The sequence below is a fragment of the Larkinella arboricola genome (assembly GCF_003259745.1).
Taxonomy (GTDB): Bacteria; Bacteroidota; Bacteroidia; order Cytophagales; family Spirosomataceae; genus Larkinella; species Larkinella arboricola.
In genome coordinates this window covers 1-57,671 of record NZ_QLMC01000007.1, presented here as the reverse complement: position 1 = coordinate 57,671, position 57,671 = coordinate 1, and the positions used below count along the sequence as shown (strand labels likewise).

Sequence of the window (57,671 nt, the reverse complement as noted above, 5' to 3'; positions counted from 1 at the left end):
GCAACAAACCGCCAGCAACGGTCGACCAAACGCGTTCTTCTTCACCGACGTTAATCTGGCTGGACCCGCTTACTTCCGGTTCAAGCTGCCCGATTCCGGAAGTTGCCGAAAACGCTGTTTTATTACGTGTCATACGTTTAGTTTTTAACAGTTGTTTGTAGGCTAACTCAATTCTCCGGCAGATGTTTAGAAGTTGGATTCTGGCTGGCTGTAAATCAGGCGAAAGCACACGTCAACCGACCAATGGGCGCGGCAACGGCTTTGATTATTTCGATTTAATGATTAACTATGATTTCTAATTGGTAAGTACCCGTTAATGGGGATCTGTTTCATCTGTAAAACTAATCTTTCTGATCATGGGAAAAGGAGATGTCAAAACCAAACGCGGCAAAATATGGCGCGGTTCCTACGGAAAAAAACGTCCGAAACCAACGAACTCACCCGGAAAACCAGCTCAACCGGTGAAAGAATAAACAACCACCTTTCGCCCAAAAAGCCCCGCCCGAAGCGGGGCTTTTTAATTGCCAGTTTTACCCCCGAAGAAATACGCTTCCAGCCGTAAATCTACCCAGCCACCAAAATGCGTAGTCCTGCTCTACCGCCTAACACCAGCAGTAGCTACCTTTGAATCAGTCTATTACCTTAACTTTATCTACATCATGGATCTAAAACCAGAAACCTCTGCCGCTCATTTCGTGGCCGCGCTGGAGGGCGTTGAACTATCCCGGGAGCAACACGAACGCATCGCATCCGGTATTCAGGAAGTGGTTATGAAAGAGCTTGCCAGCATTGACCTTAACGGGGATCTGGCCTTCGCCAAACGGTTTAAAATCGACAGGCTTAAAATTCGGCCCGGCGACTTGATCAACGGCATTCGTCTCAAACTGGTCCGGGAGGGGCTTTTTCAGCAATGACACCGTCTGAACAGCGGCAACCGGGCAAGGAAGACTCGCTTCTTTGCCCGAGTTACCTCGCCAAACCGGGGGCGCAGTTGTTTGGCCTTGTCAACGCCGAGGGCCGGATTTCGTACCTGCGGCACCCCATCACCATCGATGCCACTTTTGTGCAAGCTGCCCGCGCGGGTCGCCCGGCAGAAGAACGCTTTCGGTTTGCCGGGAAATGCATCCAGAACGGTTGCCATCAATGGAGCGATGCCAAACAAGCCTGCGCACTGGTGGACCGACTGATTGACCAAATGGAAAAAACGGCCGAAGCGTCCCTGCCCGCCTGCCCGATTCGGAGCCGGTGCCGGTGGTTCCGTCAGCGGGGTCAGACGGCCTGTGCGCAGTGCGATGAGGTAATCCGCCACAAAGAAATCACGTTTATCGACGCGCTGTCTGCCCCGTAGCGGGACTTTCGCCCGGTGGTCCGCCTTTTACGGAAATTTTCCGTACTTTGGATTCACTATGGCAAAGCAAAAACCCGTTGGGTCGCGCCCGGCTTCCCGCCCGGCGACCCCTTCCCCGCCCGCCCGGCAGCCGGTGGTTGCTATTCCGGCCCGCTCCTCCACACCCGACCATCAAACCGCTGGTTCTGACCGCTTGCGGGTGCGCATTCCGGTCTGGCTGCCCGCCGTGCTGCTGGCCGTGCTGATCGCGTTTTCGTTTGGCTTCGGCAACGGCTTTGTTGACTGGGACGATTCAGAATACGTTTTCGGCAATCCCTACGTGCTCGAACCAACCGCCGACCACGTACGAACGCTGCTCCAGTCGGTGGTTGCGCTCAACTACCACCCGCTGACGATGGTATCGCTGGCGGCCAACTCCGCCCTTTCTGGACCGGGAGCCACTTCCTTTATCGTTACCAATACCGTTATTCACCTGCTCAACACGCTGCTGGTATTTTCTCTGGCTTACCAGTTAAGTCGAAAAAACGGGTGGGTTGGCCTTTTCGTAGCGGCTTTGTGGGGCCTGCATCCGATGCACGTCGAGTCGGTTATCTGGGTTTCGGAACGTAAAGATGTGCTATATACCTTCTTTTTTCTGTCGGCCTGCCTGACCTATCTCCGCTATCGGAAATCAGGCGCATTCAGCTGGTTTGCTTTAACCTTTATATTGTTTGTACTATCATGTTTATCCAAAGCTATGGCTGTGGTGCTGCCGCTGGTCCTGTTGCTGATCGATTACTGGCAAGCCGGTGATCAGGGAATCCGGAAAATGACGAAACCATCGGTTTGGCTCGAAAAAATACCGTTTTTACTGGTAGCGGTTTGGGTCGGTCTGATCGCTACGGATGTACAGGCCGGGGGTGATTTCCACGGTTGGCTGATTCGGATTGCGGAGAAGAAAGATGCTGTCGGTCAGGAACCGTTTGCGGCCCGGTGGCTGGTGTACGGCAGCTACGGTTTTCTGATGTATCTGGTCAGGCTGGTGGCTCCGTTCCGTCTGTCGGCGTTTTACCCCTATCCCGAAAACGTCCGGAATATCGAACCACACCATTGGCTGGGGCCGGTGGTGTTTGTACTGGTGGTCGGTTACGCCCTTTGGCAACTGGTTTCCGCCAAAACCGAACGGCAGCGGCTGGTAGCGTTTGGCATCGGTTTCTTTCTGATTACGATTCTGCTGGTGTTGCAGTTCATGACCGTCGGGGCCGCCATCATGGCCGACCGCTACAGCTATCTCTCCTATTTTGGCCTGATCTTTATGGTCGTATACGGCTTTTACCTGCTGACTCATCAGTCGCCTTCGCACCTGCGTCTGGCAACAATTGGCCTGGGACTCTTTGCGGTTTTGTGCTTTTACCGAACCACTCAGCAGGTGCAGGTCTGGAAAAACACCGAAACGCTCTGGACCCACGCCCTGCAATTTTATCCCGACAACGACCAGATGCGCGAAGGATTGGGGGATTATTACGGCAAGCAGAACCGCATCGACGAAGCCCTGCAACAGTTTCAGGCAGCCGTGGCTAACGGAAGCAGCCGGTATCATTGCTACGAAGGTCTGGGCAATGCCTACGGTTTGAAAAATGAATTTGCAAAGGCCCTCGAAATGTATGGTCAGGCCATCCGGCTGGATTCAAGCAAGAGTGATGTGTATTACAACCGCGGACTGACCTATAACAAGGTTGGCCGGTTTGAGGACGCTCTGCGGGATTTTAACCAGGCCCTCGCGCTGGCTCCCGGGAAAGATACGCTGGTGCTGACGGCTCGCGGTTTTTCGTACCTGCAACTCAAACAATACGCGGCATCCCTGGCCGATTACGAACGGTATCTGCGCTACAAACCCACTGATCCGACGGCTTTGCACAACCGGGGTGTCAACCGGTTTTACCTCGGCGACCGGGCCGGGGCGCTGGCCGACATTCGCCGGGCGGTACTCTTAAAGCCTGATTACGAAGAAGCCAGAAACAACCTCCGACAACTCGAGCAGGTCGGCCAATAAAGTACCTTTAAGCCCTGCGGACTGGCAGCCGGGCTTGCTTTGATACCGCCCAATGAATTGTATTTTTGGTATCTTTAGCGCAGTTTCCGGCCAATATCTTTACGCATTATGGGTAAATTTCACGATTCCATTAAGCCCGCCCACCAGGCTTTTATTGAGAAACAGCACATCTTTTTTGTCAGTACCGCACCCCTGAGTGCCGACGGACACATCAATCTGTCGCCCAAAGGACTGGATTGCTTCCGGTTTCTGGATGAAAACAAAGTGGGGTATATGGATCTGATCAGCAGCGGCAACGAAACCTCCGCGCATACGCTCGAAAATGGTCGTATCACCATCATGTTCTGTTCCTTTGAAGGTGCTCCCCTGATTCTTCGCCTGTACGGTAAGGGACACGCCGTGTTACCGGATACGGAAGAGTGGGCGCGCTATGCACCCAGGTTTACAATCTACCCCAGCACCCGTCAGCTTATCGTCGCCGACATCGATCTGGTCCAGACCTCCTGCGGTTTTGGCGTCCCCCTATTCGATTACGTCGGCGAACGCGATATTCATTTTGACTGGGCCGGGAAAAAAGGAGAAGCCGGGCTTCAGGATTACATGGAGGAAAAGAACCTCGTCAGCCTCGATGGTTTACTGACGGACCTTGGGCTGGCCAAAGATCACCAAACGTCCTGATGGCTAGTTAATCAGGATCACAGTTCCTCGTTTTTCCTGGTGGGTACCGTTCGGCTTCTGCATTTCCAGTCGGTACAAATACGCACCTGCTGGCAAAGGCTGACCGCGTTGCTGGCCGTCCCACCCTTCCCGGGCGTCTTCCGACCGAAACACGACCTCGCCCCAACGGTTGTAAACCGTCAGACGCAGACGACCACTGAGCAAGCCCTGCGGCAGCAACCGGTCGTTAATACCGTCGGCGTTGGGGCTGAACGCATCGGGCATGAAAACCGTCGAGTCGGGTTCCGGAGCCGGATCGGGCGGCCTGGGTGGGTTATAACAAACTTCGGCGGAAGGCGGTGCCTGGAGGCAGGTGTCGGCCAGTACAAGCCGGAAACAAACCGAAACCGTCGTATCAGCTTCGACCTGAAAGACGGCTTTCAACGTCTCGTCGAAACGCTCCATCCGCTGGTACGTTCCTCCCGGAGACCGTTGCTCCAGCCAAACCGGGTTGGTGCCCGGATTCGTAAACGTCAACTCAAGGCCCTTGGCGCTAACCGCCCGTATCTGATTGATAACGGGGGTGTCGGCCTTTCTGGAAGGCCGGAAACGCACTTGCGCCGTTCCCCCACAGTTTCCATACAAATGCACCCCGCGCACGGTAATGAGCCGCTGGCTGTCATCGGAGTAGGTATGCACGCCCACCGGGTTCACCCCATCAAGCTGTTCCTGCGTTCCATCGCCCCAATCAACGGCATACCAGTCATACTGATACTCAGCCGCCCTGGGAATCCTTACGGTCGCCCGGTTCAGGCAGCCCGTTATCGCCAGCTCGGGTGGCAGGGTATCGTAAACCAGCACCATGGCACAGGCCCGAAGTGGCTGCCCCCCCTGCTCGGAGTACTGCAACACACGGTATAGACCGGGCTTGGTATAGGTATAAACGGAATCGCTGGTCAGGTCTGCTTCCTGAACGGCCCCGCCCTGGTAGTTGTACACATATCGGACGTTTTTCACATCCGTCAACCCACTGGTCGCTTTAATTTTCAGGGGAAAACAGCCGATTCCGGGTGTAATCAGAAGGGAGCCCATCGACTCGCCAGGGGCCAGGATGCATACGTCGGATTGGGCGCGGCAATGAAGGGGGTTGAGGAAACAGAAAATGACGCAGAGAATACCAAAACAATACCGTACAACCCCTGCGTCACTCATTGATTTCCTTTTCTCTATGTAATACTAGGTCAATTTCACCGACTGACCGGACTTGGCCGCCCGGTAAATCGCTTCGACAATGCGGATGTCGCGCATGCCTTCTTCCCCCGGAGCAATGAGCGGTTTGTTGTTCATGATGGCTGCGGCATCGTCGTCCATCTGCATGGCCTGCTGCCGGGGCACCTCATAGGGGTGTTCAATCTTCACTCCACCGGAAGCCTCGCCCTTCTGGCCGTTATAGGCCGAATACGGTTCCATTTTCAGGAATCCCTTCTCGCCGGTAACGTGCAGAAAGTTCATGTTGATTCCAAAGCTGGTTTGCACGGCCGCCCGCGCCCCACTCGGAAAAACCAGTTGCGCCATTGTGGTTTCGTCCAGACCGTTCTTGTAGATTTCCGGTCGGGTCGTAAACTGCTGGGCCGTCACCGAAATCGGTTCTTCGCCCGTTGCCAGCCGTGCGCCCTGCAAAACGTAGACACCCATGTCGTACATGACACCCCCGCCCATTTCCTTTTTCTGCTTCCAGTGGGTGGTCCGGTTGTCATTATAGCCCGCCGAGCAACTCACCATTTTGATCTTGCCGATTTTACCGTCGCGCAGAAACTTCATCCACTCCTGCGTATTGGGTTCGTGTTGCAGCCGGTACCCAACGGCCAGCAGCCGCTTGTTCTTCCTGCAAGCATCAATCATATCCTGACATTCCTTCTCCGTAATGGCCATCGGCTTTTCGACCCAGACGTGCTTGCCCGCCTTGGCCGCCCGGATGACGTATTCGCGGTGCATCGACGGGGGCAGAACCACGTAGACCACATCAATATCCGGGTTGTCCGCAATTTTGTCGAAGGTGTCGTAGCTGTACACATTCTTTTCGGGAATGTTGTACTTCTTGATCCACTGCTCGGCTTTCGAGGGCGTTCCGGTTACAATGCCAGCCAGGTAGCAATTTTTGGTAAGTTGCAAAGCCGGAGCCAGCAGGTCCGTGCTGTAATACCCCAGGCCGACCAGCGCCACGCCCAGCCGATCTTTTTTGGGAGACTGCGCAATCGTCAATGGCGAAAACGCCAGCGACGAAGCCACCAAACCCGCCTGCTGCAAAAAAATTCGTCGGGAAGACATAATGAGTGAAAAGTTAAGAGTTAAGAGTTAAAAATTAAAAGTTAAGAATTATAAGTTAAAGCTTTACATCAATGGGTGCGCCAGCCAACTCATAACTCTTAACTCTTAATTCTTAATTGCCTACTCGTCGTAGCTCAGGTTGTACTGCTTGAGTACATCCGCCGGAACGCCTTCCCACTGGTTGGGAGTGTTACCGACGTAGCCAAGGTCTTTGATGCCGATGGGGCTGGTGAAAAAGCCGGTGGCTACAAAACCGCGCATCATGTTGAAAAAGGAAACGCCCTGCGACATGTTTGGCTTCGCTTTGGCCGGATACGCAATTTCATCGACGATTTCAATTTGCTGCGCCTTGGTGCAATCCGCAAATTTCTTTTCGAATCGCTTCACGCACACGTTGTCGAGCCAGCGAATGCCGCCCCGCATCGGCGTCTGCCACTGCGGCTGGTCTTTCATCATAAACTCGATAAACGCCGGAACACCCGCCTGCGAAGCACTCCCGGATTTGGCATCGGCCGGAATGATGATATCGCCCAGCACGGTAACGGTCCGTAGTTCGTGGGGCGTGAAAAACTTGTCGGCCTTCAGTTTGGCATCGCGCTCCGCTTCAAATTTCTGCCGACCACCGGGAATTTTCACCGGCTTAATGTCGGGCGGGACAATCGACTCCGCAGCGGCAATCTGCGGGTTCAGCCCGGCAAACCCCAAACTGCTTAAGGTAATGGCCTTGAGAGAATCTCTACGTTTCATAGTCTGAGATTTCTCCGATCACCTCTGATGTTCTCTGATCAACTCTGTGTAAGAACTATTAATCAGAGATAATCAGAGAACATCAGAGGTAATCGGAGGATTAGATGTTTTTCTGTTTGACTTGATCGATGATGTAGTCGGAGGTCCGCCAGGAGTTAGCCAGAATGGTCCAGGTAACGTTTTTGTCGCCCTGCGACGGGAAGGCCGCAGCATCGACAACGAACAGGTTTTTAACGTCGTGCGCCTGCGAGTATTTGTTCAATACCGAGGTTTTCGGGTCGTTCCCCATCCGGGCCGTTCCAATTTCGTGGATGATCTTACCGGGAGCTTCCAGGCCGTAGTTGTTTTCCGGACCGGGTTTTTTGCCCAGCGGAATACCGCCCATCGCGTGGATGATCTCCTCGAACGTATCCTGCATGTGTTTGGCCTGCTTGATCTCGGCATCCGACCACTTGTAGTTAAACCGCAGCGTCGGAATCCCGTACCGGTCAACGGTGTTTGGGTCGATTTCACAGTAGTTGCTTTCCAGCGGGACGGGTTCACCGCGACCGGCCATGCCGATGTTGGCACCGTAGAACCGGCGGAAATCGTCTTTCAGATCGGCGCCGTAGCCACCTGCTTCTTTCGGTTTGCCATCCCGACCCGGCACCATGTTGTTACGGCCTTCCATACCGAAACCGAAACCGTACATCGGCATCCCCATACCACCGCCGTACTCGATGTGATACCCGCGGGGGAAATCAAGTTTCTTGTTATCGAGCCACCACGGGGTATAGATGTGCGCACCGCCCACACCGTCTTCGTTGTAGCGTTTGCGATCCATCAGCGACGGGATAAACGCACTGCGCGAAGCGCCCGTTGAGTCATTGAGGTATTTACCCACTACACCGCTGGAGTTGGCCAGACCGTTCTGGAAACGCGGTGATTTGGAGTTCAGCAGCAGCCGGGCGGTTTCGCAGGTACTGGCGGCCAGCACAACCACTTTGCCCATCACCGCCTGTTCGGTCATCGTCAGGGTATCCACGTACGAAACGCCCGTTACCAGACCGGTTTTGGCGTCCGTCAGGACTTCCCGCGCCATGGCGTTGTTGATCAGGTTTACCCGCCCGGTTTTCACGGCCGGAATACACAATACCGACGACGACGAGAAGTCGGCATACGCCTGACACGCCCGGCCGCACTGTGCGCAGTAGAAACAGCCGCCCCGGTCGTGAATGGGCTTCGTCAGAATGGACAAGCGCGAAGGAATAACCGGAATACCGATTCCTTTGGCCGCTTTCTTAATCATCAACTCGTGCAGACGGGGTTTGGGGGGCGGCAAAAAGCGGCCATCGGGTGCATCCCGTAGTCCTTCTTTGGAGCCAAACACCCCGATCAGATCGTCTACTTTGTCGTAATACGGAGCATAATCTTCGTAGCCCAGCGGCCAGTCTTCACCAATCCCCGTCAAGCTTTTGCGTTTAAAATCATCCGGTCCGAACCGCAGTGAAATCCGGCCCCAGTGGTTGGTTCGTCCGCCGAGCATCCGGGAACGAAACCAGTGAAATTCTGTTCCTTTAGCCGCCGAATACGGTTCTCCTTCAATCTCCCATCCGCCCCAGGCCGCATCGAAATCACCAAACGCCCGGGTGGTTCCGGCTCCGCGCCGGGGCGATTCATACACCCACTTTAACTGGTTAATGTACTTTGGGTCAGCAGGGTCGAAATAGCCTCCGGCTTCCAAAAGAGCAACGTTAGCACCGGCTTTGGACAGCTGATAAGCCGCCATGCCGCCCCCGGCTCCTGAGCCAACAATGACAACGTCGTAAACCTTCGCTGCCTTTTTTATTTGTGGAACATCCATTGATTTTTGGTTTAGTGAGTAGTTCACCAAGATTGAATAGTAAAATAAGCAGTTAAAAGTAATACTGAATACGCTAATTATCCATTCTTTCGAGCAGAAAAGCTAACTTTTCTCTTCTCACTACTACGCCGAACCGGATCCGGAAGACTACCGCAGCCGGTTATCTTTTTGCTGAATCAATTGTTTTTGAACCGCCAATGCCGCCACCGATTAACCGGGTTCGTCAGCGGCATCCGTGAAAAATGAACGTGGATTTCTGCCCGAACCCGGAAAGTCTGACGTGAGGGGTCTGGTCTGGCCTTCAGATCCGAGAAGCCCGATCAGTAGGCTCAAAAAGTTTTTTGCCCCAAACGGATCCGGTACCCAATTTAAAGGAGATAACCGGAAATCCGTACCTTTGCGGCATGGTACTAGTAGGAACGGATGTTCAGAAGGCAAAGGAGTTTCTGGAACAGGGCGAGGTGATTGGCCTGCCCACCGAAACGGTGTACGGGCTAGCCGGGAATGCGCTCAATCCCGATGCCGTGCTAAAGATTTTCAAGGTAAAAAACCGCCCCTCCTTCGATCCGCTTATTGTTCATACCGACTCGCTCGACAAAGCGGAGACGTTTGTTACCGCGATTCCGGAAAAAGCCCGGCGGGTGGCCGAACGGTTCTGGCCGGGGCCTGTCACGATTCTGTTACCCAAAAAAGCCGTTATTCCCGACCTGGTTTCGTCGGGACTGGATACGGTGGCCATCCGGATTCCGAATCATCCGCTGGCACTGAAACTGTTATCGGTTCTGGACTTTCCGCTGGCGGCTCCGAGTGCCAATCCGTTCGGTTACATCAGCCCCACCACCGCCCGGCACGTGGTTCAGCAGCTGGGCGACCAGATTCCGTACGTGCTGGACGGTGGCTCCGCGCAGGTGGGAATCGAATCAACCATCATTGGCTTTAGTGACGATGGGCCCATCGTGTACCGACTGGGTGGCATGACGCTGGAAAAACTCGAAGCGGTTCTTGGAAAAGTAGCCGTACGCAGCCATTCCACCTCCAATCCGAAAGCGCCGGGGATGCTGAGCAGCCACTACGCCCCCCGCAAACCGTTATTGCTCAAAACTCCGCAGGAAATCCTGAAAACGCATAAACCGGAGCGTATTGGTGTGCTGGCTTTTGACGAACTCACGCGGCTCATTCCGCTGGAAAATCAGCAAATCCTTTCGGTAACGGGGGATCTAAACGAAGCGGCCAAAAACCTGTTTGCCGCCATGCGCGCCCTGGATGCCCTGGATGTTGACGTGATTGTAGCGGACCTGCTGCCCGAAATGGGATTGGGCCGGGCCGTCAACGACCGGCTGCGTCGGGCTGCGTTTAAATAAAAAAAGGAGGAAAAGAATACGCTCCTTTCCTCCTCTCCTGATTCAATTGTTTGTTTTGATGTGACGGCCTTTCTTGCCGGCTTTCGGAGCTTTCGGGACGTTGGGCGGAGCCGGAGCATCCGGTACGGCTTCAAGTTGGGGCGGAGTTGGTACCGCCGGAGCCGCAACCGGGGCAATGGGATCCTCAACGGTTGCCGGACCCGGCTCTGCGGGTGGCATCGGGGGCGCGGGCACGGCTGGCATATCCGCCGGGTTATCGTACCGTTTGCCGTTGTACCAATATTGCCCTTTGCCGCCTGCCGGTTTAGGAGCGCGGGCGGGCCGGGGAGACACTGCGGGCGCGGGTGCCATAACCGGGGTTGGTAGCCTTCTTTCTCTCAGCGAATCCAGTTTGCGTGCACTCTGTTCAACGGCCTTGATTAAATGAGGCATTTCCGCATTCATTTGGTTAACCGCTTCCTCCCAGAACGCTTTTATCGAATCGTCCGGCAACTGCATCCCCTTATCCTGTAGGGTCCGGAGTTTTTCCTGAAGCTGAGCCATTTTCCCCGCATTCAGTTCGTTGATCCGTTTCTGCGACTGAGCAACCTCCGCGTGGAGTTTAGCAAGCCATTGGCTTTCCGCCTGTCTAAACCGGCTTTCCAGCTGGGCTCTTTTCGGCTCAAGCTCGGCCTGCATTTTTTGCATTTCTTTTTCGGTCAGTTCAATGGCTGGTTCATGACCGTCCAGTTCCTGATACAGTTTCTCCATCTCCCTACCCAGCCGTTCCATTTCCTGAGCATGTCTCTCCACGGCCTGTTCTATGCGGGTTTGTTCAACCGGATTAATCGTATCGTTTTCAATCGCAAGAATCGGTTCGGGTTGCTGTGCTTCCTTCCTTTCCTGCGCCACAAACGGCTGGATGGCCGGGTCCGAGTGCCAGGTATTGATCGTAATCGAATCACTGGCCCGGCGGCTGGGGTGAGTGGATCGATGGCTGTGCTGACCCGCCACCAAACCCGCCAGCAAGACCAGAAACCCCGCCACCGCCAGGCCGTTTGGTCGCATTGCCGACTGCGGTTCCCGTACGCCGATGACCCGTTTCACCCGCTGTATGAATGACTGCCGGCGGGCCCCGAAGGCCATCGCCAGCGACGGGGCATCAGCTACCGACTGCCGACGTTCCTCAAGATGTACCAGCGCCTGTGCCAGACTGGTACGCTCTCCACACAACTGGATGGCGACATCATCGCAGCAGTGTTCGCGCTCTTCCCGAATCCGGGCCGATAACCACCAGATGGCCGGGTGGAAAAACAGCACAATCTCAACAAGCGACTGCACCAGATTGACCAGATAATCATACCGCCGGATGTGGGCCAGTTCGTGCGCCAGCACCGCTTCCACCTGCCGGGGCGACAAACCCGCCAGCAATCCAATGGGAATCAGTACAACGGGTTTCAGCCAGCCGATGGTCATCGGTACGGTTATTTCTGCGGATTCCATCAGCCGGACGGCACCCGAAATGCCCAACTGACGGGCCACCTGTTGCAGGTAATTCTGCCAGGCTTCGGGGACCGGACTGAGGTTTCGGCGGGTGAGCCGCTGAACAAACAACCAGCCGCCCACCAGACGGATGAGCAGCACCAGAGTCCCGCAGAGCCAGACCGTCACCAGCAGCGGTACATACTGATTCAATCGGGAAGTCAGTTCGCCCAGCCAGTCGCGGCCAGCGGGCAAGTTCATCACCAGCGTTGACTGCCCCACCAGGGCTGGCTGCTCTCCACCGATTGTCATGGTGGCCCGAACGGGTTCATAGCAGACCCAGAATGTCATTAAAAAAGTCAGAAACTGGAGCGCCAACGCACCGATGCTGATGCCGTAGCGGACGGACGCGCGTTGCGCCTGAGTCAGTCGTAAAGCCAGGGCCGTCACCGCAACGAGCAGCGTAGCCTGCCAGAGTGTATGCACCAGCGCCCAGCCCAGCGCGTTGGTGAAAGGTTCGGAAAACAAGGGAAAGGCGTTCATCGGGATTCGTTGTTTGAGGACGGATTCAGATTATTGATCAGCTTTTTTAATTCCTCCAGTTCCTGCGGAGTGGCCTTGCTGCTGCCCAGCGCCTGCATGACCAGGTTCATGGCCGACCCCCGAAAAGCCGTGTCGACGAAGCGATTGAGCAAATGCTGCTGGGTTTCCTTTTCGTCAACCAGCGCCTGATAAATGTGATAACGGCCCTCTTCGGTGCGGCTGAGCAGTCCCTTGTCGTGCATGATCTGCATGAGCTTCAGGGTGGTGGTGTAGCCCACGTCTTTTGTCTGGCTCAGGCGGTCGTTCACCTGCCGGACCGTGCTGGGGCCGCTGGCCCATAATACCTGCAAAATTTCCAGTTCAGCGTCTGTTGGTTTCATGGATTTTTGTTTACTGTTCGAACGAATGGACGATGGGGTCCGCCTATCTACGAAATAGTTCGTAACAAAGGTATACGAAACGATTCGTAGAAGTCAAGTATGATATACGAAAAATTTCGTAATAAATGTTAAAAACTAATTTGCAGCGTTTTGCACCAAAAACGGAGCCTGGCTAAAATTATTAACTATATTTAACGTTAAACACCTATAATCTACGTTGAAACAATGGGCAATCTCTTTCGAATCCTCTTTGGTGTCCTCATGGCGGGCAGTGTAACGGCCCAAACGGTTTGCCTGACCAAATCGGAACACGAGGCCACCGCTAAAAAACTGGCGAAAGAATATATCGCCGTTGAAAAGGTTATTGATCCAACTTTTGGCACAGTACCGGTGGCCACCGGGCTTCGATCGCCGGATGAATGGACGCCCGGTGAAAAGAAGCGGTTTGAACTGTATACCCAGTTTGAGAAAGATGTTAACCAGATGTTTAAAAAGGCCGGTCTGTTACAGGACACGACCTGCTACCTACTCGTCCATCTCTACGCCAGTGCAGACGGTTCGGTAGACAAAGTTTATCACGAATTTTCTACCAATTTTTCCGGCAAAGCTCCGGATAGTCTGGTCCTGATGCGGTTTAAAGAACGGATCGATCCCATACTCTGCCAGTGGTTTTCGACGTATCGGTTTCCGGTCACGGGCGACAAACCGTATCAGTATTCTTCCGGTATGGCGGTGGGCAAACAGCCCTCACGCCGGAAACTACGCCGGGGTCCGGGCATTCTGACGACCCTCGAACAGGCGGAGAAAACTACCCGGCCTGATACCGTTAAACACCTGGTTTTTAATACGCTGGAATTAACGGAAGTCCCGGAAGTGATTTACCGGTTTCCAAATCTGGAAGTACTGGATCTGAGCATCAACGGCATTCACATTATCCCCGAAAAAGTCTTTATGATTCCGAAGCTGCGTCAACTGGATGTGTCGTATAATCCGCTGAGCAGTGATGGGCTGCACGTGGCCCGCAACAAACACCTGAAAATTCTGAACATTCAGTCAACCGGCATTACCGCCGTTCCGAAAGCCGTCGCCCAAAACCGCCGACTGGAAAGCCTCTGGCTTGGTTACAACAACTTTTCGGGCGGACTGAACACCGCGCCCCTGCGCCGGATGCGTCATCTGAAAGACCTTAATTTATACCGGGCGCGGCTCAACGAGCTTCCCGGCAGCATTAGCCGCCTGAAACGTCTGGAAGTGCTCGATTTGTACTACAACAACCTGCGGGTGCTGCCCGAACGGCTTTGCCGGATGCGCCGGTTGCAGCAACTGGCCCTTTCCAACAACAAACTCAACGACTTACCCCGGCAACTGGGGCGTTTGCGGAAACTTCAGGTGCTATACACCCATCACAACTTCCTGGCTAGTCTGCCCGCCAGCCTAGAGAAACTCTATTATTTGCGAATTCTGGATATTGGTCACAACGCTTTTGGGACGGTTCCTCCGCAGGTCTTTACACTGCCATACCTGGAAGAGCTTGATATGAGCCACAACCGGCTGACCGAATTACCGGTTCAGATTAATCAACTGCACACGTTAAAAAAGCTGTTCATCCGTGGCAATCCCATCAGCGAGCAGAAAACCGTGTCGGCTAGCCTGCTTAAACAGCTTGAGGGAAATAAGACCGAAGTTTTCTATTGAAAGAGCCTTAGCCGGAAAGCGGGTTAGTGGGCGGTCTGCTCGCTAACCCGCTTTCCGGGCTTTATCAATTTTCCTTTATTTCAGTCATTCACGCCTTCGCTTCCCTCCTGCGCCAGTTGCTCTTTAATCTGGCGAATCCGGTCGTTGAAATTGAGGTTATGAAAATCAATATTTTTCATGCTGATGGCATCGAGAAAGGCCATTACTTCCGGATGGTGCGGAATCCGCTTGCCAGTCACCACGCTGACGTATTTTGACGTCATCCACAGCACGTTTTTCAGTTGCCTCCGCGAATCATCGGTCATGTAATACTCGGTGATCATGGTATCCTCATCGTAATAGATAATGCGGGACACAATCCGAATCCACTCGCTCACCATGGCCGGGCGTACATAGGCAATCTGATGCTGGTAAACCACCCAACTGGTTTTGTATTCGCGAAACAACTGGAGCGGACTGAAGTTATATTGGGTAGCTACCTGATCTTCGCGGGCATTGAAATAATAGTCGAGGTACTTCGCGTTGTTCAGGTGCTGCAACGGGTCGCAGTCCTGAAACCGGACGATGGTCCGCGACTCGGTTTCGTGCGGATAGGTGCGGTTCGGATCAAGTTTTATCATAGTATAACGGTCCTGCTGAGGCTTGCGAAATCAGACGTGCAAAAATGAGCCGAAATCCGCAAAAATGAGCCATTTCCGGACACACATTTTTTGATTATTTTTACGTTTAATACCGTACTTAATCTGGAAGTTCCATCAACATTCTAAAAAGTAATGAAACCGTTTCGTTGGCTTGCCGTACTCCTCCTGACTACCAGTGCATTAACCGCTTTCAAGCCTACTCCGCAGTACAATCCGGATGCCGTTCTGGGTACGTGGCTGAACGGGACCAAGCAGGGGCGCATTCAGATTTACAAAAAAGGGGATAAATATTTTGGCAAACTGGTCTGGCTAAAACAACCCACCGACCCGGCCACCGGTAAACCCCGCACCGACGTCAGAAACAGCGCAGCCAACCTGCGGTCGCGGCCTTTGGTTGGTCTGGATGTCATGCAGGGTTTTAATTACGACGGCGGCAAAGTGTGGGAAAACGGCATGATCTATAACCCCGAAGATGGCAAAGAATACAATTGCAAGCTGACCCTGAAAAATCCCAATACGCTTGATGTCCGGGGCTACGTGGGTATTTCGCTGCTTGGCAAAACCCAGACCTGGACCCGTGTCGATGAACACCGTACCTTATAAAAGGGCGCTGACTGGCCTCTTTTCAAACAATTCTTCGAGCCGCTGGTTATTATGGTATAATTCTCCGGAATTGTATCACTATAATTCACACAAAACACATATCAACCATGAACGAGACAACTGTAAAAGGTGGCTGGAATGAACTGAAAGGCAAAATCAAACAAGCCTACGGCGATTTGACCGACGACGACCTGACCTACGAAGAAGGCAAGGAAGACGAAATGTGGGGCAAAGTCCAGCAGAAAACCGGCAAAACAAAAGATGAAATCAACAAGGCTATTGCCGACTTGTAATCCATACTTCTCAACTGATCAACGGATTAGTATCAGAAGCCGGAAGCGACAACCTTCCGGCTTTTTTTATGACCAGAATCAACTTTTCCAGACACGCCAATTTTTTATCCGCCCACATTCCGGAACAACTGATTGGATCGGTTGTACGTAAACCGGAATGGGGGTCCGAGTTATCCGGAATATCGCTGCCTGACCTATTTACTTTTTATTTATATTTGTCTGGCAAAACAACATTGCCTGTGTAACTTACCTGACGCCCACCTACGAACCATTGGCTACAGTCTGATTCCTATTAATTTAGACAAAGCCCAAAAACACGTTGTTACTTTTTAGTGAAAGCAGCATCTAAATAAAGGTTAAACTAACGACTCAGTATCAAATTACTCATTATCAGTCGTTTAAATATCAAGTAACCTATATGATGTATAAGCGTCAAAGCCCTAATCCGATTGCTCCTTTCGAAAACTTACTGCCTCAATGGGGGGAGGCCGCCGATGAACTTTACCAAAATTTTCACTTTTTAAACTTTGTTCTACAGGAAAGCGACCGTCTACTTATTCCCGAAGAAACCGTACAGAATGTACTCAGTTTAAAAGAGGTATTGATCAATACCGTGGCGGAATTAATTCAGGATTTACCGTCAACCATCCACCGGGTTTCAAACCAAAAAAGCGAAACAGTAAGCCGGTTTAACAAACACACCGATACACTCAAAACCGTTAATGAGCAAACCAACGCCTATGTTGAACAACTACTGCACGACTATCCGTCCTTAAAAAACTGGTTTGAATCCTGATTGCGAACGAAGTGCTTCTTTCTGCTAACCCAAACTTCAGAAACGTATGAATGACGCGATGTATGTCAATGAACTGCTGCGCCAGTTGAAGACCACCAACGATCCGGCGATGTTTGATACGCTGTTTGTAATGTATATCTATCGCTATCGCCAGGTACTTGACAATACGGCCCACTTTACGATTACGGAGAAAATCCCTTTCTCACTGGAAGCCAGCACGCACTACAACTGACTTAAAATCCTATTCTAACTATTATTAAAACTAATCATTTCCATTAAAAAAATTTAAGGCTCGGCTCTGGGAATATTTCTATTTCTTTGCTGTTGTAACAGTAACAGCAAAAAGAGTGAGTTATGAATACCGTTCTGCTTAAGAAAATTCAGTCGCCCCGTTTAACGCTTTGGATGGCATTGGCTTCCGTGTATACCTTGTGGGGGTCAACCTATTTATTTATTCACTTCATGACCGAGCGGATGCCTCCGCTTTACATGGCATCGCTGCGGCTTAGTACGGCGGGGCTGATTCTGTACCTGTACGCCCGGATTAGCGGTTTGCCAGCCCCTACCCCGAAGCAATGGGTGTCGGCTGGCCTGATTGGGGTGCTGCTGCTGACCATCGCCAACGGGTGTATGTCGGTGGCACTGCAATACGTGCCGACGAGCATAGCCGCGTTGCTGGCGGCTACCGTACCGCTTTTCATTATTCTCTTTAACTGGATTAGTTTCGGCCACATCCGGCCCACCAACTTATCACTGGCCGGGTTGCTGGTTGGTCTGCTGGGCGTTTCGCTGCTGGTGCAACCGACGGGTGTAGGAGTTTCGTCCACCACCAATACCTGGCTGGGCATCGGGCTGATCATGGTTGCCAACATTTCCTGGGCGTTGGGCACGCTGCTTTCGGGCAAGTTGAGCCTGCCTTCGCAGCTGATTTCCAGCGCCGTTCAGATGCTGGTGGGCGGTGGGGTTCTTTTCCTGTTCAGTATGCTGACGGAAAACGTGACCCCGACGAGCATTGGTGATGCGCCCGTCAAAGCCATCGGGTCGCTGATTTACCTGATTATTTTCGGTTCCATCATCGGCTTTTCGTCGTTTGCCTGGCTGGCCCGCAACGCTTCTCCGCAACTGGTTTCCACGTATGCGTATGTCAATCCCGTTGTTGCCATGCTGCTGGGCTGGGCCTTCGCCGGAGAAGCCCTGACGAGTTCCTCGATTCTGGCGGCTCTGATTATTCTGACGGGGGTTGTCCTTATTACGCTGGGCCGGAAATAAGAACGGTTTTACCTCCATGAAGTAAAACCGTATCGGTAAGCTTTTTGACCAGAACGCTTATTCACCCGCAATCGGCGGGGGGCTAACCGCCGTCCAGCCTCCATCGACTACCAGGCTCTGGCCCGTGATGTGACGCGACTGCGGAGACACCAGAAACAGGGCCGCGTTGGAAATATCATCAACCGTAGCGGGTCGCCCCATCGGCGTAATGCGCGACCAGATTGGCACATACGTCGGGTCATCCAGCGTGCGCTCCGTCTGCGTCGCCCCCGGTGCAACGGCGTTGATGTTGATGCCGTAGGGCGAGAGTTCCAGCACCAGATTTTTGGCCAGCATCTCCAGCGCGGCTTTGGTCATACCGTAAGCCGCCAGCCCCGGATGGGCCTGATGCCCCGTTACCGACGACATCAGCAGCACACTTCCACCTTCCTGCTGCGCCCGCATCTGACGGGCCGCCAGCTGGGTCAGGAAGAAACTGCCCCGCAGGTTCAGGTCTACCACCTTCTGAAAGTTAGCGGGCTGGTAATCAAAGAAATCGCCAAAAATGGTAATACCGGCATTGGCCACCACAATGGTCAGTTTACCAAACTCGGCAACGGCTTTTTCGACCATTGACTCAATAAAGGCCACATCGGAAACATCGCCCGGATAGGCCAGACAACGCCCTCCCTCCTGCCGGATGGTGGCGGCAGCCCGGTGGGCTACGGCTTCGTCGAGGTCATTGAGTAAAACAGAAGCGCCCTGGCGGGCCAGATCACGGGCGATGGCAAAACCAATACCAATTCCCGCGCCGGTAACAATAGCAGTCTGAGATTGAAAAGTCATGGGATCAGGCTAACGGCAACAATGAAATTCTGCAAAGATGCCCCAAATTTGCCAAAGAAATCAACTTCTTTTCGAATACTGTTTTAACGCCAGCCCTTGCAGGGTGCATTGTTTTCCGGCCCGGTTTGTTGTTCCGATTTGAAGCATCCTTCAAAAAAAGTAACTTGGGAGAAAATTTGACAGAACGATACGATCCGACGTTCTTTGCTATGATTGAAAAGTTTTACCGGCGATTGACCGCATTTTTCTCCCGCTGGGAACTTTGGTACCATTTGTTGATGATGCCGATTCTGTTTCCAATCGGCAACTACTACTTCATCGGCCCCCGTTACTTTGAAGACGGACGGATATTCGCCCTGGGCACCACTATTGTTTTCGGATTGTACTGGTTTTCGGTTATTACCCTGACGCTGTCCGTGCGCTGGGTCATTCGGCGGTATCCGGGTGTCGAACAGGCTACCCTGCGAACGCTGGTGATGCTGGTGCTGGTGGGCGGGCTTACCGTGGGTCTGGCCGTGCTGGACATATTCGTCTACAGCCTTTTTCCGAGTCTGGGCGTTCCGTTTACCTGGCCGTCGGTGCGTCCGATTCTGGTCCTGGGGCTGGTGTTCGACCTTTGTTTCTGCGTAGCGTTGAACGTGTTTTACACCTATCGCCAGTGGCACCACGACCAAACTGAAAATGAACAGCTTCGGCAGGCAACCCTTCAACACCAGCTCGACACGCTGAAACTCAAGATCAACCCTCACTTTCTGTTCAACAGCCTCACTTCGCTCTCGTCGCTGATCGGCGAAGATCAGCAGCGGGCCGAACAGTTTGTCGATCAGCTTTCCAAAGTTTATCGGTATCTGCTCCAGTCCAATACCCGCGAGCTGGTCAGTTTGCAAACCGAACTGGAATTCATGGGCAGTTATACCGATCTGTTACAAACCCGGTATGGCTCCGGTCTGCGCATCGATCAGGCTACCGATGCGGCTCTACTGGACCATTTGCTCCCGCCTTTGAGCCTCCAGACGCTGATTGATAACGCAATCAAACACAACGTCATGAGTACCCGCCGACCGTTATCCATCACTATTCAGACCACCCGGGAGGGCCGGCTGCTGGTCAGGAATAATGTGCAGCGCAAAACCGTCAAAATGGATTTGTCGCAGGCCAGACTCACCAATCTGATGGCCAAGTTCCGGCAACTGGGTTCGGAAGAAGTGCAGGTGCTGGAAACCGACACGTATTTCGAGGTATCGCTGCCTTTGCTGGTTTCCCAATCGGCCCGATCCTGACCCGATGGGAAATAAAACCACCATTCAGGAACGGCTTTTCGCAATTCAGACAGAAATTTGAGCAACTAATCCCTGAATACCGTGCTGGAGATTCTCCAAACCGTTACATTCAGCGGATACGGTCGAGTTATGAAGTTTTCTTTTTTGGATCTATTCCGTCATCTACCGCGCTTTCGGAAACCGAGACAGTGGCACTTTCTGCTGCTGTTCCCCTGGTTTATTCCGGTTATTTCCTACTGGATAATCGGCGAACGGTATTTGTCGGACTTCTGGACGTTTGTATGGGCCACTCTGCTCAACCTAGCTATTGCCAGCGGCTGTCAGCTTTCCCTCGACAAACTGACGCAGATGGTCGTTCGGCGGTATCCCAACTTCGGGCAAACCTGGCAACGGGTCTGGCGCCTGCTGCTGGTGTTTATGCTGGTTACACCGGTTTTTATCCTGGGCGGCATTTTCCTCTACGATACCTTCCATCTGTTTGGTTACCACCACAACCCGGCCATGACCGGAAAAATACTCCTGCTTAACCTGGTGGCGAATCTGGTGTCGGTCGGCATTGATGAGGGCGTTTATTCGCTCAACAAATGGCGCGAAAACACACTGGAAAAGGAGCAGTTGAAGAAAGTGAATCTGCAAAGCCAGTACGAAAGCCTGAAAAGTCAGGTAAACCCGCATTTTCTGTTCAATAGCCTCAACTCGCTCTCGTCGCTGATTGCCGACGAACCCGAGCGGGCCGAGGAGTTTGTAGACGAAATGTCGAAGGTTTACCGGTATTTACTGCAAACCAACGAGGACGAACTAACCACGCTGGAAACCGAACTGACGTTTATTCAGTCGTATTTCCACCTGCTCAAAACCCGCTACGGCGCGGGCATCCGGCTGGAAATCGGGGTTACCGAACCGTTTCAGACCTACAGACTCCCTCCGCTGACCTTGCAGATGCTGGTTGAAAATGCCGTCAAGCACAACGTCATCCACAGCAATAAACCGCTGCTGATCGAGATCAAAACCACACAGGTAGGGCGGCTGATTGTCCGCAACAACCTTCAGCGCAAGACCGGGCGCGTGGCGTCCAATCAGGTTGGTTTGTCGAATATTCTCGCTAAATACCGTCTCCTGGCCCAAACCGACCCCATCGTCACCTCCGACCAAACGTATTTCACCGTGGCTTTACCACTGCTGGCTCCCGAAGGCTCCTGACCGCTTTGATACCGTACCGACGGTTATTCCCTGCTCCGGCACAGCTCCCCCAGGTCGAGCTGATCGGAAGGCGTTGTGTCAGCACTAAGCACGCGTTCGACGTATTCCAGGGTTTCCTGCGTGTGCTCGGCGGAGCCGGAAGCCACACAGTCCGAAGGGATATACAGCTCAAACTCGCGCATGTAGGCGTCGCTGGCTGAAAAAAGCACACACACATCGGCGCTGAGCCCGGTAATGATTAAACGTTTGGCTTTCAGGTACTCCAGCAGGGTTTCCAGGGTAGTGGCATAAAAGGCCGAGTGCTTGGGCTTGAGCACAAAATAATCGTCCGAATCCGGGCGAAGCAGTTCGGCCAGCGGCTGCCCCCGTACCCCGTCGTTCAGGCAGTGTTCTACTACTTCGGTAAAATCCGAGCGCCAGCGGCCAAAGTTGTCGTTGGCGTAGATAACCGGAATGTTCAGGTTGCGGGCTTTTTGTTTCAGTGCGGCTATTTTCTCGGCGGCCCGGGTAGCCGGTTCCAGAAATACCTCCCCTTCCGGAAACTCCAGATCGTTGATCATGTCAATAATCAGCAGGGCAACGGGAAAAGAATCGGGAACATTTCCGTGCAAGTCTTCACTCATTCGTATTCAAGTTTAAAACGTTGTTTTCCAGACCTTCTGGGTAAAACTCTGCTGGCACCGCGTGGTTGCCGGGCTGGTCCGGTTGATTTTAAAATGTAAACAAAATAAAGAGCTTGCCGGTTAGAGTTTTTAAGTAAACAAACTTTAAAACAATGGCAAAGTCAAAAGAAACGACCGATCAAAGTGAGCTGAAAGAGCTGTTCGTAGACGAATTGAAGGATATCTACTGGGCGGAGAAACACCTGACCAAAGCATTGACTAAAATGGCTAAATCGGCCACTTCCGATCAGTTGCGGGAGGCTTTCGACACGCACCTGGCCGAAACCGAAAAGCAAATTACGCGTCTGGAACAGGTGTTCGAAGGCGTGGGCGAAAAAGCATCGGCCAAGAAATGCGAAGCCATGGAAGGGCTGATTAAAGAAGCGGAAGAACTCATTGATGATACCGAAGATGGCTCGCTGACGCGCGATGTGGCCCTGATCTCGGCGGCCCAGAAAGTCGAACACTACGAAATTGCTTCGTACGGAACGCTGAAAACCCTGGCCGGTGTGCTGGGGTATACCGAAGCCGCTAAACTGCTGGAAACCACACTGGCTGAAGAAAAGAAAACGGACTCACTACTGACCGACATTGCGGAAACCTCCGTAAATGAAGGAGCCAAGAACGAGTAAGCAACACTGGAAAGTGACCCGAAAGGCGGCAGGTGATCAACAGGATTGCTTGCCGCCTTTTTATGCAGGCAGTGGTGGCGGCTGGCCAGGGTGCCGTTCGCTAATTCGCCCCTTCCGATTACAAACCATTTAGTCAGGTCCGTATTTAGGCAATACAACAGGCCCTCGTTCCGAGACGATAACAAGCAGGCCGGATTAACTTACACGTATGAACAATCCCGTTACCACGTATCGAATTCAGTTTCATAAGGATTTTACTTTCAAAGACGTCGAAAAAATACTCCCCTATCTGGAAAAGCTAGGTATTGGCGCTCTTTATGCGTCACCGATTTTTGAATCGGTACCGGGCAGCCAGCACGGCTACGATGGGGTCAATCCCCAGCGCGTTGATCCGGAAATTGGCACGGAGAATCAACTTAAAACGCTTAGTAAGCGGCTCCGTAATCTGGGTATCGGCTGGCTTCAGGACACGGTTCCGAACCATATGGCGTTTCATCCGCATAACCCCTGGCTGATGGATGTGCTGGAAAAAGGGCCGTTGTCGCGCTTTGCCGCTTTTTTTGATACCGCCCTGACGAGTCGGGTTTTTCACGGTCGGCCGGTGGTTCCGTTTCTGGGCGCTCCGCTGGAAGAGGTGATCAAAAGCCGGGAACTTACCGTCAAGTATCAGGAGGGCCGACTGGTGTTTCAGTATTATGATTCCGTATATCCCTTACGGTTACGCTCCTATCCTACCATTCTGCAAACAACCGACGAAACCGCACCGGAAGCTATTCAGCAGCTTATCGAGCAAATCCGGCAGGTGCAGCTCGTGGAAGAACCGGAAGCCTACGGTCTGGCGATGACCGAATTTCGCCAGCAGTTTACGGCTTTGCTGAAAAACGCTACAATCAAAAGCTATATCAAAGCCCGGCTGAAAGCGATTAATGCCAATCCGGAGCAACTCCAGCAACTGGCCGATGAACAGGCATATCGACTGGGGTCGTACGAAGAAACCGGGCAACAGATCAACTTCCGGCGTTTCTTCACGGTAAATAGTCTGATTGGCCTGAACATCCAGGATGCAACCGTTTTCACGACCTTTCACCAGCAACTGAAAAGCTGGCTCGAAGAGGGGATATTCACCGGCTTACGGATTGACCACATCGACGGTCTGTACAACCCCACTCAGTACCTCGAACGGCTGCGGGAACTGGTTGGCGAAGAAACATACATCGTCGTTGAAAAAATCCTGGAACTGAATGAAGAACTGCCCGTCAACTGGCCCATTCAGGGCACATCCGGCTACGATTTTCTGGCGCAGGTCAACAACGTACTGACCTACCCGGCCGGCAAGGACGCCTTCACCCGGTTTTACCAACAGCTCACCGGCGACAAAACGCCCGTTCAGCGGCAGGTTCTGGAGAAAAAAGCCGCCATTCTTTACCAGCACATGGGGGGCGAACTGGACAACCTGTACCGGTATTTTCTGGAACTGAATCTGGTGGAGGAAAACGCGCTGGCCGCCCTGCCAGCTGACAGCCTACAAGCGGCTATTGGCGCGTTTCTGATTTACTGCCCTGTTTACCGGTATTACGGGAGCCAGTTCCCGTTGAGCGAAACCGAAGCTGCGGCCGTTCAGGAGATTTTGAATGAGGTCCGGAACGATAAACCGGAACTGAAAACCGCCATTAATCTGCTGGAAGACGTTTTCCTAAAAAAACCGCAGCAAGGCGATGAAGCCTATAACCAGCAGGTGGCCTTTTTCTACCAGCGTTGCATGCAGGTGTCGGGTCCGCTGATGGCCAAAGGCGTCGAAGATACGCTGATGTATACGTACAACCGGTTTATCGGGCACAACGAAGTAGGCGATTCGCCGGAAGCCTTTGGCACCGACCCTACTGAGTTTCACCGGCTCATGCAGGAACGCCAGCAGCACTGGCCCCTGGCCCTGAACGGCACCTCGACCCACGACACCAAACGCGGAGAAGACGTTCGGGCGCGGCTCAATGCCCTGAGCTCCCTGCCCGATCTGTGGATCAAAACCGTGCAGGAGTGGCAGCAGCTCAATGCCGGATTGAAAAAGGACGGTGCGCCCGACGCCAACGACGAGTATTTTATCTACCAGACGCTAGTGGGAGCCTATCCCATGCCCGGTCAGGATGCCGATGAGTTTGATAGCCGGATGGAACAGTACCTGGAGAAAGCCATGCGGGAAGCGAAGGTACATTCCGACTGGAATTCGCCGGCTACGGACTACGAAGAAGCGATGAAAAACTTCATCCGGCAGTTGCTGAACCCGAAAAAACCGTTCTGGAAAAGCTTTCAGAAGTTTCACCGGCAGGTGGCCGATTTTGGCATTATCAACTCGCTGGCGCAGGTCATCCTTAAAGCAACCTGCCCCGGTGTTCCCGATATTTACCAGGGCTGCGAACTGTGGGATTTTAGCCTGGTCGATCCCGATAACCGTCGCCCGGTCAATTACGAACTACGCCAGCAATGGCTGGACGAACTGACCGCCGAGGATTCGGAACCCGATCCAACCCTGCTGAATACCCTTTGGGAAAACCGGTACGATGCGCGCATCAAACTCTGGCTGACCCACGCGCTGCTGAACGAACGCAAACAACACCCCGAACTCTTTGCGCAGGGGCAATACATTCCGCTGGCGGTGGAAGGGCGTTACAAAGACCATGTGCTGGCGTTTGCGCGTCGGCACCGCCAAAGCTGGGTGGTGGTGGCCGTGCCGCTCCATCTGGGCATCATGAGCCAGCAGCAAAACAAGGCCGTGACGGCTTTGGACTGGAAAGATACGCGCCTGGTGCTGCCACCGGATGCGCCCGTCGAGTGGAAAAACATTTTCCTCAAAACCAGCGGTTTGTCCACCGACAGCGTGGCCGTGAAAGACCTTTTCCAGACGTTGCCGTTAGCGGTGCTGCATTTACAACCCAGCCTGACCGACCGGAGTGCGGGCCTATTGCTGCCCATTACCTCCCTGCCATCGGCCTTTGGGGTGGGCGATCTGGGACCGGAAGCCTGGAAGTTTGCGGATTTTCTCAGCCGAAGCCGTCAGCATTACTGGCAGATTCTGCCGCTCAACCCAACCGAATCAGGCACGGGTCATTCGCCCTACAGCACCTTTTCCAGCATGGCCGGGAACGTCCTCCTGCTGAGTCCGGATGTTCTGGCGCAGGACGGTTTGCTGACGAAGGAGGATTTGAAAGCCTACCAGCTTCCGATAAAGGATAAAGTAGATTATGCGGGGGCCGAAAAGGTCCGGAAAGACCTGCTGGAAAAAGCCTTCCAGACCTTCAAAAGCGGAGCGAATAGCGCCCTGCACGAGCCGTTCCGGCAGTTTTGCAAACAGGAAAACCTGTGGCTCAACGACTTCGCACTTTATATTGCGCTGAAAGAACAGCATCAGGGTCAGGCCTGGTTTCAGTGGCCGGAAGAATACCGTTTGCGGCAACCCGATGCGTTGAAAGCCTTTTCGGAACAAAACGGCGATGCACTGGAAAAAGTCAAATGGGAGCAGTTTATGTTTTCCCGGCAGTGGCACCAGCTCAAAACCTACTGCAACAATCAGGCAATCCACCTGCTGGGCGACCTGCCGTTTTACGTGAGCTACGATTCGGCCGATGTCTGGTCACAGCCCGACATTTTCAGTCTGGACGAACAAGGTAAACTCGTGTCGGTAGCGGGCGTACCACCCGATTACTTCAACGCCAATGGTCAGCTTTGGGGAATGCCGGTGTTTCGCTGGGATCGACTCCGGGAACGGAATTACGACTGGTGGATTCGGCGGATTGAGAAAAATGCGGAGTTGTATGATCTGGTGCGGATTGACCATTTTCGGGCACTGGATGAGTACTGGGAAGTACCGGCGGGCGAAAAAACGGCCATCAAGGGTGAATGGAAACCCGGACCGGGCAAGGAATTCTTTCAGGCGCTGGAAAAAGAACTCGGTACGCTTTCGCTGGTGGCCGAGGACCTGGGCGACATCAGCGAGTCGGTATACGAACTTCGGGATGCGTTCCAGTTGCCGGGCATGAAAGTAATCCAGTTTGCGTTCCACAAGGAATTGCCGCAGTCTCCGCACATTCCGCACAACTACACGACCAACTTTATTGCCTACACCGGCACCCACGACAACAACACGACGCGGGGCTGGTACCGTCAGGATTTAGGCAAAGACATCCAGAAAAAAGTGACCCAGTACGTGGGCAAACCGGTCAACGAAAAGGATGTGCATCTGGCCCTGGCGCAGCTGGTTTATGCGTCGGTGGCCAAAACCGTGATTCTACCGGTGCAGGACCTCCTGGGTCTGGACGAAAGCGCCCGGATCAATACCCCGGCGGGTACAGAAAATAACTGGCTATGGCGTCTGCGGCCCGGTCAACTCACCGAAGCCGAGGAAACTCAGCTCCGGGAGTGGGCCACGCTCTATAACCGCTGGTAAAGCAAACCGGCAGGCCGAAAACGAGGGATTATTTCGTTAACCGATACCAGTTGTAGCCATAACCGCGCAGCTGGATCGGAAACTTCCCGTCGTTTTCGGCCTTGCTTTCGGTTTTGTCCAGTAAACTCACCAGCGTCCGGCCATTTTTCTTTTCGGGGTCAAACCGCAATTTCTGCGGATCGGGTTTGAAATTGTGCAGGATCAGCAGCGATTGCCCTTCCCAGTCGTAACGAATGGCGAGCACGTTCGGAGAACCACTGTCGATCAGTTCCCATTGCCCCCAGCCAATCTCCGGACAGTCTTTCCGCAAACGTGACAGGTTCGTAATCTTGTTCAGCAGAGACGACGAATCGGCCAGTTGCTGGGCGACATTGACTTTTTGATAGCCATACGCCCCCTGACTGATAACGGGGCGCACCGTCTTGGCCGAGGTGGAAAAACCGGCATTTGACGCGCCGGACCACTGCATAGGCGTCCGAATGGCCATCCGTTCCGGCAACGACAGGTCATCGCCCATACCAATTTCTTCGCCGTAGCGGATAACCGGCGTACCCGGCAACGAAAACAATAAGCTGTAGGCCAGATCAATCAACTGGCGGTTGCCGAGCATCGGAGCCAGCCGACGCCGGATGCCCCGGTTATACAATTGCATGTTGGTGTCGGGGCCCATGCGGGCGTAAATCTTGCCGCGCTCCTCGTCGCTGAGCCGCCCCAGATCAATTTCGTCGTGGTTGCGCAGAAACTGTGCCCACTGGGCCGTCGGCGGAATGTCTTTCGTATCTTCCAGGGATTTGGCCAGCAGGTTAACTTCGCCGGTGGCCAGAGCATAGAACAGGTGCTGGTTGGCAAAGAAGTTAAACATGGTCTGCATCCCCTGTCCATCCTTACCAAAATACGGTTCCTGCTCTTTGGGGTCAACGTTGGCTTCGCCCAGCAGAATGGCATCGCTCTTATGCCATTGAATGTACTGGTGCAGTTGGGCGATCATATCAAACTGATGCTCCGGGTTATCCGGATCAAAGTCCGCATTGGCAATCTCGATCAGGAACGGCACGGCATCTACCCGAAAACCCGATATTCCTTTATCCAGCCAGTACTTAATCACCTTGCGCATTTCCTGCAAAACCGCCGGGTTCTGCATGTTTAAATCCGGCTGCGACTCATAAAAACGGTGGTAATAATATTCTCCGGCCTGTTTGTTAAACGTCCAGACATCTTTCTGAACGCCGGGAAATACCATGCCCCGGTCCCACTTCTCCGGCCGTTCTTTCGACCAGACGTACCAGGAGCGGTAAGGCGAATTTTTGTTCTGAATGGCCTGCTGAAACCACGGATGCTGGTCGGAGGTGTGGTTGGTGACCAGATCCATCAACACCCGGATGCCGCGCTGGTGGGCCTGCCGCATGAATTCGTTAAAATCCGCTTCGGTGCCCAGATTTTTGTCAATACCGTAAAAGTCGGAGATGTCGTAACCGTCGTCCTTGTTGGGGGTGGGCTGAAAAGGAGCTAGCCAGATGGCATCAACCCCCAGTTTTTTGAGGTAATCCAGTTGCTGGGTAATGCCTTTAAAATCCCCGTAGCCATTGCCGTCGGTGTCTTTAAAAACCTCTACATCGACGCTGTAAATCAGGCTGTTCTTATACCAGAGCTCCTGAATAAAATCCGTTGGAACCGGAACCGGAGGAGCATCTTTTTTGGAGGATTCGGTTTTGCTGTTCTGACAGGCGGTGATAAGAAAAAAACAGAGGATAATTATTTTTTTCATGGATCGGATAGCTGATTACCTTACTAACTCATCCGGCAGCCGTCTGGCTTTTTTTTTGTTATTTATCTATTGTCCGGGCTTATCCAATCTGCGAATTATCCTATTTCGCCCATCACCCTAATTTTTCCCATAAAATTTCAATCATTTTTTCTCGACAGCGAGTTAGGGGGATATGAAAAAGGAGGAGATTTTTTTAAACGACTGGGAGCGCATTCTGATCGGCAATGCCCCAGCCGAATTCTTGCTGGAGGTATTTATCCGAACCACCCTAATCTACATCCTACTGCTTGTTATTCTGCGGCTTTTGGGAAAACGAATGAACGGCCAGTTAACCAATCTGGAAATGGCCGTTATGCTGACACTGGGGGCCATCGTTTCACCGGCTATGCAATTACCCGATCGGGGGTTGTTATCGGGCGTTCTGGCCCTGCTGTGCGCCCTGACTTTTCTGCGTGTAACCAACCTATGGGGCTTCAGAAGCAACAAAGCCGAACAGGTCATTCAGGGTACGGAAACGATGCTGGTTAAAGACGGAATCATTCAATTGCACACAATGGCCAAAAACCGGCTTTCGCACCAGCAGGTTTTTGCGGCTTTACGAAATAAAAATGTGTATAACCTAAGCAAAGTAAAGCGGCTCTACCTGGAAGCCTACGGTATGTTCAGCATTTACGAAGACGAGCAAGACCGGCCGGGCTTATCAATTTTCCCACCCAACGATCCGGAAATTCAAACCATTCATCAACACCCGGCGGAATCCAGTGTAGCCTGTAACAATTGCGGCTATACCGTCAGAACAAACGAAGCACCCGGCACGTGTCCCAATTGTAAGGCGAAGCAGTGGGTAGGGGCTGTCATTTAAAAAAACATGGAAAAAGAAGCAATACACTTATCCGACTGGATGCGGATTCTGGTGGGCGAAGTGCCCGTAAGTTTTTACCTTGAAATTCTGCTGCGTGCAACCGCCGTCTATCTCATTCTGGTGGGGTCGATGCGGCTCATGGGCCGGCGCATGGCATCGCAACTCAGCCGCAACGAAATGGCAGCCATGATCTCGCTGGCTGCGGCTATCGGGGTGCCGATTCTCGACGCCAGCCGGGGCCTCCTGCCCGCCGTGATCATTGCACTGGTCGTGGTTTTTATTCAGCGCCTGATGTCGTACTGGGCGGCTAAGAACGAAAATTTTGAAGGCATTTCGCAGGGCATTGCCGCTACACTGGTGGAAAATTCGGTCATGCACCTGAAAAATATGCAAAGCTCCCGCGTAGCGCGCGAATTGCTGTTTGCCCAGCTTCGCTCGGAAGGGCTGACCCACCTCGGTATGATCAAACGCCTGTATATGGAAGCCAATGGTTCGTTTACGCTGATCAAACAGCCGGAGCCGCAACCCGGACTTTCAATCCTGCCCGAATGGGATACCGAATTCATCAGCCAGCAGTCGCCCCAGTCTGACCGGTACGTCTGTTACCATTGCGGCAACCCGCAACCAGCCGGTACCCAGGACGCAGGGAAGTGCCCGAACTGTGAAGAGGAGAACTGGGTTCAGGCAATTTGCTGATTCCCGTTCCCACGGACCGTCGGACACCCCGCCCAGTCCGTGGGTACAGGAATGCGGCCTGTCAAACCGGGGCATCGACCGGCAGCTGCACCTGACCGGCATAAACCGTTACGCTACAGGGCGGCAGGGTAACCACCTGACCGGGTTTGGCTTGCGCAGGCAGAAGCGTTGAACTGTCGTCGCCGTTTTCCATCCATTGCGGTTCCTTTGAATCCAGCAATTTGGTCCAGCCCAGCACCCAGCCGGGCAATTCGTACGACACTTCCTCATCGGAAAAATTATACAATCCGATCAGGTAATCGTAGCCGCCAACGCTTTGCCGGTGTACAACCAGACCCGCCTGCCCCAGTACCGTTACGCGGATATCGTTTTTGGCGACATTTTTCAATACCGCTTCCGTCCGGCGCAGTTCAATCAGCTTCCGGTGCCATTCCAGAATAATGCGGTGTTTACCCTCGGTCCGTTTTTCCCACTGAATTCTTGACTTCGTGAAGGTTTCTATCTCGAACGGATCCTGCGGTTCAGTATCGGAACTGAACGCGGCAAACTCCTGCTTCCGGCCTTCTTTTACGGCATGAATCAGGTCCGCGTCGGAGTGATCGACAAAATAAAAGAACGGCGACTCATCGGCGTATTCTTCCCCCATAAACAGCATGGGCACATACGGCGACAGCAGCAACACGGCTGCGGCTAGCTTTTGCCGCTCAAAATCAATCAGGTGACACAAACGTTCTCCGCTAACACGGTTGCCCACCTGATCGTGGTTGAGGTTAAATGCCACAAAGCGGTCGCCCGGAATACCGGCCGACGAAGCCCCAAATTTCCGTTTTCGGAACGTCGTATACTCCCCGCTCATGACAAAACCGTCGGTCAGGGCTTTGGCCAGTTGTTCCATCCGGCCAAAATCGGCATACCGGTCCCGGCCCGCCTTGTCGAGCAGAACGTACAGGGCGTGGTGAAAGTCGTCGAGCCACTGCGCATCGAAGCCAAGCCCGCCAGCCTCCGGTGTTTTGATTACTTTCGGACTGTTCAGGTCCGATTCGGCCACCAGGTGCAGCGACCGGCCCAACCGGCGCTCCAGAACTTTGACTGTGGTGTGAATCAGCTCCCAGATGGAAACGGCCCCCATATCGAAAACCTCGTGAATGGCATCAAAACGCAGCCCGTCGATGTGGTAATGCTCGAACCAGTGCAGGGGGTTATTGGAAATATAATCCCGGACGCCATCCGCCCATTCTTCGTCGAAATTGATCGCGTTGCCCCAGGGCGTGCAGTATTTTTCCGTGAAATACGGGCCAAACTGATCGAAATAATTGCCTTCTGGCCCCAGGTGATTATAAACCACATCCAGAAAAACCGCCATGCCGCGGGCGTGGCAGGCATCCACCAGCTTTTTCAGTCCCGCCGGTCCGCCATACGAATCCTGTACTGAATACAGATAAACCCCGTCGTACCCCCAGTTGCGAACACCGGGAAACTGCGCAATTGGCATCAGTTCGAGCGCATTGATACCGGTGGCCGCCAGGTCGTCCAGACGCGGAATGATGGCTTCAAACGTGCCCTCGGGCGTAAACGTACCCACGTGCAGTTCGTACAGAATCAGATCCTGAAACGACAGCCCCCGCCAGCTCTGATCCTGCCAGGTATGGGCGCCCTGATCGACCACCGCCGAAGGGCCATGTATGCCCTCGGGTTGAAAATGCGACGCCGGATCGGGGTACGGTTTGCCGCCATCCGGTTTAAAATAATACCGTGTTCCCGGTTTAATGTCCGTTAGTTCTACGCTGAAATAGCCCCATTTACCACGATCCATCAAAATTTCGCGTTCTGATGGGTCAAGGAGCAGTAACGTCATTGATTTCTTTTCCGGAGCCCAAACCGTAAAAATACAGCGGCCGTCTCCGGTATAATTGGCACCAATCGTTTTCATGAAGGGATAGAGTCATCAAGCCGCACAATGATTCCTTCGTCCCCTCCCAGGTTAATACGCTCACTCACTACCATTCCTTCCAGTTCGGGGTACGTCGCAATCTCAATAGTACCGCTTATCGAACGGTCTTTTAGTTTAAAATAACCCGGCCGGTGGCTCAGGTTTAACACAATCAGAAAACGCGCCTGCCCCGGAGCCTCCCGGATATACGCCATCAACTGCGTATCGGCATATACCGGCTTGTAATCGCCTACCGTCAGCGCGGGTTCCCGCTGCCGCAGTTCAATCAGCCGTTTATGCAGCGAAAGCATGGAGAAGCGATCAATTTTCTGAATTTCAACGTTTTCGCGGTTAAAATTCTGGGCCAGCCGAAGCCAGGGCCTTCCGGTGGTAAAACCGGCATTGGGTTCGGCGCTCCACTGCATGGGCGTCCGGGCCGGGTCGCGGCTCAGGTTTTTATCGGGCATGTTCAGGCCCTGCGGATCCTGCACCTCCTCAAACGGAATGGGCACATCCCGCATCCCGATTTCATCGCCGTAGTAGATGGTGGGCGTACCGCGCAGGGTCAGCAGCATCATCGCAGCGACGCGGGCCTGTTCCCGCCCTACCCGGCTGATAATTCGGGGCTGATCGTGGTTGCCCAGCACCCAGTTGGGCCAGCCGCCATCGGGCAGCACCCCTTCGTATTGGGCAACGGCAGCCGCAATTTTGGGCGCTTCCCAGGGCAACTGCAACAACTGGAAATTGAAAGGCAGGTGCGCTCCTTTGCCGTCGATACCGTAATAGGCCACCAGTTGATGAATGGGCAGGTAAATCTCGCCAATCATCAGCCGCTCGTTGTATTCGTCTAGCACCTGGCGCATCTCCGTCACCAGCGCATGTACCTCGGGCTGGTCGGTGGAATAAACCGGCAAAAGCTGCTCATAGGTGGCCATATGCGGCTGGTAATCCGGGTTGGTGGGGTTGTCGCGCAGTTGATCATCCTTGATCATATGCCACATCACGTCCACCCGAAAACCATCGACGCCCTTGTTGAGCCAGAACCGCATGACATCAAACATGGCTTTGCGCACGTCCGGATTCCGCCAGTTCAGGTCCGGTTGTTCTTTCAAGAAAGCGTGGTAATAATATTGCCCGGTGGCTTCGTCCCACTCCCAGCCCGGACCGCCAAATACGCTGAGCCAGTTGTTGGGGGGCGAGCCATCCGGCTTTGGATCGCACCAGATGTACCAGTCGCGCTTCGGATTGTCGCGCGAGGAACGGGACTCCTGAAACCACGGATGTTGATCGGAAGTGTGATTGGGTACCAGATCCAGAATCAGTTTCATCCCCCGTTTGTGCACCTCGTCGAGCAAGGTATCGAAATCGGCCTGGGTGCCAAACAACGGGTGGATGCCCTGATAATCTGAAATATCATAGCCATAGTCGGCCATTGGTGAGGGATAAATGGGCGAAAGCCAGACCGCCGTTACACCCAGCCATTTCAGGTAATCCAGCCGTCGGAGAATACCGGGCAAATCGCCAATACCGTCATCGTTGCTATCCTGATACGACCGGGGATAAATTTGATAAATGACTCCTTCCTGCCACCAAAGGTGTTTCTTCAGATTTTCCTCCATGCGTTTATGGGCCAATGGTTGTGTTAATAACGGGATTTTTACGCTTGTAAAAGCCCGGTAACATTAGTAACCCGAATTCGGGCCGTTGGGATGAGGAAATGGCTATAAATTCGACTGTGTGGTCTGTGTCTGGTGAAAACAAAGCCGTGCATCCGGGGTATCCAGTGTCAACCTTTGCAGGGTGGGGTGTGTCCAGTAACCCGCATAAAAAAGCCGCCGAAGTTGCTGGTGCAACCCCGGCGGCCCGGAATGGACTCGTTACTTGTTTATTTCAGATACCGGAAATCTTCGTTCCCCTGAACGGCCAGCAAGGTTTCGTAGATGAGTTTGATAACGGCCTGCACATCGTCCATGTGTACGGTTTCAACCGTGGTGTGCATATACTTGAGCGGCAGGGAAATCAGGGCCGATGCACTGCCTTCCGACGCGTAGGCAAACGAGTCGGTATCCGTGCCCGTCGAGCGGCTGACGGCCTGGCGCTGAAAGGCAATCTCTTTACTCTCGGCCACCTGAATGATGAAATCCCGCACCTTGTTCTGCACCGCCGGACCGTAGCAAATCACCGGCCCGCCCCCGGCTTTCAGGTCGCCCTGCTCCTTTTTATCGTATTTTGGCGACTGCGTATCGTGCGTTACGTCGGTGATGATGGCCAGATCGGGCTTGAGTCGGCGGGCAATCATTTCCGCGCCCCGCAGACCAATTTCCTCCTGCACGGCATTGACAATGTACAGGGTATAAGGCAGCTTGATATCGTTTTCTTTCAGCAGACGCGCCACTTCGGCAATCATGAAGCCGCCCATGCGGTTGTCGAGCGCCCGACCCACGTAGTAGCGGTTGTTCAACTCAAACAGGCCGTCGGAAAACGTACAAACCGTGCCAACGTGAATGCCCATGTCCAGCACCTCCTGTTTGGTCTGCGCGCCCACGTCGATGAACAGATCCGTTACTTTCGGAGCCGCATCTTTGGCCAGATCCCGAACGTGAATCGCCGGCCAGCCAAAAACGCCCTTGACCACCCCATTGGCCGTGTGCAGATCGACCCGCATGGAAGGAGCAATCAGAGCATCGGAGCCGCCGTTGCGCCGGACGTAGAGATACCCGTCGTCGGAAATGAAGTTAACAAACCACGAAATTTCGTCGGAATGCGCTTCAATCACCACTTTATACGGTTTTTGATCGCCCGAATCCGTACCGCCGTTGATGACCCCAACAACGGTCCCGTAGGTATCAACAATATACTCGTCAATGTAGGGTCTGAGGTAATCCAGCCAGATTTGCTGCCCCGACGACTCAAAACCCGTAGGGGAAGCGTTATTGAGGTATGCGTAAAGGAAATTCTTACTTGCTTCCGTCATTCGATTTGAAAATTGATGTGCGATTTTTCAAACCAAACAAAAACAGCCGACAAATCCCACCCCACGGATTGTTTTTTTGAGTCCCTTACGGATTGCAGATCCGCAAACCCGCCCGGAAGCCGACCCAGCCCGTCGAAAAAACGCTGAAAATGTTATCGGAGGTACTGAACAGCGGCACATCAATCCGGGTAGCCGGTTTGGTCCGGTAGTAATCACTCATGAAAAAGTTGGCCGACGGGCCCACCACCAGCGCCAGCCGCCGGGACAGTTTTTTCTCAATGCCCATTTCCAGCCGGAGGTGCGTGTTCCAGGCATCCCAGTAATAACGGTCTACGTCGCTCAGCACGTGGCCGGTCAGGTCGAAATTCAGCATCCAGCCGCGCTTCAGGTCTACCGCCGTGCCGAAGCCGTAGCCGATGCTCCAGAGCGGTTTTCCGGCTTCGCCCAGGTTGGAGCCCCCCGTAAAAATATTGTAGAACCGCCGAACGCCGGTTTTAAACGTCAGATTGGCTGTCATCACCTCATCGGTCGATACTTCCAGACGCCGGTAACCATTCTCCTGAACGTAACTGAATATTCCGTACGGGGTCGTTTCCGACGATTGTGCTAGATTGATCAGGGCCAACTGATGCCCCCGAACCATCCTCCCGGCGTAGTTCATAAACCCGCTGATCTGCCAGCCGCGCTGTTCACCGATGGTGAAGTTGGTAAAACCGGCCAGTTGCAAACCCGTCATGTTACCGCCGGTGATGTTGCCGTAGCCCGTGAGCTGAAACCCGGTCATCGAGCGGGCGGCCACGTTTGTAAATCCGGACAATTGAAAACCGCTCATCTCGTCGAGCACAATGTTACCAAAACCAGCCGCCTGAATACTTTCCGGCATCGTGCCGAGCGTCATGTTATAAAAACCGGCTGCCTGAATGCCCTGCACCTTCCCGATCACGGTATTGCCAAAACCAGCCACCTGAACGCCCAGGACCTCTTTCCGCACTCCGTTGAAAAATCCGGCCACCTGTACCCCGTTCATGTTCTCGCCAATCGCGTTGGCAAAACCGGCCACCTGCACCCCGCTCATATCCCCCCCGACCATGTTCAGAAAACCGCCAATTTCCAGCGTCCGGATGCCCATTGAATAGCCGCCCACAAGGTTAAACGAGTACTGGTTGATTACCCGGCCACTCAGCGTATGATTGGTTCCAACAAACGGAAAAAGCGAGAACTGCATATCCCGGTAAATGGTATCGCCCGCCAAGTTGGCGTCGTGGATGGCCTGCCGGGTGGTCTTAAACCAATCCGCAAACTCGTCTGTGGTTTCGGTCAGTACCGATTTACTGCGGTCCCAGATGGTCGGCCCCGGCGACGGGGAGCGGGGCAACGGGGTTGAATCCACGGGAATCGCGACGGCGACGGGCTGCGGCACAATAACCGCAGGGCGGGTGGTGTCGATGGATGTGCGGGCGGTCAGGGGTTGCAGGGGGGCCTGCGTGGGCAGGGGCGTCAGGCCAATGTCGAGTTTGTGCGACTGCCGGGCGTTTATCGTCACCGTTTCCGCAAAATAATACTTCCGGCGCACCTCCAGCTTCACCGACGGGATAGCCGTCGATAGTTTGATGCGGTAATACCCGTATGGGTTTGAAACCGTGGACGCCAGGGTGGTTTTTTCGTAGATACTCACCTGACTGACCTTCTGACCGGTTTGCCGGTCGGTAATGTAGCCGTCCAGAATAAAGCTTTTCGGCGCTTGTTCCGGTGCTTCGGCTTTCTGCAAAATAAGGTGGTTCCCGCGCGCTTTGTAGGTAATCGTTCCGCGAAAAATCTGGTTCAGGATGGCCCGGACGGTATTGGTTGTCCGCAAGGTCAGGGTACTGCTGGGGTTAATAATGGTTGAATTGTAGGCAAACGAAAACTGGCCCTTGCCGGCGATGATTTTCAGCGCATTATCGAGCCGCTCATTGGCAAAGTCAACCGACACCACCCGTTCAAGCGGAGGGGTCGATTGGGCGCTGGCCGGATGAATGAGGGCACAACAAAACAAGAACAGTAAAATACGAATCGGGTACATCTTGATGTGGTCATACAATTCGGGCTAATGACTCCTTAAAAAGCCATTACCCCTACGCAGACAGTTCGGCCAAAGCCATTATGCCTCACTTACATGATGGCTTTCCATTCAATATGATACGATTTCCATCGTGCAGAATGCTCAGGTGCATTGCTTCGGCAGTCGTTTTTAACACGTCCTCCAGACTATCATTTTCGAAGCTGGCGTTAACCTTACACTGCCCTATCTCCGCATTAGCCAGATGAATGTCTGCGTGATAAACTTCATTGAGGGCTTTAATGACGTTGCTCAGCGGCTCATTATCAAACACCAGTTTCCCGGTCTGGAACGTCATGGCATTGACATCGAATTTCGGCGCTTTGATGATCGTATCCTTCTTTGCGTCGAAAGCGGCCTGTTCGTTTCTGACCAGCGTAATTTCCTGTTTTCGGGCCGAAAACTTCACTTTTCCGGTCCGGACGGCCACCCGCACGTCATCGGTATATGCCCGGATGCTGAACGACGTGCCCAACACCTGAACGGTGGTATTACGAACGCGAATCCGGAACGGTTTCGACGGATCGGGCTTTACATCAAAGAAGGCTTCGCCGGTGAGCTGCACCTCGCGGCTGTCGGCGGCAAACCGTTCGGGATAGATGAGTTTGCTGTCTTTATTGAGCAGGACCGTGCTCCCATCCGGCAGAATTTTTTCGATTTTATCGGTGGTGGTCACCGCGGCCACGTCGGCAATCGGCTCGGTTTTTGTTTGTTGCAGCAACACCCACAGCAACCCCGACACCAGAACGGCCATAGCCGCCACCGCCCAGGCCGGTGACTGCCACCAGCTTCGGTTTCGGGTGGTTCGGAATGGCTCTACGGGCAACGGTTTCACGACGGGTTCGGGCGCGGCTGACTCCGGAGCGAGTTCAAGCGGCTTGGGACCCGCCACGGCGGGCGGGCTCATTTTGGAGCGCATTTTCTGCCAGGCCGCATCCGTATCGACGGGAATGGATGGAGGTTCGGGCCGTTGTTTTAACTGACCGGCGGTGTTCCAGATTCGCTCAAAGCGGTCGAACTCCTGCCGTTCGGACTGATCCTGATCCAGCCAGCGCCGTACCCGTTCCGACTCGGCAGCATCGGTCTCCCCGGCCAGGTATTTACCCAGCAGGTCGTCGTCGATTCGGTTTTCGGATTGATCAGGCATTTAATTTTATCGACTATAAGAGCTAAGACACTGGCGCAAAGACCGGACCCGTTACTACCGCGACTGGGTGTCTACGTCACTTCTTTCACTTTCTGTTTCGTTACTCAAACCACAACAATAACCACAAAGCCGGCAAATAATCGGCCAACTCCGTTCGCAAAATCCGCAGGGCCTTACCGATCTGGTTCTCCACGGTTTTGATGGAAAGCCCCAGTTGGTCGGCAATTTCCTGGTACTTCATTTCCTCAAATCGGCTCATCTGAAAAATCAACCGGCATTGTTCGGGCAGCCGCTGAATGGCGGCCTGCAAGCGGTCGGACAACTCATCGGCGATTATCGACTGCATCGGAGCCTCCGACGACTGAAACAGTTCCACTTCGTAGGCCGCCTGCTCCCGGTGTTCGGCCTGGACCGACAAATGCCGGATGCGGTTCAGGCAGCGGTTGTGTACCGACCGGTACAGGTACGACTTCAGGGAAACCGTAATTTCCAGGCTGTCACGCTTTTCCCAGATGGCCAGAAACACCGCCTGAACGGCTTCTTCGGCATCGTCCCAATCGTGCAGGAATGTGCGGGCGTACTGGCACAACGGCGCGTAATGCTGCCGAAAAACGGCCTCAAACGCGGGCTCGTTGCCGAGTCGTATCGCATGAATTAATTCCTGATCGGTAAGTTGCACGGAGTTGCGTCAGTTTTTTCGTGACAAATCTACCACTCTTTTTCAAACCCGCTCCTCTGCAACTGGAACTATGACACTCAATTGATCAAATCCCCCTACGGACCGGCAGATTATTTTACTGAAAAGGTAATAAAATTTATGAGGGGTCCGGCCGTTTTATGTATTTCCGGCCACGGCCCCAACTTACAACGGAATATTCCCGTGTTTCTTTTTCGGCAATGTTGCCACTTTATTCTCCAGCATCTGGAACGCCCGGATTAGCTTCTGGCGGGTCTGATCCGGATAAATCACCTCGTCGATGTACCCCCGGTGGGCCGCCCGGTATGGGTTGGCAAACTTTTCGGTATAATCCTGTACCTTCTCCTGCAAACGCTGCTGCGGATCGTCGGCTTCGGCAATTTCGCGCTTGAAAATAATCTCGGCGGCCCCACTCGCACCCATCACGGCAATTTCGGCGGTCGGCCAGGCGTAGTTCAGATCGGCGCCAATGTGCTTGGAGTTCATGACGTCGTACGCGCCCCCGTAGGCTTTGCGCGTGATGACCGTCACCCGCGGCACGGTGGCTTCGCAGAAAGCGTAGAGCAGTTTGGCGCCGTTTGTGATGATGGCGTTCCACTCCTGATCGGTGCCGGGTAAAAAGCCGGGAACGTCCTCCAGCACCAGCAACGGAATGTTGAAACAGTCGCAGAACCGGACAAACCGGGCGGCTTTGGTGCTGGCGTCGATGTCCAGAACCCCGGCCAGGACCGCAGGCTGGTTGCCCACTACGCCAATGCTGCGCCCCGCCAGCCGGGCAAAACCAACCACAATGTTTTCGGCAAACGCCTGATGCACTTCAAAAAAGCTGCCCGCATCGACCAGTTCCTCAATCACCTCGCGCATGTCGTACGGCTGGTTGGGATTTTCGGGAATGAGCGTATTGAGGTTCGGACGCAGTTCGTCGGCGGGTTCGTAGGGCAGCCGGATGGGATCGTCCTCGCAGTTCTGCGGAATGTAACTCAGCAGATTTTTGATGTACTGAATGCACTCGAGTTCGTTGGCGCAGGCAAAGTGCGTCACCCCCGACTTGGTGCTGTGTGTACTGGCCCCGCCCAGTTCCTCCGCCGTAACGGTTTCGTGCGTGACGGTTTTGACCACGTTTGGCCCCGTCACAAACATATAGGATGTGTTTTCGACCATCAGAATAAAATCCGTGATGGCCGGAGAATACACTGCCCCACCCGCGCACGGCCCCATCACCGCCGAAATCTGCGGAATGACGCCCGACGCCAGTGTGTTGCGGTAAAAAATATCGGCGTATCCGGCCAGCGACAACACCCCTTCCTGAATCCGCGCCCCGCCCGAATCGTTCAGGCCGATTACCGGCGCACCGTTTTTCAGGGCCAGATCCATGATTTTGCAGATCTTCTCGGCGTGGGTTTCCGACAAAGCGCCCCCGAAAACCGTAAAATCCTGCGCAAACACGTAAATTAACCGACCGTTGACCGTACCGTAGCCCGTCACCACGCCATCGCCGAGGTAATGCTCCTTGTCCAAGCCAAAATCCCGGGTGCGGTGCATGACAAACTTGCCAATTTCCTCAAACGAGCCTTCGTCAACCAGCAGGGCGATGCGCTCGCGGGCCGTCAGTTTTCCTTTTTTATGCTGCGCGTCGATGCGCTTCTGCCCTCCGCCCAGCTCGGCTTCGGCATTTTTACGATCCAGGATTTCGGTTTTAGCTGACTTAATTTCTGCGTTCATGCACGGGGTCCGGTTGAAAGTAATGTGACAAAAATAATTTTTCCTGGCAAATCCAACGTTTTTATCCAAATTTGAATCATAGTTGCACCAATCAGCGGCTTTTATGAAACATCTGTCCTATCCTTCATTGGTTCAACAATTGACCGTTTCCCTGCTTTTGCTGACGGCTTTCGGCTGCGAAACCAATACCGAAGTCGATACGGCCCAGCAGGTTCAGGGGCTTCGACCGGTTTATGCCTCCTATGAGGATGTGCGCACCATTGAAACGCTGGAGCCGCAACCGCTTAAGAATCCCGGTAAGATATACATTAAAGGCGGATATTTGTTTATCAACGAACAAGGCAGGGGCGTCCACATCATCGACAACAGCAACCCCGCCAAACCACAGAAAATCTCGTTTGTGTCCGTACCGGGCAACATCGATATGGCCGTAAAGGATCAGGTGCTGTACGTCGATAACTCGGTTGATCTGGTCGCGCTGGACATCGCCGATCCCCGCCAGGTAACGGTTCTGAAACGCATCAAGGATGCCTATCCGTATCCCTCCTACCCCTCGCAGCGGGGGGTGCCGTTTGAATGCGCCGATCCCGAAAAAGGCGTCGTCGTCCGCTGGGAAACCGCCCGGCTCACCAATCCGAAATGCTTCCGTTAACCGTCAGCCCCATGAAAAGCTATTTATACGGTATCTTAATCGGACTCACCGCCCTGACGGGTTGCTCCGAACTGGCCAACAAAGACAGCGGAACGATCAACCCCGGCGGTGGCAGCGGAACGGGAGGCTCGATGGCCCGGTTTGCCATTGCGGGCAATCACCTGTACGTGGTCAATCAGCACAGCCTGCAAGTGTACGACATCCAGCAGAGCGACAACCCCAGCAGCCTCGGCAAAACATCGCTCGGTTTTGGGGTGGAAACCATCTTCCCGTACAACAACCACCTTTTTATCGGTACTCAGACCGGTATGTACATCATGAACCTGAACAACCCGGCCAAACCGCAGCAGACGGCTTTGTACCGGCACATTTTTAGCTGCGACCCGGTGGTAGCCCAGGGCAATTATGCCTACGTCACGCTTCGCAGCGGCACCTCCTGCAACACCGGCCCCAACCGGCTGGAGGTGGTCGACATCAGCAACCTGGAATATCCGGTGCAGGTCAACTCCATCCCGATGATCAATCCGCACGGTTTGGGCATCGACGGTAACCTGCTGTTTGTTTCCGAAGGCGATTCCGGCCTGAAGGTGTTCGACGCCACCGATCCGGTTGACCTCAAACTCATTAAAACCTTTAACGACATTCGTTCCTACGACGTAATTCCCAACCGTTCGGTGCTGATCGTCACCGGAAAAGACGGTATCTTCCAGTACCGCTACGATTCGTCGCAACGCCTGACGCTGCTCAGTAAACTTCCGATTGAAAACTGATGGCGGATCGTTTTTGCAAAGTACTCGTCTTGCTGTTTCTTTTTTCGCTGAACGGACTGGCCCAACGGGTTCTGCCCGATACGCTGACGCCCGTTCTGAACCGTCCTCCGCAGTGGGTGGTCAAGTTTGCTCCGCTGTCCCTGATTGATCTCGACAACACGATTCAGTTCGGGGCTGAACGGCTTTTAGGCCGAAAACACGCCATTCAGGCCGAATTCGGCTACGGATGGCAGGCTCTCAACCTGTATCCATACCGGCGCGACGACTATGATGACTTTGAAGTCTGGCGCGGTCGGCTTGAGTGGCGACGGTATTCGGGCCGGTATCGGAGCAACCGCCGACCGCATTATGCCACCCCACCCATTGGCCGCTACATTGCCGTCGAAACGTTTTTCAAACAACTCACGGTGCTGGAAACGACCGCCGTGGGTCGGGAATGTCTGGACGGAACCTGCGCCTATTTCCAGCAGGGTACCTTCCCGATGTACCGAACGGTTTGGGGCGCTCATTTCAAACTCGGCCGCCAATTCGTACTGAGCATTCCCGGTGAAAACCGTTTGCTTCTGGATTTTTATATGGGGCTGGGTTTCCGGACTTTAAGCCTCTTCCGGTTTAGTAATCCGGCCAATGGTAACGACAACATCGTTCGTTCCACCGGTTCGGTGTTTGGCTGGGACGCCGGGCAGGCGGGTTCACGGCTTAGCGGGACGCTGGGAATAAAATTGGGGTATGTTTTGTAGCTTTACGGCTTTCCGATTACGGTTCCGGCTGGCTTCGACCGTTCGTCTCAGCGAGGAGCCTACTCAGAAACCGCAAACCAAACGCCCTTGAAAGCCTGTTTCGCAGCGATTTTTGCGTTACTTTCTGCTCTTGCGAACGCCCAGCCGCCGGGCGGACAGGATCGTTTTAGCTTTTTGCGCATTCCGACCAATGCCCGGGTAGCGGCTTTGGGTGGTGTGGCCGCATCGAATACGCAGCCGCAGGCCCTGTTTTTTCTGCAAAATCCGGCGTTGCTCGATTCGTCCGGGCGGAATCAATTGTCGCTGTCGTTTGTGCCATATTTTGCCGACACCCGCTTTTATGGGTTGCAATACGGTTTACCCATCCGGAGCAAAGGATATTGGGCTGCCGGGTTGCAGTACCTGAGTTACGGTTCGTTTGAGCAGACCGATTTACTGGGCAACCCGGTTGGGACGTTTACGGCAAACGACTACGCGCTGAGTCTGACGCACGCCCGCACGGAAGGCAACTTCACCCTCGGGGCGACCCTAAAAGCCGTTGGCTCCTCCATTGAGACCTACTCGGCGTTTGCGATTCTGTTTGATCTGGGCGGCACGTGGCGGCATCCCGAAAAAGAGTTAACGTTCGGACTGGTAGCCAAAAATGTGGGGTTTCGGCTGAAGAGCTATTTGCCTGGTCAGGCAACCGGATCGCCCGATTTACCGTTTGATCTACAGGCCGGTGTAACCGTCAGACCGGAGCACCTGCCCATCCGTGCCACCCTGACGGCTCATCACCTGCATCGGTTCGACATTGTTTATAACGACCCGGCGCAGAACGTGACGTATGATCTGGATGGAAATCCGATTCCGCGCCGGATTGCGGTTCCGGAAAAAATCATGCGCCACCTGGCCGTCGGACTGGAGTTTCTGATTCACCGCAACGTCAATCTGCTGGCGGGTTATAACCACCTGCGCCGGCAGGAAGGCAAACTGGCAACGGGGTCGGGAGCAGCCGGGTTTTCGTTTGGTGCGGCCATTCAGGCAACAGGGTTCCAGTTGACCTACGCCCGGGCGCTGGCAACACCCGCCGTCGGCGGAAGCAGTTATCTAACAGTCCGGCTTGACCTCGACCGCATTTTGCCAAAAAAATAGGAAAATGGGGGCAAGAATTGCCGTTTCCTACGTTTCTTTGTTGTTAATGAACAATGAATCCGATCTTCCCGGGAGCAGGACTTCTCTAAATCCGGCCGCACCGTTTCTGATTCATTCTTCGTTGTTGATTATCCATTTACTATGACGCAAGAACTCAAAGATTTAACCCCACGCCAAATCGTTGCCGAACTCGATCAGTACATTATTGGTCAGCACGATGCCAAACGAAACGTTGCCATTGCCCTCCGCAACCGCTGGCGACGGATGAACAGTACGCCCGAGATGCAGCGGGAAATTACGCCCAACAACATTCTGATGATTGGGGCAACCGGAGTTGGGAAAACGGAGATTGCCCGGCGGCTGGCTAAAATTGCCGATGCGCCGTTTACCAAAGTAGAAGCTTCCAAGTTTACGGAGGTCGGGTATGTGGGCCGCGATGTGGAAAGCATGGTGCGTGACCTGGTCGAGCAGTCGGTGAATATGGTTAAAGCGTCCAAAAAAGAACTGGTCAAAACCCGCGCCCTCCAGATTGTGGAGGACCTGATTCTGGATATTCTGATTCCGCCGATCAAACAGCCCACCGGTTTTGTGCTCGACGAGCCCGCCAACAAAAACGATATGCCCGACTCGGACGCCGAACTGAATGAGCGAACCCGCGAACGGTTTCGGGAGAAAATCCGCAACGGTGAGATGGACGAGCGCAAAATTGAGATTGATGTGCAGCAGAACCAGGCTCCCAATATCGGGATGATCGGCGGCACGGTCGATGAACTGTCGATGATGAACATCCAGGAAATGATTGGCGGAATGATGCCCCGGCGCGGTAAAAAGCGCAAGGTGACCATTGCCGAAGCCAAGAAAATCCTGCTCGAAGAAGAAGCCGCCAAGCTCATCGACATGGATGAGGTGAAGGACGAGGCCATCCGCAAAGCCGAAAATACCGGGATTATTTTCATCGACGAAATCGACAAGATTGCGTCCAGCCGGGGCGGTGGTTCGGGCGGACCGGACGTCAGCCGCGAGGGTGTACAGCGCGATATGCTCCCGATTGTGGAGGGCAGCACCGTCAACACCAAATACGGCAGCATCAACACCGATTACATTCTGTTTGTGGCCGCCGGGGCTTTTCACGTCGCCAAACCGTCAGACCTGATTCCAGAGTTGCAGGGCCGCTTCCCGATTCGGGTGGAGCTGCAAAGTTTGTCGGAAGACGATTTTTTCCAGATCCTGAAAGCGCCCAAAAACGCGCTGACGAAGCAATATGTGGCCATGCTGGCGGCTGAGGATGTGGAATTGACGTTTAACGAAGATTCCCTGCGCGAAATCGCCCGGATTGCCTTCCAGGTTAATTCGGAAGTCGAGAACATCGGCGCGCGCCGGTTGCAAACCGTCATGAGCCATTTGCTGAACGACTTCATGTTTGATATTCCAGACGCCATTGGTGCGAATTCAAAGGTTGTTATCACCAAAGAAATGGTTTCTGAAAGGCTGAATTCCCTGGTTAAAAACCGGGATTTAAGCCAGTTTATTCTGTAATACCGTAGCTGCGGATTTGCGTCCGGGTTTCTTCTGAACGTACTGTTGAAAGAACCCGGACGAGAGTCCGCCGGTATGTTTTCACTCGCCCAGCCACCGCCGGAACGCCGTCGCCTTCTCCCGGCTAACAAGTACCTCTTCCTCAACCGCGGGCCGCAACTCGACTTTCAGCTTGTTGTTGAAATAAAAATGCAGTTTTTCCACCGCTTTGTGGCTCACGATAAACTGCCGGTTGGCCCGGTAAAAGTGCTGCGGATTGAGATTTTCTTCCAGTTCGTCCAGCGTATAATCGAGGTGGAACAGCCGGTTGTCATACGTTCGGATGAAAGAAGCTTTATTCTGGCTGAAAAAATAGGCGACTTCCCCGGCCCCCACCGGAATCAGCCGTTGGCCCTGCCGCACCAGAAACCGGTCGCGGTAGGTTCCGGCAGGCATGGCGCGACGCCCTAGCTCGCTGATCAGATTCTCAATTTGCTGCAACGGACCGGGCGCTCCGTACACTTCTTTCAACTGCCTGAACTTCAGCAATGATCGGCGCAGGGCGGTTTCCTCAATGGGTTTGAGCAGGTAATCAATGCTGTTGACCCGGAAGGCCTTGAGTGCAAACTCGTCGTAAGCCGTCGTAAAAATAACCGGGCTTTTCACGTCCACCTGGCCAAAAATCTCAAAACTCTGCCCATCGACCAGTTCAATATCCATCAGAATCAGGTCCGGTGCCGGATGGCTGCTCAGCCACTGCACCGACGTGGCCACCCCGTCCAGCACCCCAACGACCTCGGCGTCCGCTTCGGCTTTCAGCACCATGTTTTTGAGTTGACGGGCAGCAATGGTTTCGTCTTCAATGATTAAAATCGTCATACGGTTTCGGGTTTCAGCAACGGTACGATTACCTGAAAATGGGTGTCCGTCTGTTGAATCACAATATCGGGCTGGTTCATCAGACGGTATTTGGCGGAGATGTTGACCAAACCGGTTTTGTTGGATGGCACGGTTGCCTTTTTCTTTTGTAAGGTGTTCAACACAATCAGATTATGGCCCGCATCGCTGTACATCCGGATCGTCAGCGGCAACGACGACGACACGACGTTGTGCTTAACGGCATTTTCGACCAGCATCTGAAGGGTCAACGGCGGCAGGTGGTAGTCGAGCAGGTCGGGGGCCACTTCTACCAGCAGATTCAGACCATTTTCGAAACGGGTTTTCAGCAGGTCGATGTACGCCCGCACAAACTCCAGTTCCCGCTCAAGCGAAATCAACGGCTGCTCGTTACTCTGAAGCAGGTACCGGTAAACGTGCGACAAATTGCCGATAAACGACACGGCTTTCTGTTTCTCATCTTCCAGCACCAGCCCCTGCAAAGTATTGAGGCTATTGAACAGAAAATGCGGTTTTACCTGCTCTTTGAGCGACTCCAGCTGTGTTTGCAGGTTGATTTTCTTTAATTCCTCGGCTTCGTAATACGTTACTTTCCACTGCCGGTACAGGTAAATTCCTTCATAGATGGCCGCAATTGGAATGATGCAGAAAATACCGGCAGCAATGTTATAAACATAGCGCATGGGCGTATAATGGTAGCCCCACAGAAGCGACAGATCGTACAGCAAACTGGTTCCGAACCGAAACAAAGCCGTCGTTACCAGAAACCATCCAATCTGAAAACCAATCCGTTGGCGCGTCTGACCCAGCGCCGGAAACCGCCGTCGCGACCGAAGAATACCGTAACGGGCAACGGTCCAGAGCAGCGAGGCTTCCAAAACACCGACAACCACATCCAGCCAGAACGACTGCCCATGCCGACGGTTGATTTCGTCGTAGAAAATCCAGTCGCCGAAGAACGCGACGAGCGGAATACCCGCCAGCCGCAACCACTTGTCGTTTAATCTTTCCACGGGATAAAGGGTCTTGAACCGGAATTTCGCCGGGTAAAATGATGCCCCGTAGCGAGACATCGCCTTTAGGAAATTTCGTTACTCCACCGGTAATCTCAATTCAGAATGAGTTCTATTGCTTTTTCCAGCGCCTTATCGCGACCGGCTTTCAGCTCTTCCGGTTTGTTTTTCACGACAATTTTGGGCGTAATTCCGATGCCTTCCCGGTTTTTGCCGCTTGCGTCGCGGACGTCGGCAATCGGGACGCGGAAACTCCAGCCGTTGGGCAATTCCCGCTCGACAGCATCCGAAAAAGCGCCCCCGGTTACGTCGCCCACCTGCGTGACGTTTTTATTCTGAAGCATCGCCAGCATGAATGTTTCCGCCGAACTGTACGAGGTCAGGTTGGTCAGTACCACCACCGGCCTGGTGTATTGAAAACGGCCTTCCGGTTGCGTGTAAAACCGCAGTTCCGGACCAAAATCGGTGTGCCGGGGGCCATTCCGCAGCCGGGCCGTGAAAGATACGTGTTTTTCCGTCGCAAAGCGGTTGGCGACGTACTGGGCCACCCGGTCTTCGCCCCCACCGTTGTCGCGAAGGTCAATCACAACGCCTTTCAGCTCCTTCATGTAGGCCAGCACCGAGTCCATCGCGTTCGGGTAATAGGCAATGTTGTTTTCAAATCCTTTCAGCAGCAGGTAGCCCACCGTCGGTGCCAATTTACCGTAAATCAGATCATTGCCGTATGTTTTTGTTTCGATCAGGTATTTTTTCACTACCCCGCCGTCATAATCCACCACTTGGGTCCGGGCCAGAATACCGCCCGCATACCAGGGCAGATTCGTGTTGGTCGTTGGGCGCAGGTACACGTGGTTATCGTCCAGCACGTCCAGCAATTGCGTCATCACCTTCAGCAGTTCGGCATCGCTCATGTTGTCGCGGACCAGCGGACGGTATTTCTGATAAGCCGCCTGCCAGTCGATTTTTTTAGGTTCAAAAGCTCCATACATCCGGTCGTACTCGCCCCAGAGCTGGTCAAAATTGGCAACCGGGGTGTTGGGCGCATCGGGACCAATCAGTTGCCGGGTGCAGGAAGTCTCTACGGCGGCCAGTCCGGCCAGGATCAGGAGGTGCAGAAAAGTAGATAACCGTTTCGTTTTCATGCTGTTGTTCATGAAGGATAGATGCTGTTTTTGACATTAAAACCGTACCTCACTTTCCAGCGACAGGGTGCTGCTGACGGCCCGGATGGGACGGGGTAACGGGTAACTCAGGTACCGGACCCGGTAGAAAGCCCCGAGGCTGATGCGGGAATTCACGCGGAAACCGTACCCCAGTTGCACATTGACATTTCCCAGTTTGTTGATAGTGGCCGTTCGGGTGCCCTGTTTAAAATACGCACCCACGTTTGTATCATCCGTCGATTTCGGAAAGTTAGCGTAAATGGCGCGGGTAATCAGGCCAAATACCGCCAGATCGACCCGGAGTGTGAAGGTATGCCGGGGCTGAAACGGGTAGTCATACTGCACCACCGGGGCCACGGTTGCGGTGTTCATAACCCACGGAAAATTGGCCACTTCATCGGCATACCACATGGATTCCTGCAACGCCCCGCCCACCCATAAACTACCCGTGGCGTTGTCGGGCAAACTGACCCGGCGCAGGTAATCCGCTTCGATGGTAGCGCTGTAAAAGACCGATGAGACGTCATACGTAAACGTTTTGCCGTCGGGAAACGGGGTGGCGTACGAGCGGGAACCGAAGCGTTCGGGATTCATGGAACCGGCCCCGCCCGATAAACGGAGATTGAACCGGGAACGGTCCGACGCGTGACCGTAGCGTAAGCCAAATACGGGTCGAATTGTGCCCCGGTACCGCAACGGCGACGCCTGTTGATCGAGCATCCGGAGCGTGAGCGTACCGACGGAGATTCCAACGGCATTGGAATACCGCTGCGCGTAAGCCGGCCTACCGAAAACCGTGAGCAGGAAGCTGATGGTAAAGAGAATGCGTTTCATCGTATTTCGTGGTGACTGTCAGCAAAATTGATCCCTTTGCTTCTCATCCGAAAGAGTCCGCTGACGAATTGGGTCAAAACGCCACCCGACTGGAACGTTTCGGTACTGAACCGGAAATAACCGTTCCGCACTTACCTGCTACGCTGCCCCTGCCGAATAAACCGCCGAACCAGGACGTGAAATCACAGACAGGCTCGGCCCTAGCGCACCAATCTGGAAGACAGGGAATTTGACAGGCTACTGCTTAAGTGTTAAAAACTAACAGTTCGTAACCGTTTCGTGCGGGTTGATGAATGAATCGTTTTCGGCTACCGCTGTCTTCGCTCAATTTTACGGCAGCTAACTTAGAAAGCTGATGCAAACCATACCGTTATCCACGCCATCTCGTTCGACCTGTCAGGAAATCAGACGAAAGAATCCCGCCGGGTTCCCCGCCAGCCGACGTTGCCCGCTGCTCTACCGCACCTGCCCGAAGTGCCTCCGCTCCACAACGGATCCGGATTCGGTCAGCGTGCACGAAGACGCAGCAGCAACTTTCCCGACGTAGGTGGTTTTACATTTTCACAGAAAGCGCGCTTTCTGTACAGGAGTCATCAGGTGAAAACAATACCTGAATATTGAATACACACCTCAAAAAATCATGAAAACAACCAAATTTCTTTTGAGTAACTCATCCACACCGCAGTCCGTCCGGCCCAGACAGCCTCTTGGCAAATTTGCGCTGGTGATTATGGCGGCACTGACCGTAGCGGCCTGTAACCGTTCGGCCACCGAACTGGCTCCCCATCCGGGGGATTCGGACAAGCCGTCGGCGGATACCGTCAAAACGCCCGGCAAACCACAGGTTGATACAACGACTACCAATCCCGGAAAACCGGCGGACCCCAAACCGGGAGATTCAACCGGTACCGGCGATCCGGTTAGCGTGTATAAAAGTATGAAAATCAGCTATTCGGCTCTCGATTTTCAGGAAGTCCAATATGATGCCAAGGGTACGCCGGTGCGATATACCAGTCAGTATATGTACAACCAGGGAACGGGCGACGTGAAGCGTACGGTTTACAGTTTGCAATACGGCGCCGACCAGCGCCTGAACCGGATCGACCAGACGCTTTATCTGGGTAACAAGCAGATTGCCACGACCTACACGCTGTATCACTACACCGGCAATCAGGTTGATCGCACGGAGGAGTTCGCCGTGGACGGCACCCTGCTGGTATCGCGCACGTATCGCTATTCGGCTGCGGGGCAACTGGTGCAGCTCGATCAGAAATCGAGAAATTCCAAAAACGCGTTGCGCCGGACGTTCCAGTACGATGGCAAGGGTAACCTGACCACGATGAGCGATTTTTACAACGTTGCGCCCGACGGCGGTTATGTCCTGGAACTGACGTTCGCGTTTGAGGATTACGACAATCAGAAGCACGTGGAGAATTTGATGGCAACCACCCCCTTCCTGCCTGCGGTAACGTTCCGGACGAATAATTACCACACCAAAATTGTCCGCTCCAAAGACGGAAAGGAAATCAGCCGCGAGACGGTTGACTATGCGTACAATGCGGAAGGTTTGCCAACCCAGCGCGTAACCAGCGGAGCGGGTGGTAAGCTAACCGCCACGTATACATACTAAGAACAGGAAAACGGGTATGGTTTGCGTTTTTAGTTTACGGTGGCCCGACGCGTCGGGTCACCGTTCCTGTAACCAGCACTTCCATCTGTTAAACAAGACTTCCCTAATACCATGCAAACAGTAACCATTTCCGTTGTCACTGCCTTTGTTGACGGCGGCACAGGTGGCAATCCTGCCGGTATTGTCCTCGACGCCGACCGCTTCGATCAGGCAACGAAACAACGCATTGCGACCCGCGTAGGACTTTCCGAAACGGCTTTTGTCTCGGCGTCTGCCGTGGCCGACTTCAACCTGGAATTTTTCACGCCTGTCCGTCAGATTGCCCATTGTGGTCACGCCACCATCGCGGCTTTTTCGTACCTCGCCCAGCAGGGTATTCTGACCAAAACCCACAGTTCGCGGGAAACCGTCGATGGCCCCCGGTCGGTGTATATGGACGGCACACGGGCTTTCATGGAACAGGCCGCCCCCACCTACCAATTTCCGGATTTGCTGGATGCGGAGGTGACTCCTCAGCGGGTTCTGCAATCGCTGGGCCTTTCATCCACTGATTTACTCGACGATCAACTACCGCTGGTAGCCAATACCGGCAACTCCTTTCTGCTTATTCCGGTCCGGTCGGCGGCAATTGTCGAGCGGATCAGACCGGACCTGCAAGCCATCGAACACATCAGCGAACGGCTGGGTCTGGTGGGCTATTATGTGTTTTCGCCCGACACCCAAAAGCCGGACCGTGACGCCGGGGCCCGGATGTTTGCTCCAGCCTACGGTATCCCGGAGGAAGCCGCAACGGGCATGGCGGCTGGGCCGCTCGCGTGTTATCTGTACGATTATCTCAAGCTCCGCAAGACGACGCTGCTCATCGAACAGGGCCACCTGATGCAGCCGCCCTCACCCAGTCTGCTGACGGCCCGGCTCCAAACGGAACGAGGGCTTATTACGGGTTTACTCGTGGGCGGATCGGCGCAGGTATCCCACACCATTGAAATCGGTATTCCTACGGCTATGCTGTCCAATTATAGCAACTAGGATATGCACGAGCAAAGAGATGGCTGGCAGGGCTTTTTGCCGGCTTTTTTCTTTTTAACCGAATCAACGGGGTAAGTCCTGAAAATCGGAACCTGACGCTCCGGCCCGGTACTGTTTCTGTCCGGCATTGTGCCCGAACTGCCTAACGCTTATGGATATACGACAGCATCGGCAGTTTGGTAACAAGCTGGATTTCGCTTGGCTCAATGCCTGTTTTTCAGGCGGGAAAATAAGATCTTTCGGGCTTTTGATGAGCAGGAAGCCGCAGTGTTTTGAAAAATGACGATCAGCGTCTTCTGCCCCACCGTTTCCAGTAGCCGCCTTCCTGCGGGGGGAAGTAACAGTCATTGGGGTTGCGGGGCCCCCGGCGAAACAGCGGAATGGCCGCCCCGGCGTAAAGATTGGCTCCGCGCGGATTGCCGATGTTGACCAGCCCGCCGAGGTGATCCGTTCCGGCAAATACCGGCCCGACCCGCAGCGCCAGCCCAATGGTCGGCATCGAATAATTATCCTGAAGCGCAATGGGCATTGACACCTCCGCCCAACGGCTTTCCCAGCGCGGCACAACGGCCAGCATGGAGGGCGTACTCATGGCCGTTGCATTCGGTGAAACCAGACTCTGCGTCCATAAAACGCCAACGTATAAGTTCTCCCGGTACTGGTAATCCGCGCTGACGTTCAAAGCCGCCGGTAATCCGGAACGGTACGAAGTGGTCCGGTCGGACAGCGGCAAATCGAGTAAACTGACAATACGTTCATGAACGTCATCGGGTTGCTTAACGGGCAGAAACGTGTGATACGTAATCATTTTGTTGGTCACCGAAACCGGGTACATATTAACCAGTTCCGGGTTGCGGAACCGGACCCCGCCAATATCGACCAACGACGCGGAAATGCGGTACAGGTACTTATTTTTAGTTGGATCACGGCGAATTTCGCCCTTCTCCCGGTATGTATATTTCCGGTAATCAGGACGGTATTCGTAGGTCATCCCCAGATCAAAGCCCCAGCCCGCTCCGGCAGACTGCTTGCCAAAAAGCCAGCCCGGCGTAATGCTGGCGCGTTGAAAGGCTTCCTGAGTAGTGTAGCCGTATTTTCCGTTGAAACGCTCGATCTCGAGGGCCTGAAAACCGTTCTGGGTCGGGTCCCGAACGATCTGATGCGTCCCGTTGTCTACCCGGATATGGGAGTTGTAGAAGCCGACATTGCGCTTAACGGTCAGGCCCGCTTTCCAGACCTGATCATCGTTATCGAGCAGGACGGCCCCGAAGGTAAACGCCATTTCAGCAAAGCCGTTGACGTTAGCCATTCCGTGCTGGCTTTCGTTAATGATGCCGCGAAGTTCGGGAATCTGGGTTCCAAACAGCATCAGACGGGCGGTGGCCTCCGACGTATTGCGGTGCGAAACAACCGTCCGGATTCGGGAAGAAACGGCAATTCCAAACCGGTCGCTGAGCGTCAGCAGGGCCGCGGGGCCGCGTACCTCTCCGCCCATTGTCAACCGCTTATCGCGGCCGTTTTGCATTTCTTTCATAAAACCGGTTCGGCCCAGACTGCGACCCCGTTCGCGGTGGTATTCGGCCGGTACGTTGCCGGTTACATACCGGATCATTGAAAAGGGTGCCACCCATCGAGCCTGGTTGGTGGCAACGAATGCATCGGCTGCGGCAAGATTCAGGTAAAAACGGTAGCGGGAATCGGCCACCTCGGACGGATGCCGGTACACAGAATGGGTGCCTCCATAATTACTATTGGAGATACCCATTAAATATTGACTTTTAACGGGAAAAACCGTTCCTAATAAAACCCATGTTGCTAATAAACGACCGTACCGTACTCTCATTCAATGCCAGATAGAAGTGATGCAAACTTATTGTGCAACGCTGAGTCCTTCAAAGATACGTGTTGTTTACAAAAATTAAGAAGCAGTTATTAAGTGGAATCGCAAAAATCGATTTCACGGAAAATAAATAGTAAAGTACTACTCTTTAACGTCAACCATAGAATATTTTGTATATTATTGCAATCAAAAGCGTTTATTCGCCAAAATTACCAGCCCGCGTATGCAATTTCAATCTCAATCACAAGGAAACCTAACTCAAGTACAATCGCAGGGTAACTCGTTTTCATTTGCTGACTATCAGACCGAAAACTTTTATGATGAAATGTTCACGGCGGATGGTCAGGTACGCTCCGGCTACGAACCCTTTAAGCAACGGGTTGAGCAACTGAGTCGTGAAGACATGATTGGGCGGCAACACGCAGCGGAGCGGGCGCTGATGTCGATGGGCATTACGTTCAACGTGTATTCGGAAGGCGAAGGCACGGAACGCATCATGCCGATCGACATTATTCCACGCGTCATTCCGTCGGAGGAGTGGAACCGGCTCGAACGCGGTCTGATTCAACGGATTCAGGCCATCAATATGTTTATTCACGATATCTATAACGACCAGCAGATTCTGAACGACAACGTTGTTCCGCGCGATCTGATCGAGTCGAGCAAGTGTTTTCTACCGGCCTGCATGGGCCTGAAACCGCCCAAGAACATCTGGTGCCACATTACCGGAACCGACCTGATCCGGGGCGATGACGGGCAGTTTATGGTGCTGGAAGACAACCTCCGCTGTCCGTCGGGCGTGTCTTATATGCTCGAAAACCGGGAGTTGTCGAAGCAGACGTTTCCGGAAGTGCTGGCGCGCACGGGTGTCCGGCCGGTTTCCGATTACCCCACGCGGCTGCTGCAACTGCTGCAACACATCGCCGACCGCCCCGACCCGACGGTGGTGGTGCTGACACCCGGTATTTACAACTCGGCGTATTTTGAACACTCTTATTTAGCTCAGCAAATGGGCGTCGAGTTAGTGGATTCGCGCGACCTGGTGGTATCGGGCGGCTACGTCAAGATGCGCACGACCAAGGGCTTCCAGACCGTCGATGTGATTTACCGCCGGATCGACGATACATTCCTGGACCCGCACGTTTTCAATCCCGAATCGCTGATCGGTATTCCGGGCATTTTTGAGGTTTACAAAAAAGGACGGGTGGCCCTGGCCAATGCACCCGGCACCGGCGTGGCCGACGATAAGGTGATTTACGCCTACGTGCCGCGCATCATCAAGTATTATCTGGGCGAGGAAGCCATCATTCCGAACGTGCAGACGTACATCTGCCGGGAGGAGGAAGACTGTAAATATGTGCTGGAAAACATCGAGCAACTGGTGGTGAAGGAAGCCAACGAAGCCGGTGGATACGGGATGCTGATCGGCCCGAAAGCGACCAAAGCGGAGCACGAGCTGTTCCGGCAAAAAATCAAGGACAATCCCCGCAACTACATCGCCCAGCCGACGATCTCGCTCTCCCGCGTGCCGACCATCGTGGGTGATCATACCGAGGGCCGCCACGTCGACTTCCGCCCTTACATCCTCTACGGCGACGGTATTAACGTGATTCCCGGTGGCCTAACCCGGGTGGCGCTGCGGAAGGGTTCGCTGGTGGTGAACTCCTCACAGGGCGGGGGCGGCAAGGATACGTGGGTGTTGTATTGAGGAGTGATACTGCATAGGCTAAATTCTGCGGTCTCATAAGTACCTATCTATGGGTACTTATGAGACCGCATTTCACTTAACTACTTTTATTCAAAAGCTTCAACTCATCTACTTTAGCCATACGTTTAAAAGCTTTATCATTAATTTAAGGCTTAATTTGGCATTCTGTTTGCTGCCTAATGAAGACGATATAACATACTGATCTTTAATCAGCAAGCAGGCAATGAAAATCATTTCCATAAGACTTTTCTTCTTTGGTCTTTTCCTAAGTTGCTTTACTTCGCTAAAGGCAGCGAAATATTATTTCTCTTCGCTGACTGGAGATGATTCCCGAACAAGTTTGCAGGCCCGAAATCCGGCTACTCCGTGGAAGACTATCTCAAAGCTAAACTCATATTTTTCAAGCTTACAGCCCGGTGATTCTGTTTTGTTTAAGAGAGGGGAGACATTTTTCGGACAGATTATTGTGTCAAAGTCGGGTTCCGCCAACCTTCCTATAACAATTGCAGATTATGGTTCGGGTAGTAAGCCAATAGTCTCCGGATTTATAAAGTTGAGCAATTGGATTTCCCGGGGTAATGGTATCTGGGAAACTGCCCACAGTGACTTAACCAACTCTGTCAACATTCTTACTATTAATGGACAAGTTGAGCCTATGGGCCGCTATCCGAATGTTGACGCAGCGAACAAAGGATATTTAACCTACGAAAGTCATATCGGCAACACAAGAATCACGGATAATCAGTTAAACTCTAATCAAAATTGGACAGGCGCTGAGGTTGTTATTCGCAAAAATCGATGGATTCTTGATCGAGGTACAATTACTCAACATTCCGGTACATCACTCACGTACAGCGGCTCCTCTCATTATCAAGCCGAAGACAACTTTGGTTATTTCATTCAGAACCATCTCGCTACTCTGGATAAATCAGGAGAATGGTATTTTAATGAAAATTCAAAGAAAGTGTATATCTATTTGAATAGTAACTTAAGCCCAAGCAATAAAATCATTAAAGCAGCATCAATTAATACACTTATTCAAGTTTGGGAAAAGAGTTATATAAAATTTGAAAACTTAATTATAGAAGGTGCTAATAATAACATTTTTGATATCTATGGATCCAAAAACATTACGATTAGAAACTGCAATTTACGCTCTGGAATTAATGGTGCTGTAGGTATAAACAATATTTCTTTATTGGTTGAGGAATCTGAGATTTTAGATTCTAGCAATAATGGTATCTTTTTTTTATCTACCGATAACACTATAATAAGAAATAATAGCATTAAAAATACTGGAATTATTAATGGTCTAGGTAACAATGGCGACGACACGTATCAAGCCTTAATTCTACGTGGCTCTAACAATCTTATTGAAAAGAACACCATTGTAAATGCAGGCTATTCAGCAATACGTTTTGAAGGTAACAATATTATAATAAAAAATAATTTCATCAACAAATTTAATTTAGTTAAAGATGATGGTGTCCTTACCCCCTATAGTAAGCCAGTTTTGATTGGAATTAAGCCGCCTGTCGGTACTCGACCGGCGTCATAAACTTCAAAGCCTGATGAGGGCGTTCTGAATTGTATTCCATCAGCCACTCATCCACTATTCTTCTTACCTGCCTGATACTGGTAAAAATATGGGCATCCAAAACCTCCCGTCGAAACGTCCCATTAAACCGTTCGATATAGGCGTTCTGCGTGGGCTTACCCGGCTCAATCCAACACAGTTCAATGGTCTGATCTTTGCACCAATCCTGCAAGGCCTGGCTAATAAATTCCGGGCCGTTATCACTGCGGATCCGTTTTGGTTTG

The 57,671-nt window shown here is 53.3% G+C and carries 51 protein-coding genes (1 of these 51 running past the window's edge); 27 read left to right on the top strand and 24 right to left on the bottom strand.

Annotated features, from left to right (window positions below; genetic code table 11):
• Positions 1-133: the beginning of an SRPBCC family protein gene (locus LX87_RS24055; protein ID WP_111630857.1), read on the bottom strand. Its footprint begins 647 nt before the window's first position; the window shows 133 of its 780 coding nt (coding positions 1-133); it begins with the start codon at positions 131-133; the stop codon falls past the left edge of the window.
• A gap of 223 nt (positions 134-356) precedes the next feature.
• On the opposite strand from LX87_RS24055, the gene LX87_RS24050 reads away from it, so the two are divergent.
• From LX87_RS24050 to LX87_RS24030, 5 genes are all read left to right on the top strand, one after another.
• The gene (locus LX87_RS24050) at positions 357-473 is read left to right on the top strand and encodes a 30S ribosomal protein THX (protein WP_111630856.1); all 117 of its coding nucleotides are present in this window, start codon (positions 357-359) and stop codon (positions 471-473) included.
• Between the two features lie 186 nt (positions 474-659).
• A complete protein-coding gene (locus tag LX87_RS24045; RefSeq protein ID WP_111630855.1) occupies positions 660-914 on the top strand; it encodes a hypothetical protein in 255 nt (84 codons plus the stop codon).
• The gene (locus LX87_RS24040) at positions 911-1,348 is read left to right on the top strand and encodes a hypothetical protein (protein WP_111630854.1); all 438 of its coding nucleotides are present in this window, start codon (positions 911-913) and stop codon (positions 1,346-1,348) included. The genes LX87_RS24045 and LX87_RS24040 overlap by 4 nt, the downstream gene beginning before the upstream one ends.
• Before the next feature lie 58 nt (positions 1,349-1,406).
• Positions 1,407-3,380, top strand: coding sequence for a tetratricopeptide repeat protein (locus LX87_RS24035; protein ID WP_111630853.1), 1,974 nt, complete (start codon positions 1,407-1,409; stop codon positions 3,378-3,380).
• Positions 3,381-3,488: 108 nt separating this feature from the next.
• A complete protein-coding gene (locus tag LX87_RS24030) occupies positions 3,489-4,058 on the top strand; it encodes a pyridoxamine 5'-phosphate oxidase family protein (protein ID WP_111630852.1) in 570 nt (189 codons plus the stop codon).
• Positions 4,059-4,061: 3 nt separating this feature from the next.
• On the opposite strand, the gene LX87_RS24025 is transcribed toward LX87_RS24030, so the two are convergent.
• The 4 genes from LX87_RS24025 to LX87_RS24010 form a co-directional block, all read right to left on the bottom strand.
• Complete coding sequence (locus LX87_RS24025) at positions 4,062-5,249, bottom strand: T9SS type B sorting domain-containing protein (RefSeq protein ID WP_111630851.1); 1,188 nt, start codon at positions 5,247-5,249, stop codon at positions 4,062-4,064.
• A gap of 24 nt (positions 5,250-5,273) precedes the next feature.
• Positions 5,274-6,365 carry a Gfo/Idh/MocA family protein gene (locus LX87_RS24020; RefSeq protein ID WP_111630850.1) on the bottom strand — a complete coding sequence of 364 codons (1,092 nt, stop codon included), beginning with the start codon at positions 6,363-6,365 and terminating at the stop codon, positions 5,274-5,276.
• Between the two features lie 120 nt (positions 6,366-6,485).
• A complete protein-coding gene (locus tag LX87_RS24015) occupies positions 6,486-7,112 on the bottom strand; it encodes a gluconate 2-dehydrogenase subunit 3 family protein (protein WP_111630849.1) in 627 nt (208 codons plus the stop codon).
• Between the two features lie 100 nt (positions 7,113-7,212).
• Positions 7,213-8,955, bottom strand: a complete 1,743-nt coding sequence (locus tag LX87_RS24010; RefSeq protein ID WP_111630848.1) for a GMC oxidoreductase — start codon at positions 8,953-8,955, stop codon at positions 7,213-7,215.
• Positions 8,956-9,359: 404 nt separating this feature from the next.
• Between LX87_RS24010 and LX87_RS24005 the strand changes: the two genes are divergently transcribed.
• Complete coding sequence (locus tag LX87_RS24005) at positions 9,360-10,316, top strand: L-threonylcarbamoyladenylate synthase (protein WP_111631039.1); 957 nt, start codon at positions 9,360-9,362, stop codon at positions 10,314-10,316.
• A 42-nt stretch (positions 10,317-10,358) separates the two neighbouring features.
• On the opposite strand, the gene LX87_RS24000 is transcribed toward LX87_RS24005, so the two are convergent.
• Positions 10,359-12,320, bottom strand: a complete 1,962-nt coding sequence (locus LX87_RS24000) for a M56 family metallopeptidase (RefSeq protein WP_111630847.1) — start codon at positions 12,318-12,320, stop codon at positions 10,359-10,361.
• On the bottom strand, positions 12,317-12,700 hold the full coding sequence (locus LX87_RS23995) for a BlaI/MecI/CopY family transcriptional regulator (protein ID WP_111630846.1): 384 nt from the start codon (positions 12,698-12,700) through the stop codon (positions 12,317-12,319). Before LX87_RS23995 ends, LX87_RS24000 begins: the two co-directional genes overlap by 4 nt.
• Before the next feature lie 225 nt (positions 12,701-12,925).
• On the opposite strand from LX87_RS23995, the gene LX87_RS23990 reads away from it, so the two are divergent.
• Positions 12,926-14,395: a leucine-rich repeat domain-containing protein gene (locus LX87_RS23990; RefSeq protein ID WP_111630845.1), complete on the top strand. Its 1,470-nt coding sequence runs from the start codon at positions 12,926-12,928 to the stop codon at positions 14,393-14,395.
• A gap of 80 nt (positions 14,396-14,475) precedes the next feature.
• Here LX87_RS23990 and LX87_RS23985 read toward each other — a convergent pair whose 3' ends face one another.
• Positions 14,476-15,015, bottom strand: coding sequence for an acyl-CoA thioesterase (locus tag LX87_RS23985; protein WP_111630844.1), 540 nt, complete (start codon positions 15,013-15,015; stop codon positions 14,476-14,478).
• A 153-nt stretch (positions 15,016-15,168) separates the two neighbouring features.
• Here LX87_RS23985 and LX87_RS23980 point away from each other — a divergent pair, with 153 nt between their 5' ends.
• The 5 genes from LX87_RS23980 (at position 15,169) to LX87_RS23960 (ending at position 17,997) form a co-directional block, all read left to right on the top strand.
• Positions 15,169-15,639: a DUF2147 domain-containing protein gene (locus LX87_RS23980; protein WP_111630843.1), complete on the top strand. Its 471-nt coding sequence runs from the start codon at positions 15,169-15,171 to the stop codon at positions 15,637-15,639.
• A 107-nt stretch (positions 15,640-15,746) separates the two neighbouring features.
• Entirely contained in the window at positions 15,747-15,932 is a 186-nt protein-coding gene (locus LX87_RS23975; protein WP_111630842.1) for a CsbD family protein, read from the top strand.
• Between the two features lie 418 nt (positions 15,933-16,350).
• On the top strand, positions 16,351-16,728 hold the full coding sequence (locus LX87_RS23970; RefSeq protein ID WP_111630841.1) for a hypothetical protein: 378 nt from the start codon (positions 16,351-16,353) through the stop codon (positions 16,726-16,728).
• Between the two features lie 46 nt (positions 16,729-16,774).
• On the top strand, positions 16,775-16,960 hold the full coding sequence (locus LX87_RS23965; RefSeq protein ID WP_111630840.1) for a hypothetical protein: 186 nt from the start codon (positions 16,775-16,777) through the stop codon (positions 16,958-16,960).
• Positions 16,961-17,082: 122 nt separating this feature from the next.
• A complete protein-coding gene (locus tag LX87_RS23960; RefSeq protein WP_111630839.1) occupies positions 17,083-17,997 on the top strand; it encodes an EamA family transporter in 915 nt (304 codons plus the stop codon).
• Between the two features lie 57 nt (positions 17,998-18,054).
• Here LX87_RS23960 and LX87_RS23955 read toward each other — a convergent pair whose 3' ends face one another.
• Entirely contained in the window at positions 18,055-18,822 is a 768-nt protein-coding gene (locus tag LX87_RS23955; RefSeq protein WP_111630838.1) for an SDR family NAD(P)-dependent oxidoreductase, read from the bottom strand.
• A gap of 209 nt (positions 18,823-19,031) precedes the next feature.
• On the opposite strand from LX87_RS23955, the gene LX87_RS23950 reads away from it, so the two are divergent.
• Together LX87_RS23950 and LX87_RS23945 are read left to right on the top strand one after the other, a co-directional pair.
• The gene (locus LX87_RS23950; RefSeq protein ID WP_229310801.1) at positions 19,032-20,102 is read left to right on the top strand and encodes a sensor histidine kinase; all 1,071 of its coding nucleotides are present in this window, start codon (positions 19,032-19,034) and stop codon (positions 20,100-20,102) included.
• A 129-nt stretch (positions 20,103-20,231) separates the two neighbouring features.
• Positions 20,232-21,302, top strand: coding sequence for a sensor histidine kinase (locus LX87_RS23945; protein ID WP_111630837.1), 1,071 nt, complete (start codon positions 20,232-20,234; stop codon positions 21,300-21,302).
• Positions 21,303-21,325: 23 nt separating this feature from the next.
• Here LX87_RS23945 and LX87_RS23940 read toward each other — a convergent pair whose 3' ends face one another.
• Positions 21,326-21,925 carry a cysteine hydrolase family protein gene (locus LX87_RS23940; RefSeq protein WP_111630836.1) on the bottom strand — a complete coding sequence of 200 codons (600 nt, stop codon included), beginning with the start codon at positions 21,923-21,925 and terminating at the stop codon, positions 21,326-21,328.
• A 152-nt stretch (positions 21,926-22,077) separates the two neighbouring features.
• Here LX87_RS23940 and LX87_RS23935 point away from each other — a divergent pair, with 152 nt between their 5' ends.
• Positions 22,078-22,596, top strand: coding sequence for a YciE/YciF ferroxidase family protein (locus LX87_RS23935; protein ID WP_111630835.1), 519 nt, complete (start codon positions 22,078-22,080; stop codon positions 22,594-22,596).
• A gap of 208 nt (positions 22,597-22,804) precedes the next feature.
• Positions 22,805-27,034 (top strand): malto-oligosyltrehalose synthase, encoded by a 4,230-nt coding sequence (gene treY / locus LX87_RS23930; protein ID WP_111630834.1) that lies wholly within the window; start codon positions 22,805-22,807, stop codon positions 27,032-27,034.
• 28 nt (positions 27,035-27,062) lie between these two features.
• On the opposite strand, the gene LX87_RS23925 is transcribed toward treY, so the two are convergent.
• A complete protein-coding gene (locus LX87_RS23925) occupies positions 27,063-28,799 on the bottom strand; it encodes an alpha-amylase family protein (RefSeq protein WP_111630833.1) in 1,737 nt (578 codons plus the stop codon).
• A 172-nt stretch (positions 28,800-28,971) separates the two neighbouring features.
• Here LX87_RS23925 and LX87_RS23920 point away from each other — a divergent pair, with 172 nt between their 5' ends.
• Positions 28,972-29,661: a YetF domain-containing protein gene (locus tag LX87_RS23920; RefSeq protein WP_111630832.1), complete on the top strand. Its 690-nt coding sequence runs from the start codon at positions 28,972-28,974 to the stop codon at positions 29,659-29,661.
• Positions 29,662-29,667: 6 nt separating this feature from the next.
• Positions 29,668-30,357, top strand: a complete 690-nt coding sequence (locus tag LX87_RS23915) for a DUF421 domain-containing protein (protein WP_111630831.1) — start codon at positions 29,668-29,670, stop codon at positions 30,355-30,357.
• A 61-nt stretch (positions 30,358-30,418) separates the two neighbouring features.
• Here the strand turns inward: LX87_RS23915 and treZ are convergent, their stop codons facing one another.
• The 7 genes from treZ to LX87_RS23880 all read right to left on the bottom strand — a co-directional run bounded on the left by treZ (position 30,419) and on the right by LX87_RS23880 (position 40,925).
• Complete coding sequence (gene treZ, locus LX87_RS23910; protein ID WP_111630830.1) at positions 30,419-32,287, bottom strand: malto-oligosyltrehalose trehalohydrolase; 1,869 nt, start codon at positions 32,285-32,287, stop codon at positions 30,419-30,421.
• The gene (locus LX87_RS23905) at positions 32,284-33,906 is read right to left on the bottom strand and encodes an alpha-amylase family glycosyl hydrolase (RefSeq protein ID WP_111630829.1); all 1,623 of its coding nucleotides are present in this window, start codon (positions 33,904-33,906) and stop codon (positions 32,284-32,286) included. The genes treZ and LX87_RS23905 overlap by 4 nt, the downstream gene beginning before the upstream one ends.
• Before the next feature lie 266 nt (positions 33,907-34,172).
• Positions 34,173-35,261, bottom strand: a complete 1,089-nt coding sequence (locus tag LX87_RS23900; protein ID WP_111630828.1) for a M20/M25/M40 family metallo-hydrolase — start codon at positions 35,259-35,261, stop codon at positions 34,173-34,175.
• An 85-nt stretch (positions 35,262-35,346) separates the two neighbouring features.
• Entirely contained in the window at positions 35,347-37,323 is a 1,977-nt protein-coding gene (locus LX87_RS23895; protein ID WP_111630827.1) for an STN and carboxypeptidase regulatory-like domain-containing protein, read from the bottom strand.
• Between the two features lie 85 nt (positions 37,324-37,408).
• The gene (locus tag LX87_RS23890; RefSeq protein WP_111630826.1) at positions 37,409-38,506 is read right to left on the bottom strand and encodes a FecR domain-containing protein; all 1,098 of its coding nucleotides are present in this window, start codon (positions 38,504-38,506) and stop codon (positions 37,409-37,411) included.
• Positions 38,507-38,606: 100 nt separating this feature from the next.
• Complete coding sequence (locus tag LX87_RS23885; protein ID WP_111630825.1) at positions 38,607-39,185, bottom strand: RNA polymerase sigma-70 factor; 579 nt, start codon at positions 39,183-39,185, stop codon at positions 38,607-38,609.
• 183 nt (positions 39,186-39,368) lie between these two features.
• Complete coding sequence (locus tag LX87_RS23880; RefSeq protein ID WP_111630824.1) at positions 39,369-40,925, bottom strand: acyl-CoA carboxylase subunit beta; 1,557 nt, start codon at positions 40,923-40,925, stop codon at positions 39,369-39,371.
• Between the two features lie 103 nt (positions 40,926-41,028).
• Here LX87_RS23880 and LX87_RS23875 point away from each other — a divergent pair, with 103 nt between their 5' ends.
• The 5 genes from LX87_RS23875 (at position 41,029) to hslU (ending at position 45,757) form a co-directional block, all read left to right on the top strand.
• Positions 41,029-41,577: an LVIVD repeat-containing protein gene (locus LX87_RS23875; protein ID WP_111630823.1), complete on the top strand. Its 549-nt coding sequence runs from the start codon at positions 41,029-41,031 to the stop codon at positions 41,575-41,577.
• An 11-nt stretch (positions 41,578-41,588) separates the two neighbouring features.
• Entirely contained in the window at positions 41,589-42,347 is a 759-nt protein-coding gene (locus LX87_RS23870) for an LVIVD repeat-containing protein (RefSeq protein ID WP_111630822.1), read from the top strand.
• The gene (locus LX87_RS23865; protein ID WP_111630821.1) at positions 42,347-43,087 is read left to right on the top strand and encodes a hypothetical protein; all 741 of its coding nucleotides are present in this window, start codon (positions 42,347-42,349) and stop codon (positions 43,085-43,087) included. Before LX87_RS23870 ends, LX87_RS23865 begins: the two co-directional genes overlap by 1 nt.
• 87 nt (positions 43,088-43,174) lie before the next feature.
• On the top strand, positions 43,175-44,221 hold the full coding sequence (porQ, locus tag LX87_RS23860) for a type IX secretion system protein PorQ (RefSeq protein WP_146624544.1): 1,047 nt from the start codon (positions 43,175-43,177) through the stop codon (positions 44,219-44,221).
• A gap of 141 nt (positions 44,222-44,362) precedes the next feature.
• Positions 44,363-45,757, top strand: coding sequence for an ATP-dependent protease ATPase subunit HslU (gene hslU, locus LX87_RS23855; protein ID WP_111630820.1), 1,395 nt, complete (start codon positions 44,363-44,365; stop codon positions 45,755-45,757).
• Positions 45,758-45,838: 81 nt separating this feature from the next.
• Here the strand turns inward: hslU and LX87_RS23850 are convergent, their stop codons facing one another.
• The 4 genes from LX87_RS23850 to LX87_RS23835 form a co-directional block, all read right to left on the bottom strand.
• Complete coding sequence (locus LX87_RS23850) at positions 45,839-46,615, bottom strand: LytR/AlgR family response regulator transcription factor (RefSeq protein ID WP_111630819.1); 777 nt, start codon at positions 46,613-46,615, stop codon at positions 45,839-45,841.
• The gene (locus LX87_RS23845) at positions 46,612-47,646 is read right to left on the bottom strand and encodes a sensor histidine kinase (RefSeq protein ID WP_111631036.1); all 1,035 of its coding nucleotides are present in this window, start codon (positions 47,644-47,646) and stop codon (positions 46,612-46,614) included. Before LX87_RS23845 ends, LX87_RS23850 begins: the two co-directional genes overlap by 4 nt.
• Positions 47,647-47,741: 95 nt before the next feature.
• Complete coding sequence (locus LX87_RS23840) at positions 47,742-48,788, bottom strand: S41 family peptidase (protein ID WP_111631035.1); 1,047 nt, start codon at positions 48,786-48,788, stop codon at positions 47,742-47,744.
• 36 nt (positions 48,789-48,824) lie between these two features.
• Positions 48,825-49,643: a hypothetical protein gene (locus LX87_RS23835; protein ID WP_111630818.1), complete on the bottom strand. Its 819-nt coding sequence runs from the start codon at positions 49,641-49,643 to the stop codon at positions 48,825-48,827.
• A 640-nt stretch (positions 49,644-50,283) separates the two neighbouring features.
• Here LX87_RS23835 and LX87_RS23830 point away from each other — a divergent pair.
• Entirely contained in the window at positions 50,284-51,273 is a 990-nt protein-coding gene (locus LX87_RS23830; protein WP_111630817.1) for a hypothetical protein, read from the top strand.
• Positions 51,274-51,384: 111 nt separating this feature from the next.
• Positions 51,385-52,302 carry a PhzF family protein gene (locus tag LX87_RS23825; protein WP_111630816.1) on the top strand — a complete coding sequence of 306 codons (918 nt, stop codon included), beginning with the start codon at positions 51,385-51,387 and terminating at the stop codon, positions 52,300-52,302.
• Positions 52,303-52,588: 286 nt separating this feature from the next.
• Here the strand turns inward: LX87_RS23825 and LX87_RS23820 are convergent, their stop codons facing one another.
• Complete coding sequence (locus LX87_RS23820) at positions 52,589-54,067, bottom strand: DUF5723 family protein (protein ID WP_111630815.1); 1,479 nt, start codon at positions 54,065-54,067, stop codon at positions 52,589-52,591.
• 298 nt (positions 54,068-54,365) lie between these two features.
• Between LX87_RS23820 and LX87_RS23815 the strand changes: the two genes are divergently transcribed.
• Together LX87_RS23815 and LX87_RS23810 are read left to right on the top strand one after the other, a co-directional pair.
• Positions 54,366-55,850, top strand: coding sequence for a circularly permuted type 2 ATP-grasp protein (locus tag LX87_RS23815; protein WP_111630814.1), 1,485 nt, complete (start codon positions 54,366-54,368; stop codon positions 55,848-55,850).
• 223 nt (positions 55,851-56,073) lie between these two features.
• Complete coding sequence (locus LX87_RS23810) at positions 56,074-57,408, top strand: right-handed parallel beta-helix repeat-containing protein (protein WP_111630813.1); 1,335 nt, start codon at positions 56,074-56,076, stop codon at positions 57,406-57,408.
• On the opposite strand, the gene LX87_RS23805 is transcribed toward LX87_RS23810, so the two are convergent.
• Positions 57,374-57,671, bottom strand: a 298-nt coding sequence (locus tag LX87_RS23805) for an integrase core domain-containing protein (protein WP_146624543.1), incomplete at its 5' end; no start/stop codon positions are given. The genes LX87_RS23810 and LX87_RS23805 overlap by 35 nt on opposite strands.

Excerpts from the sequence above, each read along its gene's own strand:
- LX87_RS23875 (WP_111630823.1), top strand. The coding sequence starts at position 41,029 with ATGAAACATCTGTCCTATCCTTCATTGGTTCAACAATTGACCGTTTCC.
- LX87_RS23940 (WP_111630836.1), bottom strand. The coding sequence starts at position 21,925 with ATGAGTGAAGACTTGCACGGAAATGTTCCCGATTCTTTTCCCGTTGCC.
- LX87_RS23950 (WP_229310801.1), top strand. The coding sequence starts at position 19,032 with ATGATTGAAAAGTTTTACCGGCGATTGACCGCATTTTTCTCCCGCTGG.
- LX87_RS23870 (WP_111630822.1), top strand. The coding sequence starts at position 41,589 with ATGAAAAGCTATTTATACGGTATCTTAATCGGACTCACCGCCCTGACG.
- LX87_RS23945 (WP_111630837.1), top strand. The coding sequence starts at position 20,232 with ATGAAGTTTTCTTTTTTGGATCTATTCCGTCATCTACCGCGCTTTCGG.
- LX87_RS23975 (WP_111630842.1), top strand. The coding sequence starts at position 15,747 with ATGAACGAGACAACTGTAAAAGGTGGCTGGAATGAACTGAAAGGCAAA.
- LX87_RS23925 (WP_111630833.1), bottom strand. The coding sequence starts at position 28,799 with ATGAAAAAAATAATTATCCTCTGTTTTTTTCTTATCACCGCCTGTCAG.
- LX87_RS24050 (WP_111630856.1), top strand. The coding sequence starts at position 357 with ATGGGAAAAGGAGATGTCAAAACCAAACGCGGCAAAATATGGCGCGGT.
- LX87_RS23810 (WP_111630813.1), top strand. The coding sequence starts at position 56,074 with ATGAAAATCATTTCCATAAGACTTTTCTTCTTTGGTCTTTTCCTAAGT.
- LX87_RS24010 (WP_111630848.1), bottom strand. The coding sequence starts at position 8,955 with ATGGATGTTCCACAAATAAAAAAGGCAGCGAAGGTTTACGACGTTGTC.
- LX87_RS23865 (WP_111630821.1), top strand. The coding sequence starts at position 42,347 with ATGGCGGATCGTTTTTGCAAAGTACTCGTCTTGCTGTTTCTTTTTTCG.
- LX87_RS23915 (WP_111630831.1), top strand. The coding sequence starts at position 29,668 with ATGGAAAAAGAAGCAATACACTTATCCGACTGGATGCGGATTCTGGTG.
- LX87_RS24030 (WP_111630852.1), top strand. The coding sequence starts at position 3,489 with ATGGGTAAATTTCACGATTCCATTAAGCCCGCCCACCAGGCTTTTATT.
- LX87_RS23830 (WP_111630817.1), top strand. The coding sequence starts at position 50,284 with ATGAAAACAACCAAATTTCTTTTGAGTAACTCATCCACACCGCAGTCC.
- LX87_RS23970 (WP_111630841.1), top strand. The coding sequence starts at position 16,351 with ATGATGTATAAGCGTCAAAGCCCTAATCCGATTGCTCCTTTCGAAAAC.
- LX87_RS23920 (WP_111630832.1), top strand. The coding sequence starts at position 28,972 with ATGAAAAAGGAGGAGATTTTTTTAAACGACTGGGAGCGCATTCTGATC.
- LX87_RS23895 (WP_111630827.1), bottom strand. The coding sequence starts at position 37,323 with ATGTACCCGATTCGTATTTTACTGTTCTTGTTTTGTTGTGCCCTCATT.
- LX87_RS23955 (WP_111630838.1), bottom strand. The coding sequence starts at position 18,822 with ATGACTTTTCAATCTCAGACTGCTATTGTTACCGGCGCGGGAATTGGT.
- LX87_RS23965 (WP_111630840.1), top strand. The coding sequence starts at position 16,775 with ATGAATGACGCGATGTATGTCAATGAACTGCTGCGCCAGTTGAAGACC.
- LX87_RS23985 (WP_111630844.1), bottom strand. The coding sequence starts at position 15,015 with ATGATAAAACTTGATCCGAACCGCACCTATCCGCACGAAACCGAGTCG.
- LX87_RS24025 (WP_111630851.1), bottom strand. The coding sequence starts at position 5,249 with ATGAGTGACGCAGGGGTTGTACGGTATTGTTTTGGTATTCTCTGCGTC.
- LX87_RS23990 (WP_111630845.1), top strand. The coding sequence starts at position 12,926 with ATGGGCAATCTCTTTCGAATCCTCTTTGGTGTCCTCATGGCGGGCAGT.
- LX87_RS23900 (WP_111630828.1), bottom strand. The coding sequence starts at position 35,261 with ATGACGGAAGCAAGTAAGAATTTCCTTTACGCATACCTCAATAACGCT.
- LX87_RS23825 (WP_111630816.1), top strand. The coding sequence starts at position 51,385 with ATGCAAACAGTAACCATTTCCGTTGTCACTGCCTTTGTTGACGGCGGC.
- LX87_RS23960 (WP_111630839.1), top strand. The coding sequence starts at position 17,083 with ATGAATACCGTTCTGCTTAAGAAAATTCAGTCGCCCCGTTTAACGCTT.
- LX87_RS24005 (WP_111631039.1), top strand. The coding sequence starts at position 9,360 with ATGGTACTAGTAGGAACGGATGTTCAGAAGGCAAAGGAGTTTCTGGAA.
- LX87_RS23890 (WP_111630826.1), bottom strand. The coding sequence starts at position 38,506 with ATGCCTGATCAATCCGAAAACCGAATCGACGACGACCTGCTGGGTAAA.
- LX87_RS24040 (WP_111630854.1), top strand. The coding sequence starts at position 911 with ATGACACCGTCTGAACAGCGGCAACCGGGCAAGGAAGACTCGCTTCTT.
- LX87_RS24035 (WP_111630853.1), top strand. The coding sequence starts at position 1,407 with ATGGCAAAGCAAAAACCCGTTGGGTCGCGCCCGGCTTCCCGCCCGGCG.
- LX87_RS23995 (WP_111630846.1), bottom strand. The coding sequence starts at position 12,700 with ATGAAACCAACAGACGCTGAACTGGAAATTTTGCAGGTATTATGGGCC.
- LX87_RS23850 (WP_111630819.1), bottom strand. The coding sequence starts at position 46,615 with ATGACGATTTTAATCATTGAAGACGAAACCATTGCTGCCCGTCAACTC.
- LX87_RS24000 (WP_111630847.1), bottom strand. The coding sequence starts at position 12,320 with ATGAACGCCTTTCCCTTGTTTTCCGAACCTTTCACCAACGCGCTGGGC.
- LX87_RS23820 (WP_111630815.1), bottom strand. The coding sequence starts at position 54,067 with ATGGGTATCTCCAATAGTAATTATGGAGGCACCCATTCTGTGTACCGG.
- treZ (WP_111630830.1), bottom strand. The coding sequence starts at position 32,287 with ATGAAAACGATTGGTGCCAATTATACCGGAGACGGCCGCTGTATTTTT.
- LX87_RS23980 (WP_111630843.1), top strand. The coding sequence starts at position 15,169 with ATGAAACCGTTTCGTTGGCTTGCCGTACTCCTCCTGACTACCAGTGCA.
- LX87_RS23935 (WP_111630835.1), top strand. The coding sequence starts at position 22,078 with ATGGCAAAGTCAAAAGAAACGACCGATCAAAGTGAGCTGAAAGAGCTG.
- LX87_RS23880 (WP_111630824.1), bottom strand. The coding sequence starts at position 40,925 with ATGAACGCAGAAATTAAGTCAGCTAAAACCGAAATCCTGGATCGTAAA.
- LX87_RS23905 (WP_111630829.1), bottom strand. The coding sequence starts at position 33,906 with ATGGAGGAAAATCTGAAGAAACACCTTTGGTGGCAGGAAGGAGTCATT.
- LX87_RS24020 (WP_111630850.1), bottom strand. The coding sequence starts at position 6,365 with ATGTCTTCCCGACGAATTTTTTTGCAGCAGGCGGGTTTGGTGGCTTCG.
- treY (WP_111630834.1), top strand. The coding sequence starts at position 22,805 with ATGAACAATCCCGTTACCACGTATCGAATTCAGTTTCATAAGGATTTT.
- LX87_RS23840 (WP_111631035.1), bottom strand. The coding sequence starts at position 48,788 with ATGAAAACGAAACGGTTATCTACTTTTCTGCACCTCCTGATCCTGGCC.
- hslU (WP_111630820.1), top strand. The coding sequence starts at position 44,363 with ATGACGCAAGAACTCAAAGATTTAACCCCACGCCAAATCGTTGCCGAA.
- LX87_RS24045 (WP_111630855.1), top strand. The coding sequence starts at position 660 with ATGGATCTAAAACCAGAAACCTCTGCCGCTCATTTCGTGGCCGCGCTG.
- LX87_RS23815 (WP_111630814.1), top strand. The coding sequence starts at position 54,366 with ATGCAATTTCAATCTCAATCACAAGGAAACCTAACTCAAGTACAATCG.
- LX87_RS24015 (WP_111630849.1), bottom strand. The coding sequence starts at position 7,112 with ATGAAACGTAGAGATTCTCTCAAGGCCATTACCTTAAGCAGTTTGGGG.
- LX87_RS23835 (WP_111630818.1), bottom strand. The coding sequence starts at position 49,643 with ATGAAACGCATTCTCTTTACCATCAGCTTCCTGCTCACGGTTTTCGGT.